This window comes from Peribacillus asahii, assembly GCF_003570725.1.
In the GTDB taxonomy this organism is placed as follows: Bacteria; Bacillota; Bacilli; order Bacillales; family DSM-1321; genus Peribacillus; species Peribacillus asahii.
Genome location: NZ_QWVS01000023.1, coordinates 115,343 through 162,048, shown reverse-complemented (window position 1 = coordinate 162,048; position 46,706 = coordinate 115,343). Strand labels below are relative to the sequence as shown.

At 39.5% G+C, this 46,706-nt stretch carries 44 protein-coding genes and 1 tRNA gene (1 of these 45 cut by a window edge); 5 read left to right on the top strand and 40 right to left on the bottom strand.

All coding sequences use genetic code 11. The features are described 5' to 3' along the window. Positions 1–122: 122 nt before the first annotated feature. The 5 genes from gap to D1953_RS13380 all read right to left on the bottom strand — a co-directional run bounded on the left by gap (position 123) and on the right by D1953_RS13380 (position 4,427). Positions 123–1,130, bottom strand: a complete 1,008-nt coding sequence (gene gap / locus D1953_RS13400; protein WP_119117695.1) for a type I glyceraldehyde-3-phosphate dehydrogenase — start codon at positions 1,128–1,130, stop codon at positions 123–125. Between the two features lie 38 nt (positions 1,131–1,168). After that, on the bottom strand, positions 1,169–2,191 hold the full coding sequence (locus D1953_RS13395; RefSeq protein WP_119117694.1) for a sugar-binding transcriptional regulator: 1,023 nt from the start codon (positions 2,189–2,191) through the stop codon (positions 1,169–1,171). Positions 2,192–2,332: 141 nt separating this feature from the next. After that, complete coding sequence (locus D1953_RS13390; protein ID WP_119117705.1) at positions 2,333–2,569, bottom strand: glutaredoxin family protein; 237 nt, start codon at positions 2,567–2,569, stop codon at positions 2,333–2,335. Positions 2,570–2,588: 19 nt separating this feature from the next. Next, complete coding sequence (gene rpoN, locus D1953_RS13385) at positions 2,589–3,911, bottom strand: RNA polymerase factor sigma-54 (protein WP_245980124.1); 1,323 nt, start codon at positions 3,909–3,911, stop codon at positions 2,589–2,591. A 444-nt stretch (positions 3,912–4,355) separates the two neighbouring features. Then, positions 4,356–4,427: transfer RNA gene (locus D1953_RS13380), tRNA-Arg, on the bottom strand. A gap of 247 nt (positions 4,428–4,674) precedes the next feature. Between D1953_RS13380 and clpP the strand changes: the two genes are divergently transcribed. Beyond that, complete coding sequence (clpP, locus tag D1953_RS13375) at positions 4,675–5,325, top strand: ATP-dependent Clp endopeptidase proteolytic subunit ClpP (RefSeq protein WP_281271551.1); 651 nt, start codon at positions 4,675–4,677, stop codon at positions 5,323–5,325. Positions 5,326–5,421: 96 nt separating this feature from the next. Here clpP and D1953_RS13370 read toward each other — a convergent pair whose 3' ends face one another. From D1953_RS13370 to D1953_RS13300, 15 genes are all read right to left on the bottom strand, one after another. After that, the gene (locus D1953_RS13370) at positions 5,422–5,679 is read right to left on the bottom strand and encodes an HPr family phosphocarrier protein (RefSeq protein ID WP_119117691.1); all 258 of its coding nucleotides are present in this window, start codon (positions 5,677–5,679) and stop codon (positions 5,422–5,424) included. A 21-nt stretch (positions 5,680–5,700) separates the two neighbouring features. Beyond that, positions 5,701–6,654: a DNA-binding protein WhiA gene (gene whiA, locus D1953_RS13365; RefSeq protein WP_119117690.1), complete on the bottom strand. Its 954-nt coding sequence runs from the start codon at positions 6,652–6,654 to the stop codon at positions 5,701–5,703. Between the two features lie 73 nt (positions 6,655–6,727). Continuing rightward, positions 6,728–7,693: a gluconeogenesis factor YvcK family protein gene (locus tag D1953_RS13360; protein WP_119117689.1), complete on the bottom strand. Its 966-nt coding sequence runs from the start codon at positions 7,691–7,693 to the stop codon at positions 6,728–6,730. After that, on the bottom strand, positions 7,668–8,579 hold the full coding sequence (rapZ, locus tag D1953_RS13355) for an RNase adapter RapZ (protein ID WP_281271550.1): 912 nt from the start codon (positions 8,577–8,579) through the stop codon (positions 7,668–7,670). Before rapZ ends, D1953_RS13360 begins: the two co-directional genes overlap by 26 nt. 34 nt (positions 8,580–8,613) lie before the next feature. After that, positions 8,614–9,072 carry an NUDIX hydrolase gene (locus D1953_RS13350; RefSeq protein WP_119117688.1) on the bottom strand — a complete coding sequence of 153 codons (459 nt, stop codon included), beginning with the start codon at positions 9,070–9,072 and terminating at the stop codon, positions 8,614–8,616. A gap of 601 nt (positions 9,073–9,673) precedes the next feature. Next, entirely contained in the window at positions 9,674–10,624 is a 951-nt protein-coding gene (trxB, locus tag D1953_RS13345; RefSeq protein ID WP_119117687.1) for a thioredoxin-disulfide reductase, read from the bottom strand. A 97-nt stretch (positions 10,625–10,721) separates the two neighbouring features. Beyond that, the gene (locus D1953_RS13340) at positions 10,722–12,224 is read right to left on the bottom strand and encodes a tetratricopeptide repeat protein (RefSeq protein ID WP_119117686.1); all 1,503 of its coding nucleotides are present in this window, start codon (positions 12,222–12,224) and stop codon (positions 10,722–10,724) included. A gap of 299 nt (positions 12,225–12,523) precedes the next feature. Beyond that, positions 12,524–13,168: a bifunctional phosphoribosyl-AMP cyclohydrolase/phosphoribosyl-ATP diphosphatase HisIE gene (hisIE, locus tag D1953_RS13335; RefSeq protein ID WP_119117685.1), complete on the bottom strand. Its 645-nt coding sequence runs from the start codon at positions 13,166–13,168 to the stop codon at positions 12,524–12,526. Next, positions 13,165–13,923 (bottom strand): imidazole glycerol phosphate synthase subunit HisF, encoded by a 759-nt coding sequence (gene hisF, locus D1953_RS13330; protein WP_119117684.1) that lies wholly within the window; start codon positions 13,921–13,923, stop codon positions 13,165–13,167. Before hisF ends, hisIE begins: the two co-directional genes overlap by 4 nt. Before the next feature lies 1 nt (position 13,924). Further along, positions 13,925–14,659 (bottom strand): 1-(5-phosphoribosyl)-5-[(5-phosphoribosylamino)methylideneamino]imidazole-4-carboxamide isomerase, encoded by a 735-nt coding sequence (gene hisA / locus D1953_RS13325; protein WP_119117683.1) that lies wholly within the window; start codon positions 14,657–14,659, stop codon positions 13,925–13,927. Further along, positions 14,656–15,285, bottom strand: coding sequence for an imidazole glycerol phosphate synthase subunit HisH (gene hisH, locus D1953_RS13320; protein WP_119117682.1), 630 nt, complete (start codon positions 15,283–15,285; stop codon positions 14,656–14,658). Before hisH ends, hisA begins: the two co-directional genes overlap by 4 nt. Continuing rightward, positions 15,286–15,873: an imidazoleglycerol-phosphate dehydratase HisB gene (gene hisB, locus D1953_RS13315; protein ID WP_119117681.1), complete on the bottom strand. Its 588-nt coding sequence runs from the start codon at positions 15,871–15,873 to the stop codon at positions 15,286–15,288. A 92-nt stretch (positions 15,874–15,965) separates the two neighbouring features. Then, the gene (gene hisD / locus D1953_RS13310) at positions 15,966–17,231 is read right to left on the bottom strand and encodes a histidinol dehydrogenase (protein WP_119117680.1); all 1,266 of its coding nucleotides are present in this window, start codon (positions 17,229–17,231) and stop codon (positions 15,966–15,968) included. Between the two features lie 30 nt (positions 17,232–17,261). After that, positions 17,262–17,888, bottom strand: coding sequence for an ATP phosphoribosyltransferase (hisG, locus tag D1953_RS13305; RefSeq protein ID WP_119117679.1), 627 nt, complete (start codon positions 17,886–17,888; stop codon positions 17,262–17,264). Continuing rightward, on the bottom strand, positions 17,881–19,065 hold the full coding sequence (locus tag D1953_RS13300; protein ID WP_119117678.1) for an ATP phosphoribosyltransferase regulatory subunit: 1,185 nt from the start codon (positions 19,063–19,065) through the stop codon (positions 17,881–17,883). Before D1953_RS13300 ends, hisG begins: the two co-directional genes overlap by 8 nt. Before the next feature lie 379 nt (positions 19,066–19,444). On the opposite strand from D1953_RS13300, the gene D1953_RS13295 reads away from it, so the two are divergent. The 3 genes from D1953_RS13295 to D1953_RS21305 all read left to right on the top strand — a co-directional run bounded on the left by D1953_RS13295 (position 19,445) and on the right by D1953_RS21305 (position 21,323). Further along, positions 19,445–20,458, top strand: coding sequence for a processed acidic surface protein (locus D1953_RS13295; RefSeq protein ID WP_119117677.1), 1,014 nt, complete (start codon positions 19,445–19,447; stop codon positions 20,456–20,458). A gap of 3 nt (positions 20,459–20,461) precedes the next feature. Continuing rightward, positions 20,462–21,082 carry a class D sortase gene (locus D1953_RS13290; protein ID WP_119117676.1) on the top strand — a complete coding sequence of 207 codons (621 nt, stop codon included), beginning with the start codon at positions 20,462–20,464 and terminating at the stop codon, positions 21,080–21,082. 97 nt (positions 21,083–21,179) lie between these two features. Beyond that, positions 21,180–21,323 carry a hypothetical protein gene (locus D1953_RS21305; RefSeq protein ID WP_182480605.1) on the top strand — a complete coding sequence of 48 codons (144 nt, stop codon included), beginning with the start codon at positions 21,180–21,182 and terminating at the stop codon, positions 21,321–21,323. 45 nt (positions 21,324–21,368) lie between these two features. Here D1953_RS21305 and D1953_RS13285 read toward each other — a convergent pair whose 3' ends face one another. The 9 genes from D1953_RS13285 to D1953_RS13245 all read right to left on the bottom strand — a co-directional run bounded on the left by D1953_RS13285 (position 21,369) and on the right by D1953_RS13245 (position 32,019). Beyond that, the gene (locus D1953_RS13285; protein WP_119117675.1) at positions 21,369–21,878 is read right to left on the bottom strand and encodes an acyltransferase; all 510 of its coding nucleotides are present in this window, start codon (positions 21,876–21,878) and stop codon (positions 21,369–21,371) included. Further along, positions 21,875–22,528: a pyrophosphatase PpaX gene (gene ppaX, locus D1953_RS13280; RefSeq protein ID WP_119117674.1), complete on the bottom strand. Its 654-nt coding sequence runs from the start codon at positions 22,526–22,528 to the stop codon at positions 21,875–21,877. Before ppaX ends, D1953_RS13285 begins: the two co-directional genes overlap by 4 nt. After that, on the bottom strand, positions 22,518–23,465 hold the full coding sequence (locus D1953_RS13275) for a nucleoside recognition domain-containing protein (RefSeq protein WP_119117673.1): 948 nt from the start codon (positions 23,463–23,465) through the stop codon (positions 22,518–22,520). Before D1953_RS13275 ends, ppaX begins: the two co-directional genes overlap by 11 nt. A gap of 24 nt (positions 23,466–23,489) precedes the next feature. Then, a complete protein-coding gene (lgt, locus tag D1953_RS13270; RefSeq protein WP_119117672.1) occupies positions 23,490–24,302 on the bottom strand; it encodes a prolipoprotein diacylglyceryl transferase in 813 nt (270 codons plus the stop codon). Positions 24,303–24,321: 19 nt separating this feature from the next. Further along, complete coding sequence (gene hprK / locus D1953_RS13265; protein ID WP_119117671.1) at positions 24,322–25,257, bottom strand: HPr(Ser) kinase/phosphatase; 936 nt, start codon at positions 25,255–25,257, stop codon at positions 24,322–24,324. 208 nt (positions 25,258–25,465) lie between these two features. Continuing rightward, a complete protein-coding gene (locus tag D1953_RS13260) occupies positions 25,466–26,572 on the bottom strand; it encodes a DUF4097 family beta strand repeat-containing protein (RefSeq protein ID WP_119117670.1) in 1,107 nt (368 codons plus the stop codon). Between the two features lie 148 nt (positions 26,573–26,720). After that, on the bottom strand, positions 26,721–29,591 hold the full coding sequence (uvrA, locus tag D1953_RS13255; RefSeq protein ID WP_119117669.1) for an excinuclease ABC subunit UvrA: 2,871 nt from the start codon (positions 29,589–29,591) through the stop codon (positions 26,721–26,723). A 7-nt stretch (positions 29,592–29,598) separates the two neighbouring features. After that, a complete protein-coding gene (gene uvrB / locus D1953_RS13250) occupies positions 29,599–31,584 on the bottom strand; it encodes an excinuclease ABC subunit UvrB (RefSeq protein ID WP_119117668.1) in 1,986 nt (661 codons plus the stop codon). Between the two features lie 201 nt (positions 31,585–31,785). Next, positions 31,786–32,019, bottom strand: coding sequence for a CsbA family protein (locus D1953_RS13245; protein WP_119117667.1), 234 nt, complete (start codon positions 32,017–32,019; stop codon positions 31,786–31,788). 494 nt (positions 32,020–32,513) lie between these two features. On the opposite strand from D1953_RS13245, the gene D1953_RS13240 reads away from it, so the two are divergent. Continuing rightward, positions 32,514–34,175 carry an N-acetylmuramoyl-L-alanine amidase family protein gene (locus tag D1953_RS13240; RefSeq protein ID WP_119117666.1) on the top strand — a complete coding sequence of 554 codons (1,662 nt, stop codon included), beginning with the start codon at positions 32,514–32,516 and terminating at the stop codon, positions 34,173–34,175. A 77-nt stretch (positions 34,176–34,252) separates the two neighbouring features. On the opposite strand, the gene D1953_RS13235 is transcribed toward D1953_RS13240, so the two are convergent. The 11 genes from D1953_RS13235 to secA all read right to left on the bottom strand — a co-directional run. Beyond that, a complete protein-coding gene (locus D1953_RS13235) occupies positions 34,253–35,446 on the bottom strand; it encodes a PDZ domain-containing protein (RefSeq protein ID WP_119117665.1) in 1,194 nt (397 codons plus the stop codon). A 192-nt stretch (positions 35,447–35,638) separates the two neighbouring features. Continuing rightward, the gene (locus tag D1953_RS13230) at positions 35,639–37,084 is read right to left on the bottom strand and encodes a S41 family peptidase (protein WP_119117664.1); all 1,446 of its coding nucleotides are present in this window, start codon (positions 37,082–37,084) and stop codon (positions 35,639–35,641) included. A gap of 585 nt (positions 37,085–37,669) precedes the next feature. After that, the gene (locus D1953_RS13225; RefSeq protein ID WP_142920454.1) at positions 37,670–37,855 is read right to left on the bottom strand and encodes a hypothetical protein; all 186 of its coding nucleotides are present in this window, start codon (positions 37,853–37,855) and stop codon (positions 37,670–37,672) included. A 423-nt stretch (positions 37,856–38,278) separates the two neighbouring features. Next, on the bottom strand, positions 38,279–39,184 hold the full coding sequence (locus D1953_RS13220; RefSeq protein ID WP_119117662.1) for a nuclease-related domain-containing protein: 906 nt from the start codon (positions 39,182–39,184) through the stop codon (positions 38,279–38,281). 93 nt (positions 39,185–39,277) lie between these two features. Then, complete coding sequence (locus tag D1953_RS13215) at positions 39,278–40,582, bottom strand: murein hydrolase activator EnvC family protein (RefSeq protein ID WP_119117661.1); 1,305 nt, start codon at positions 40,580–40,582, stop codon at positions 39,278–39,280. Positions 40,583–40,643: 61 nt separating this feature from the next. Then, entirely contained in the window at positions 40,644–41,537 is an 894-nt protein-coding gene (gene ftsX, locus D1953_RS13210; protein ID WP_119117660.1) for a permease-like cell division protein FtsX, read from the bottom strand. After that, the gene (gene ftsE, locus D1953_RS13205; protein ID WP_119117659.1) at positions 41,527–42,213 is read right to left on the bottom strand and encodes a cell division ATP-binding protein FtsE; all 687 of its coding nucleotides are present in this window, start codon (positions 42,211–42,213) and stop codon (positions 41,527–41,529) included. Before ftsE ends, ftsX begins: the two co-directional genes overlap by 11 nt. 211 nt (positions 42,214–42,424) lie before the next feature. Continuing rightward, positions 42,425–42,742: a cytochrome c551 gene (gene cccB / locus D1953_RS13200; protein ID WP_119117658.1), complete on the bottom strand. Its 318-nt coding sequence runs from the start codon at positions 42,740–42,742 to the stop codon at positions 42,425–42,427. 50 nt (positions 42,743–42,792) lie between these two features. Further along, entirely contained in the window at positions 42,793–43,656 is an 864-nt protein-coding gene (locus tag D1953_RS13195) for a YitT family protein (protein WP_119117657.1), read from the bottom strand. A 286-nt stretch (positions 43,657–43,942) separates the two neighbouring features. Continuing rightward, a protein-coding gene (prfB, locus tag D1953_RS13190) for a peptide chain release factor 2 (protein ID WP_119117656.1) occupies positions 43,943–45,041 on the bottom strand; the annotation gives its coding sequence in 2 pieces (ribosomal slippage) (positions 43,943–44,968 and positions 44,970–45,041; 1,098 coding nt in all). Positions 45,042–45,289: 248 nt separating this feature from the next. Continuing rightward, positions 45,290–46,706, bottom strand: partial view of a preprotein translocase subunit SecA gene (gene secA / locus D1953_RS13185; RefSeq protein ID WP_119117655.1) — the 3' portion only. It continues 1,097 nt past the right edge of the window; the window shows 1,417 of its 2,514 coding nt (coding positions 1,098–2,514); its start codon lies beyond the right edge, outside the window; the stop codon is at positions 45,290–45,292.

The window sequence follows — 46,706 nt, the reverse complement described above, 5'->3', positions numbered from 1 at the left end:
ATTTTTTTAAAAACTTTTTCTTACAATACAATGAACGGGCAGTCCCTCTCCTCATAATCTTGAGAAGGGGGACTGCCCGTAAATTCAACCAATCATTAATTAAAAGAGTGTGATGCTTCACTTTATAATCCTTTAGACGCTATATAGTCAATTAAATCAAGAATTCGATGAGAATAGCCTGTTTCATTGTCATACCAAGATAGTACTTTAACTAAATTACCTTCTAATGCCATTGTGGATAAAGCATCAATCGTAGAAGAAGCAGGACTTCCATTATAATCACCAGATACTAATGGCAATTCGCTATAATTAAGAATTCCTTTTAACTCCCCTTCAGATGCTGCTTTCAATGCGGCATTTACTTCCTCAGCTGTTACATCTTTTTCAAGTTCCACAACAAGGTCTACAATCGACACATTCGGTGTAGGTACACGTACAGCCATCCCGTTTAACTTTCCTTTTAATTCAGGTAAAACTAAAGCAACAGCTTTTGCAGCTCCTGTCGAAGTAGGAATCATATTCTCTGCTGCTGCACGCGCTCTTCGATAATCCTTATGAGGAAGGTCGAGCACTTGTTGATCGTTTGTATATGAATGAATCGTTGTCATCATACCGCGCTTAATTCCGAACTGATTGTGTAACACTTTCGCAAATGGTGCCAAGCAGTTTGTAGTACAAGATGCGTTAGAAAGAACGTGATGACTGGCTGCATCATATTGTTCTTCATTGACCCCCATAACAATCGTAATATCCTCATCTGTTGCAGGCGCTGAAATAATAACCTTTTTCGCTCCACCCTCTAAATGTTTCGCCGCATCTTCTCGTTTTGTAAAGCGGCCTGTGGATTCGATAACAACCTCAACACCTAACTCCTTCCAAGGTAATGACGCTGGATCACGTTCTGCTAACACCTTTGTCTTATGACTACCGACAACTAGATACTCACCATCCACTGATACTTGTTCCGCAAGTGTTCCATGGACAGAGTCATATTTCAACAGATGAGCCAACATATTAGCATCTGTTAAATCATTAATTGCTACAATTTCAATATTTGGGTTTGCCAATGCTGCACGAAATGCCACACGTCCAATACGTCCAAATCCATTAATTCCAACTTTTACTGTCATTATAAATTCCTCCTTGAAGTTCATCCTAGCTTTTCTTTTCAATCAGAGATTAATTCTCGGGCTGCAGCCTCATCTGTAATAAGAACAGTTGTAGCATGTGTCCCCCTTATATAGCTTTGAATGGCTTTCGCTTTCTTTTTACCCCCTGCAACTGCAATCACTTTCTTTTCAGGAGTAAGGTCCTCTAACTGTAGACCGACTGTCAACACTTTATGAACAACTTCTCCACTTTCACTAAAGTAATATCCAAATGCCTCACCAACTGCCTTTTGTTCCACTAATCGTGTTAGAACACTTGGCTCAGACTTTCTTCTTTCCGCCATTACCAACGCTTCTCCAATTCCATGAATGACCATCTCTGCTGACTTTATCCTCGCAATCACTTCTTTCATGGACGGCTCCTTCATCAAGGAAGCATAAACTTCATCACTTAATTGATCTGGAACATAGAGAACTTTGTATGAAGCGTGAACTTTTTGTGCCATTTTTTCAACAATCGTATTAGCTTGATTTTGAGACATTTCGCCGACTCCACCGCGTGCGGGGACAAAGGTAACTCCTTTGCTATATTCATCCGAAACGAGAGAATCTGCCACAGCAGCCATTGTCGAGCCTCCCGTAATAGCAATGGTCCTTCGATTTTTCCATTCATGCTTCATCCGGGCCGCACATGCTTTTGCTAATTCTTTTTTCACCCAAGGTGACTCATCACAATTGCCGGACACAATAATGACTTCATCAATTTGAAGCATCTCCCGTAACCTTTGTTCCAATATATTTATCCCCATTACTTCTCGCATAATCCCCTCTAATTGTTCCAGAAGCTCCCGTCCCTCTTGAGAAAGATTCATGCCTGAACTATGCACTTCAAGAAGATTCTGATTTTTTAAGAAGTCAACTTCACTTCGAAGCGTTCGCTCTGTCAATTGCAGATGATTAGCAAGGCTTCGGCGTCCTACGGGCTCCATAGCCTTCACATACCGAAGAATGTTGTACCGTTTTTGCATCGTTTCTAAGAGATCAGGTAATAATTTTTTCTGTATGTCTAATAATATTTGCATTCGTATAAACCCCTATCTAAACCAAAGGGACACAAAACGTCCCACACATGACTTTATCGTCCCACTAACACCAAAAAAATATTCCTGCTATAAATTTATTCTAGCAGGATTATAATCGTTCTTCAAATATTAATCAAAAAATTATCTTTTTATTCTCTGAAGCAATTCATCTTTCCATACATGACCATACTGAACTATTTCCCCTTGCCATTGCACAACCGGAATCATCATTCCATACCGCTCGGTTAATTCATCACTATAGTCAATATCAATTTCTTCATATAAAATTCCCATCTCCGTCTTTATTTCTTCAAGTACGAGCTTTGCTTGATCGCATAAACAACATTTTTTTCGACTATATAATTGAAATGTATCCACTGCCTTACCATCATCCTTTTTAATCAAATCGCTTCCGTTTCGATGACGATGGGATCCCTAATTGTTCACGATATTTCCCCACCGTTCTTCGCGCCAATACAAGACCATGTTCTTTTTGTAATAACTCGACAAGGTCTTGGTCCGAAAGCGGCTTTTTCTTATTCTCCTGCTTAATTGCAGCGGCTAATAGATTCTTAGCCTGCAGTCCCGAAATATCTTTTCCATAATCGGTCGATGAAAGAGAAGTAGAGAAAAACGTGCGCATATCAATCGTGCCAAATGGGGTCTGTACGTATTTTCCTTTTACTGCACGACTAACTGTCGATTCGTGAATTTCCAACTCATCGGCTACATCCTTCATTGTCATTGGTTGTACGTATTCTAGTCCATGGTAAAAACATTTTGGTTGTTTTTCCACAATACAGCGCATGACTCGCAAAATGGTTTCCTTACGCTGTTGAATTCCGCGTGAAATCCATTGATACTCCTGCCATTTCTCTTGAACAAATTGCTTAACCTGTTTATCTTGATGCTGTTTCATTCTATGAAAATATTGTTTATCAACACTTAACTTTGGTGTATTGCCATCTAGATCGCCGATAAATATTTGGCCGTCACGAACTTCAACAATGACGTCCGGCACAATATATGTCGATTTTTCTTGATGAAAGTATGAAGCTGGTCGTGGATTAAATGTTTGAATATAATCAAACACTCTTTGAATGTCTTGTAAAGATACACCTAATTGCTTACTAAGCTCTTTCCATCGTTTATTAGCAAATTCAAGAAAGTAGTTTTGTAAAATCATCTCGGCTAATGGCTCTCTAGCATCTGCATAGGCTTGAATCCATAAACATTCTTGAAGGTTTCTTGCCCCCACCCCATGCGGTTCAAGCTGTTGGAGTAACTCTAGACTGTTTTGTAACGCATCAAAGGTAATAGAAGGGGTACATAAGTCATCTAGTTGAACACGTAAATAACCATTTTCATCTAAGTTTTGAATAAGAAGATTGAAGGCTCTCTGCTCTTCTTTCGTTAATTTTTGAAGATTTACTTGTGATAGAAGGTGGGCTTCAAGCGAAGGATGATCTTCACTTGCTTGCTCAATCCAGTAATCGGAATCATAATCTTTCTTCGTCCGTTTTCGTTTTTTTCGATCCATCCCTAGGTGAAAAATTGTAGATGAAGGCTCATCAACAGATAATAAAGGATTCTCCATCATTTTATTTTCTAAAAAGGCAGAAAGCTCCTGCGTCGAATATTGTAAAAGGGCTATCGATTGAGTTAACTCTTGAGTCATTGCCATTTTTAATGTTTGCTGTTGAAACAATCCGGCTTTCATATTCACTTGCAAATCCCTCCCCAACTCTATTTTACAATATTTGAAAAAAATAACACACACTTTTCTTGCAAACGCTTACCTATTTATTTGTTTTTATTCACTATATGTTGCAATCATACATTTACGACAAAGATTGACGAACGCATGCTAAAAAATTTATCCCGCACTTAGTAGGCAGTAAGAATCCAACCTAAAACTCATGAGGAAACAAAGAAGACAGGCGAGAAATAAAGGCCCTTAAAGGTCCAACCGGTAAGCTTTCACCAATCAGTTTCGTACGGTCACTTGATTGAAGCGAGGCGGCTAACTATCAGTGGAGGGTGAAAGTTTCACTTTATGAATCTTTCAAATTAAGAGGTAGAGTAAAGGAACGGCTATGTGAATAAATAGTAGCAAAATAAAAAAAGCCCCCTCCTTCACTTTATGAAGGAGAAAGCTTTTGGACGCCCTCGGCAGGAATCGAACCCACATCTTAAGAACCGGAATCTCACGTGCTATCCGTTGCACCACGAGGGCAAAATCATTTTTTAATACAGTTCATTATAGGCTAGATAAGGTATGTTTGCAAGTGAATTTGTGGTTTAAATTTGCCACGTTTGGATATAATGGATAAAGAACTTTCACTATTCATTCAAAATTACAACAAAGAAGAGGTAAAATCCAAATCTTTGGAAGGAGTCACTAGAAAAATGTCGAACAAATATATACATAAATAAGTTTGTTTTGTTTGACCTAAATTGACCAAAAAGTGTATCATACATACATAAACAAATTTAACCACTTTCTTAATCAAAAGGAGGAACTAAACATGAACTTAATTCCTACAGTTATCGAACAAACAAACCGTGGGGAACGTGCCTACGATATTTATTCTCGCTTATTAAAAGACCGGATTATTATGCTAGGAAGCGCAATTGATGATAATGTATCTAACTCTATTGTTGCTCAACTATTATTCCTAGAGGCAGAAAATCCAGAGAAAGATATTACTCTATACATTAATAGCCCTGGTGGAAGTATTACATCTGGTATGGCAATTTACGATACAATGCAATACATTAAACCAGATGTATCAACTGTATGTATCGGAATGGCTGCTTCTATGGGTGCATTCTTACTTGCAGCTGGTAAAAAAGGAAAACGTTTTGCTCTTCCAAACAGTGAAGTTATGATTCACCAACCACTTGGCGGTGCGCAAGGTCAAGCAACAGAAATCGAAATTGCTGCTCGTCGCATCCTTTTCTTAAAAGAAAAATTAAATCAAATTTTAGCCGATCGCACTGGTCAATCGTTAGAAACCCTTCAACGAGACACAGAGCGCGATAACTTTATGACAGCTGAACGAGCACTTGAATATGGCTTAATTGATAAAGTTATTACTCGCAATGTACTAGAAGATAAAAAAGAATCTTAAGTAAGAAAAATGTAAGGTGTCTGGAGCTAGACACTTTACATTTTCTTTTATCTTCTAGAAAAAAGCGTCCTGTTATAGGACGCTTTTTTCGATGTATTATCCTTCTTGTTGAATAAACTGGATGAGCGATTCTAACGCTTCTTGCTCATCTCGCCCATCAGCAATAACCTTCACCGATACACCGGAGCTAATAGCAAGACTCATTAAGCCCATAATGCTTTTAGCATTTACTTTCCTACCGTCTTTCTCCAAATAGATGTCTGAATTAAAACGGTTTGCTTCCTGAACAAAAAGAGCGGCTGGACGAGCTTGCAATCCGGTTTTCAATTGTACTTCTATTTGTTTTTCCACCATCCCATCTTCCTCCTATCCCCTTTATTTCTTCGCCGACAATGCTTCTCCTCCACGAAGTTTATCTGCAATTTCGTCAATCTTTCTTAACCGATGATTAATACCTGACTTACTAATGTTCCCGCCTGATACCATCTCACCTAATTCCTTTAATGTCACATCTTGATAAGCGACTCTTAACTCTGCAATTTCTCTAAGCTTATCTGGCAGCACACTTAAGCCAACCGTCTCTTCAATATACCGAATGTTTTCCACTTGTCGTAAAGAAGCCCCAATCGTTTTATTCAGATTGGCGGTTTCACAGTTAACGAGCCGGTTCACCGAATTACGCATATCTCTTACAATACGAACATCTTCAAATCGTAATAAAGCAGAATGCGCACCGACTACGCTCAAAAATTCTGCAATCTTCTCGGCTTCTTTTAAATACGTAATATAGCCTTTTTTACGCTCTAACGTTTTAGCCTTTAATCCAAATATATTCATAAGCTCACATAATGCATCATTATGCTCTTTATAAAGTGAAAAAATCTCTAGATGATAAGACGATGTTTCTGGATTATTGACCGACCCTCCAGCTAGAAAGGCACCTCTTAAATAAGATCTCTTACAACATTTCTTCCCTATGATGTTATCGGATAAGTGATGAAGAATTTCAAATCCCTCACCTAAAATCTCTAAATCCGTTAAAATCTCTTGTCCGCCAGCTGATATTCTTACAATATATACATTGTTCTTTTTTAGCTTCATTTTTTTCCGAACTAGCAATTCTACTTGCACTTCATAGCTCTTTTTAAGCAGCGTATAAATTCTTCTAGCAATTGCTGCATTTTCTGTTTGAATATCGATAATTAACTTTCGATTAGAAAATGAAAGAGATCCATTCATGCGTATAAGCGCACAGAGTTCTGCTTTGCTGCAGCAGCCCTTGCTTTCTAAAGTGGTCAATTCTTTTTTTGTTTCCGAAGCAAAAGACACCCTGTTCACCTCCAATCGATTACAAGAAGAAATGCGCAAGCGGCTCGAACAGCTTACCATTCCCCGCCACTTCTTACTTTTTTTCAATCATATGATACAGTAACTCCGCTACTTTTTTCGTATCATGGCGTACCACATGTCCTTCGTAACTAAAAATCCGATCTTGAATAATTTCAAGCCCCATGTTCTTTAAGCTATCCACATCATAAACAACGGGCTTAGCAAATTCCTCCTCATAACGTTGTTGAACTTCGCGAGGAACCTCCTCACTATTCACTAAAATGCTATCAATACAAGAACAGCCAACATGGTTATACAGAGCTTTCACATGGTCACTTGCTGTATAGTCAAGTGTCTCGCCAGCTTGTGTCATTAAGTTACAAATATATACTTTCTTCGCAGAGGCTTCTGCAATCGCCTCCCCAATTCCAGGAACAAGCAAGTTAGGTAAAATACTTGTATACAAACTGCCCGGTCCAATAACAATCAAGTCTGCCCGCTTAATTTCTGTTAACGTTTGACTTAGTGGTTTAATATGTTCTGGTGTAAGAAATACTCTCTTAATTCGCTTACCTGAGAAAGGGATTTTCGATTCACCGCTTACAATCGAACCATCCTCCATCTCTGCATGTAACACAACACTTTGATTCGCAGCCGGTAACACTTTTCCATGCACATTCAAAAACTTACTCATTTCTTGAATCGCATGAACAAAGTCACCTGTTAGGGAAGTCATAGCTGCCAAAATGAGATTCCCAAGAGAATGGCCAGACAATTCATTTTTCTCAGTAAAACGATGTTGAAACATTTTTTCAATAAAGGGCTCTACATCTGACATCGCAGCCAATACATTCCGAATGTCTCCAGGAGCCGGAATATCCATTTCCTCACGAAGTCGGCCCGAGCTTCCCCCATCATCCGCAACTGTCACAATGGCTGTAATATCGACAGGATGTTTTTTGAGTCCCCGTAATAATACCGGCAGCCCTGTTCCGCCGCCGATAATTACTACTTTAGGTTGCTTCTGTTTTTTTGACATCCTGTTTCCCCTTACGCTTCTCGATATCACGGTGAGAAATCTGCGTTGTGTAATCTTTTTTGAAATAGTTAGCAAGATATTCTGTTAACGCAACAGAGCGATGTTGACCACCGGTACAGCCGATTGCAATAATCAACTGGGATTTCCCTTCACGTTTATAATATGGCAGCATAAACGTAAGCAAATCAGTGACTTTTTCTAAAAACTTCTTTGTCTCACTCCATTTAAGCACATAAGTCGATACTTCTTCTTCCAACCCTGTTTGTGGTCGCATATGTTCAATATAATGTGGATTCGGTAAAAAGCGAACATCAAATACAAGATCAGCATCAATTGGGATACCATGCTTAAAGCCGAAAGACATCACATTGACTGTAAATACAGGTTGTTTACTAGTGGAAAATTCCATCGTGATTTTTTCTCTTAGCTCACGCGGCTTTAATTGTGATGTATTGTAAATTAGCTGCGCTCTTCCCTTTAATTCATCTAAGAGATGACGTTCAAGCTTAATTCCTTCTAAAGGACGATCAAGTGGAGCAAGTGGGTGCGTCCTTCTTGACTCCTTATATCTTCGCACTAACGATGCATCGTCAGCATCAAGGAAGAGAATTTGTGGAACGACCCATGGTGTTTGCGACAAATCATCTAAAGCAACGAATAAGGAATCAAAAAACTCACGTCCACGCAAGTCCATCACAATCGCTACTTTATTCATCTTATTCCTAGAATCCTTCATTAACTCTAAAAATTTTGGCAATAACGCAGGTGGTAAATTATCAATACAAAAAAAGCCTAAATCCTCAAAGCTTTGAATCGCTACAGTTTTTCCTGCTCCAGACATTCCTGTAATAATGACTAATTGTGTTTCATTCTTCAGTTCGTTCAAATTCTTCACCCCCGCCTATAATCATTCTTTATACTCAACCTGGATCCAATCGATAAGAAAGCAATTTAAAGTCTGGTGTATACGTAAATGTCCCATAAATAATGCCTTTACCGTGAATCATATATTCTAAAATATGATGATCTCCTTCTGCCATTGCGAGTTCTTTCGTCTCATCTATCGGATGCCAATGAAGTTCTCCTTCTTCACACACATCATTATTAATTCCATCCGATTCTGTCGCATAGAATGTGAACATCATCCATTCTGTCAGAACTTTGTCTCCATCTTTCATAATAAAAGTAAAGATGCCTTTAATCGATGGATTTTTCAGATACACACCTGTTTCTTCTCGGTATTCGCGAATACAGGCATCTCGAACAGATTCTCCAGGCTCCATCTTGCCTCCCGGAGCAACCCACCAACCTCGTCTAGGTTTTTTCAAAAGCAAAATCTGATTATCTTTTATTAATACACAATTTGTCACACGTTGCATATTTATCACCTCGATTGCCCTCTACTAACTTAAACAGGCTGAATTTGTATAGTAATAAGAAAAGCGTAAGTGCCTTGATTAGCTCCAACAGCTGCTTGCGAGTCGAAATGTGAAGCGACTCTTTTTTACTTTCTATCGGCTAAATCGAAGTACCTCAAAGGGCTCGGAGCCTCTAAGATGGAGCTAAACAACAAAGCGTTTCGAAAATCTTATACTTTCTGATTCTTAGAAGTCTGTTTTCGCTAAAACTCATGTATGTTATATCTTTTTATTATACTCTTTTTACTATAAGCTCTCAATGAACAACGCATGTCATTTTAAGATGCGAAGCTCGACAGCCATATAACATAAAGAACCGACAGATACCCCCCCTATTCTTCGAGGTGGTGAACTAGACGAGGCCTCAAAGGAAATCAAAAAATTCCACATGTTCTTCTTACACACAAAAAAAGACACAGACCAAAATGATCTGTGCAACAACGTGTTTACTTATAAAAGGGGGTCAATTACTTACCCTTACTATACCTAAACTTTATTTCAGCTGTGTTACAGCTTAGTTAAAACAGAATAACGATATGATTAAATGTTTCCATGGAAACATTTATGCTTTTATTTGTAACTTTTCTTTTAGCTCTTCTACATAATGTTGAACAGATTGAGCAGCAATACTTCCGTCTCCTGTAGCTGTTACGATTTGACGCAATGTTTTTTCACGAACATCTCCAGCAGCAAAGATTCCAGCTACTTTTGTCTCCATTCGTTCATTCGTTTCGATATAACCTGTTTCATTTGTAATACCTAAGTTTTCAAACGGCTTTGTTAATGGCAGCATGCCAATGTAAACGAAGACACCATCTGCTGGATGCTCTGTCTCTGTACCATCAACAGTAGATACAAGTGTTACACTACCTACTTTGCCATCCTTTTCATTAATTTGTTTCAACGTTGTATTCCAAATGAAATCGACTTTTTCATTCGCAAAAGCACGCTCTTGCAGAATTTTTTGGGCACGAAGCTCATCACGACGGTGAACAATCGTTACTTTTGAAGCAAAGCGAGTTAAATACACACCTTCTTCAACAGCTGAATCTCCGCCGCCAATTACAAATAATTCTTTTCCTTTAAAAAATGCGCCGTCACATACAGCACAATAAGATACGCCTCGTCCGCCTAATTCTTTCTCACCAGGAACACCAATTTTTTTGTACTCAGCACCTGAAGAAATAATGATGGAACGCGCTTTGTATTCTTTTGAACCAGCAATAATCGTTTTATATTCTTCGCCATCGATGATTTCTTTTACATCACCATAAGCGTATTCAGCACCAAACTTCTTAGCATGTTCAAACATTTTGGTAGAAAGCTCTGGTCCAAGAATTGTTTCAAACCCTGGATAGTTTTCAACTTCCTCTGTGTTTGCCATTTGTCCGCCTGGCATTCCACGCTCTAGCATTAATGTGGAAAGATTCGCACGAGATGTATAAACAGCAGCGGTCATCCCAGCTGGACCAGCTCCAATAATTACTACATCATAAATTTTTTCTTCTGTCACATTGTTCACTCCTTCTGACTTTCCAACCAATTAATTAACGATAGTATTTCCTATCTATTATCCTATATAACAAATAATCATCAGTCCAAATATTTGCTCAGTTTAAGAAAGATTGAACAAGCTTAATGTACTTCGAAATGGTAGAAACGGAAATAAAGTGCTTCTCAGCAATAGCTGCTTGGCTTTTTTTCTCATCACGAATCTGATACCACACATACTCAAGAGCAGCCGCCCAGCCAGCAGGATTATTAAATTTATGCTGTACTTTGACCGCTTCCACAAATACGGAAAACCATAGTAAGTAAATTCCCGCTTCAGTCAATTTAATCGGTTTAAAATGCTGATACAGTAAATCCGCTGTTCGATCCGCAAAATCAATAACTGTCAGCTCTCGCTCTTTATTGGCATCCTTTACACAATCAGCATAGCTCTTTTCTAACGGTGTAAAAGCTGTATTTTTCACAAATAGCTTATTTTTCACTAAGCTTTGTTTATGCTTTGAATGCTTTACAAGAAAAATCGCAAACAATCTTTCTTCAATATGTTCACTTTCTAAACGTTGTAAAATAGACGGCAAATGATGTTCAAAACCAGCAATCGCTACATTGGATTCGCTCCACGGCTCCATTCCCTCTTTATCAGGATTTATTTCCACGACTTTTTTCCAAGCCTTATGAGCAGTCTGTTCATGCCCTAAATGGTATGCAGACGTAGCTAACCAAAAATAAAAAGAGGCGTCGCCTTCAAATCCTTTCTTTTGCAGCTGCTTTAACCATTTGTACGCTAATGAATACTTTCCAATTAACGCAAAAGTTGCACCTAATTTAAAGCGATGCTCGATTAAAATTGGACGAACCTTCGCTAATGTATTGACTAACTCTCCTAGCTTCGCTTCATCCTGCTGGTAATGATGGAACACAGCCAAATTACAAAGGGCATGCAAATTTCCTGGACTCTTTTCTAGCACTTCCTCTAAAGTGGCATACGCCTCATCGATTTGTCCTAAATAAAAATAGGCCAGCGCTAGATTATTATAAGCAGACCAGTAATCTTCATACTCTTCAATCATGTTCTTTAGTACTTCAATCGCTTTTGGAAAATTTCCCGCCTCTAAATATTCACGTGCTTTTTCTTGCTTCATAATGAGTCCATCTTGACTAAATAAGCTTTCTTCCGTTTCATCGGTTTCGAACATAATGAGTTCAAGAAGATCCTCAGCCTCTTCACTAAATTCACCTTGTTCTTCTTTATCAAGATACGCATTAGCATGACGATACGCCTCTTCAAACATCCCCAGATGCGCATAGTTATTGGCTAAGAAGTAATGACATTCAGTCATATAAGGATCGAGCACGTTTAGAATATTTTCAAGAAGATTATTCGAGTAATTGTATTCGCCAATTTCCGTACATGTAATAGCCAATTGACACGCAATCATTGGCTCTCCTGGTTCAAGCTCAAGAGCTCGCTCCAAATATTTTTTTGCTTTATATAATTCACGTTTGTGATATGCTTTTAATCCCTTGGTGAAGTAATATTCCCCAGTCGGGTAAAAGGACAATACTTTCGCCGGCTGTCCTAGTTTAGCGTCTTTACTCATGTAATCCTCCATCCACAAGTTGTTAACTACAGTAGTATATCATAATGCTGATTATTTGCCGAACCAGTAAATAAATAACAGGAACTAGAAAATTCACAGATATATCTATTGTAACAGGTTTGTGCATGATTGCATGAGTATTCACGTGTCTTTTTTATAAAATTTCTATAGAGTGTAAGATAGTTAAACCCTTGTGTTTATTGATCTTTTTCATTTAATCAAACGTTTGATTAAATTTAAATATACGAAAGGGCTGCCCGAAAAGCCATTTTCATGACTTTTGGGACAGCCCCCTGCTATTACTTTTCTTCTTTCGATGCATGTCTTTCTTTTAATACAGTTAACACTTCTTGTAATGGAAGCTCTTGTTCTTGAAGTAAAACTAGTAAGTGATATAGTAAATCTGCACTTTCCCATTTCAATTCTTCTGCATCACGGTTCTTCGCTGCGATAATAACTTCGGCCGCTTCTTCACCGACTTTTTTCAAAATTTTATCTACGCCTTCTGTAAATAAATACGTTGTGTATGAACCCTCAGGCATTTGTTCTTTTCGTTTTCCGATTAATTCTTCTAGTTCAAATAAAAATGCAGCATCTTGATTAGCCATGTTGTTCGCCCCTTTGTTTTGGTAGATTGTTTTCGTGAAGCAGCTTGTTGTACCAGTATGACACGCCGGGCCATTTGGAATAACGCGTACAACTAATGCATCTTGATCACAATCAAATGTTATATCCACAATCTTTTGTGTATTGCCACTTGTAGCCCCTTTATGCCAAAGCTCTTGGCGAGAACGGCTAAAGAACACCGTTTCGCCTTTCTCCATTGATAATTGTAAAGAATCTTTGTTCATATAAGCAAGTGTCAACACTTCTTTTGTATTGGCATCTTGAACAATGGCTGGTACAAGCCCTTTTTCATCGAATTTAATGCTTTCGATTTTCATCGTACAACGACTCCTTGTTCTTTCAAAAACGACTTCACTTCTTTAACGGATGTTTCTTTATAATGGAAAATAGAAGCGGCTAATGCAGCATCAGCTTTTCCTTCTTCAAACGCTTCTTGGAAATGCTCTGCATTCCCTGCTCCGCCCGAAGCAATAACAGGAACAGAAACCGCCTCGCTTACCGCTTTTGTTAACGCGATATTAAAGCCTTGCTTCTCACCGTCACAATCCATGCTCGTTAATAAAATTTCGCCAGCCCCGCGGCTTACCGCTTCCTTCGCCCAAGCAACAACTTCCCACTCGGTCGCCGTTCGACCGCCATGGGTATAGACGCGCCATGAACCAAGCTCTTCATCATAGCGAGCATCAATCGCCACAACGATACATTGCGCCCCAAAATAATCGGAGCCTTCATTAATTAAGTCCGGACGAACAACAGCCGCTGTATTCAGCGATACTTTATCCGCACCTGCACGTAAAATTTTCTTCATATCAGCCAGCGAGTTAATCCCGCCGCCAACGGTAAACGGAATAGCTAAGCTTCCTGCTACTGAACGAACGACATCGACCATCGTTTCACGCCCTTCATGTGAAGCAGAAATATCAAGGAAAACAAGCTCATCGGCTCCTTCTTGATCATAAAAAGCAGCCAATTCAACCGGGTCTCCAGCATCACGTAACGACACGAATTGAACTCCTTTTACAACGCGTCCATCTTTCACATCCAAGCATGGAATAATACGTTTTGTGAGCATGTTAACCACGCACCTTTTCTAGTGCTTCTTTTACTGTAAAGCGATTCGTATAAATTGCTTTTCCGATAATGGCACCGATAATACCGCTCTTTTCGTAGTTTTGAAGAGCCGCCAAGTCATCCAATGAACTAATCCCGCCAGAAGCAATAACCCCTTTTCCTGTCGCCTCTGCCATCGCTACAACACCTTGGACATTCGGACCAGACAACATGCCGTCTGTTGCAATATCCGTTACGATAAATGTTTCCGCACCAGCATCCGCTAAGGCTTTTCCAAGTTCAATCGCTAATGTTTCAGATGTTTGAAGCCAGCCGTGAGTTGCCACACGGCCATCTTTTGCATCAATTCCGATTGCAATATGCTTACCGTACTTACGAATCATGTCTTTTGTAAAAGCAGGGTCCGAAACCGCTGTACTTCCTAAAATAACACGCTCGACTCCGTTATCAAGATACGTTGCAATATCAGCTTCTGTACGAATACCACCGCCAATTTGGATTTTTGCCCCTAATTCTTTCGCGGCTTGAATCACATACGCATCATTAATACGACTGCCTTCTTTGGCCCCGTCAAGGTCCACCATATGTATCCATTCTGCTCCTTGGTCTGCAAAATTCTTCGCCATATCAAAAGGAGAATCGCCATAAACCGTTTCTTGATTATAATCTCCTTGAATTAAACGTACACATTTGCCACCGCGCATATCAATGGCTGGATAAATCTTGAACTCGCTCATGCCTGATCCTTCCCTTCCACTAACGCCAAGTAATTTCTTAATAACGACATCCCCATTTGTCCACTCTTTTCTGGGTGAAACTGCATCCCGAACACATTGCCGGTGCCCACAATCGCAGGAACTGCAACATGATAATCAGCCGAAGCTGTTACGAAGCTTGCATCCGTCTGCGCATAATAGGAATGAACAAAGTACACATAATCTTCTTCTAATCCTTTTAATAATGGTGAAGATTGATTAAAAGAAAGGCGGTTCCAACCCATGTGCGGTACTTTATACTTCTCACCATTGTCCTCCCCAGTAAACCGAACAACTTTCCCAGGAATCAACGATAGGCCTTCTGCCGGACCATTTTCTTCGCTCTCATCAAACAATAGCTGCATACCAAGACAAATCCCTAATAAATAACCGCCATTCGCCACATATTGTTTAACAAACGTGTCTAGCCCTGTTTCTTTTAACAAGTTCATTGCGTCACGAAATGAACCTACACCTGGCAGAATTAGTCCGCTTGCTTTAGCTAGCTTTTCAGGATTATTTGAAATAAAGGACTGTGCTTCAAGACGTTCCAATCCTTTTGTAACGGAAAATAAATTTCCCATCCCATAATCAATAATACCAATCATTTATAACATTCCTTTCGTTGAAGGAATTCCTTTGACGCGCGGATCAATCATCGTTGCTTCATCTAAAGCTCTTCCTAACGCTTTAAAAATCGCCTCAATAATGTGGTGTGTATTGTGGCCATAGTGCACGATGACATGTAAATTCATTCTTGCTTCAAGGGCGAACTTCCATAAAAATTCGTGAATTAATTCCGTATCAAATGTACCTACTTTTTGTGAAGGAAAATCTGCGCGAATTTCAAAAGCAGGACGGTTGCTTAAATCAATGACAACTTGTGCAAGAGCCTCATCCATTGGAACAAACGCATTTCCATAACGCTTAATCCCGCGTTTATCACCAAGAGCTTGTGAAAGAGCTTGCCCTAGACAAATCCCAATATCTTCCGTTGTGTGATGATCATCGATTTCTGTATCCCCTTTTGCATCGATCGTCATATCAAATTTTCCGTGTTTCGTAAACAGATCCAACATATGTGTCATAAATGGAACCGCTGTTTCAATCGAAGCTTTTCCTTCTCCATCAACTGAAAAGTCCAACTTAATATTCGTCTCATTCGTTTTTCGTTCAATACTTGCAGAACGCTCCATTATAAACCCTCCTTCTGTCCAATCGTATCTATAAAAGTACATTTTTGATATTTAGTATCTAGTGCAAGGCCAACGCAGCCTTTGCACTTCTCTTATTTTTTACGAGCTTCAATGGCACGAGCGTGTGCTTCAAGACCTTCCATTCGTGCAAAAGCAGCAATTTTTTCAGCATTTTGTCGAAAAGCTGTTTCACTGTACATAATGATGCTTGATTTTTTTTGAAAATCATCAACATTCAGTGGACTAGAAAAACGAGCTGTTCCGTTTGTCGGTAATACGTGGTTCGGACCAGCAAAATAATCTCCGACAGGTTCCGAGCTAAAACGACCGATAAAAATCGCTCCAGCATGTCGAATTTGTGCCATAACTTCCATCGCATCACGCGTGATAATTTCTAAATGTTCCGGCGCTAATTCATTTACAGCATCAATGGCTTCAGCTAAGCTGTCACATACAACAATTCGACCGTAATCAGCAATAGAAGCTGCGGCAATATCACGGCGAGGCAGCAAAGCAAGCTGCTTTTCCACTTCACTTGCCACTTCTTCGGCTAATTCAGGCGAAGTCGTAATGAGTACACTGCACGCACGAGCATCATGCTCTGCTTGTGATAAAAGGTCAGCTGCAACCTCCGCAGCAATCGCTGTTTCATCTGCTAAAACTGCAATTTCACTAGGTCCTGCAATCATATCAATTGCTACATCACCAAACACTTCTCGTTTAGCAAGCGCCACATAAATATTCCCTGGTCCGACAATTTTATCGACTTTAGCAATCGTTTCGGTTCCATAAGCAAGTGCCGCAATCGCTTGAGCGCCACCAACTTTATAAATTTCTGTTACACCAGCAATTTTAGCTGCCGCTAATACAGGCGCAGATAACGAACCATCTTTCCCTGGAGGAGAAACCATCACAATTCGTTTTACACCCGCTACTTTAGCCGGCATAATGTTCATCAATACAGAAGATGGATAAGCAGCTGTACCACCAGGAACGTAGACACCAACTGCATCAAGAGGCGTTATTTTTTGTCCAAGCATCGTTCCTGTTTCATCTGTCGTCATCCACGAATTACGCGTTTGTTTCTCGTGGAACATTCGAATATTGTCGGCCGCTTCTTGTATAATCGCCAGCTGTTGATCTGGTAGAGTTGCGACAGCGGCCTCTAGTTCCGCTTCGGAAACAAGTAATTCTTTAACTTGTACACCGTCAAATTTTTCTGTGTATTGAGATACAGCGGCATCTCCGTTTTTTCTCACATCATTAATAATATCTTGAACGGCTTTTCTTTGATCCTCGGTCCCCGAGTCAACCGAGCGCTTCAAAGAAAGGTCTTTTGTTAATCGTTCAATTTTCATACGCTCACCTCATTTAAAAAATCCGATCACTTATTCGATAATTTCTGCTAACCGGTCGACAATTTCCGTAATCCGCTCTTCTTTAATTCGATAGCTTACAGGGTTCGCTACTAAGCGTGATGTAACATCCGCAATTCGTGCGTATTCAACAAGCCCATTTTCCTTTAAAGTTTGTCCTGTTGACACAATATCAACAATTCGCTCTGCCAAGCCGATTAATGGCGCCAATTCAATAGAACCATTCAACTTAATAATTTCGACTTGCTCACCTTGTTCACGGAAATAGCTTGAAGCAACATTCGGATATTTACTCGCAATCTTTGGCGCAATATCACTAATTTTTGTATTTGGAAGTCCTGCCACCGCTAAATAACAAGCACTAATTTTTAAATCTAGAAGCTCATACACATCGCGTTCTTCTTCAAGCATTACATCTTTCCCTGCAATCCCAAGGTCTGCTACCCCATGCTCAACATACGTCACAACATCCATTGGCTTCGCTAATATAAAACGTAAATTTTCCTCTTCAACTTCAATAATTAATTTACGTGAATCATCGAATTCAGGAGGAAGACGAAAGCCTGCTTTACGCAACATCTCTGCAGCCTCTTCAAAAATTCTTCCTTTTGGCATCGCAATCGTTAAAAAGCTACTCATTGCTTACTCTCCCTCCATTCCCTACAAATAAATGTACATCTGAAAACGTTCTTGTATAAGCATCTACATTTTCTACTGCATTAATATCTTGAATCGTTACCATAATGCCTTCTGCACGCTTCTGCTTAGCAAAGTCTAGCGCTTCTTTACGACGCTCTGGGCTAAATAAAATACATTCCGGTACGTCTGCTTCCTGTATTTCACCAATCGCTTCCACCAAACGATCCATGCGAATACCGAATCCTGTTGCCGATGCATCCCACCCGAATTTATCAAGAAGGTTATCGTAGCGGCCTCCGTTTCCGATTGGTGAACCAACCCCGCCCGCATATACTTCAAATAACGTTCCTGTATAGTAGCTCATATGACTAACAAGTGTTAAATCCAGGCTTACATATTGATCAACACCAAATTCTTTTAATTGAACCGCCAATTCTTGCAGCTCAGAAAGCTGTTCGCGACCATGCTCTCCTTCTAATAGGCCAAGGGCTTTTGTTAACGTGTTTTCCCCGCCTTGAAGAGAAATAAATTCAATTAATCGTTGCTTATCAATAGAAGAAAGCGTTAAAGATTTCACATGCTCACGATAGCCTACATAATTTTTTTCATATAAAAATTTACGTAGTACGGCCGCTCTTTCTTCATTTCCTAAAATACTTAGGAACAATTCTTGAACGAATCCGATATGCCCAATCGTAATCTTAAATTTCTCTAATCCTGCCGCTTTTAACACATCAGCCATTAAAGCAATCATTTCTGCATCGGCACTAGTCGACTTGTTGCCAATGCATTCAATGCCCATTTGCTCAAACTCAGCGGGACGTCCACCTTCGCGCTGCTGTGCTCGATACACATTTGCAGAATACGCTAAGCGTAATGGAATTCTTTGATTTAATAACTTAGATGCTGCAACACGCGCAATCGGTGTCGTCATATCTGGACGAAGAACAAGGGTATGCCCTTGCTGATCCAGTAACTTAAACAATTGTTGATCTAAAATCGCTGATGCCTCACCAATCGTTTCATAATATTCTAACGCTGGAGTTTCAATAAATTGATAGCCCCATTTCTTAATTTCATCACTCATTTTATTTCGGACCGCTGCTTTTGTTTCATAAAGCTCCGGCAGCGTATCTCTCATGCCTAACGGTTTTTCAAACATAAATGGCTTTGTCACGACTGCACATCCTTTTAATATAATGAATATTTTCTTACCATATCTTTCTTTAATTTATAAATAGTATCAAAAAAATGGACAGAATCCTATAAATTATCGCAATTATTATAATAAAAAAGTAAAAATCCTTTAGTTCGCTAATATGGTAACAAAGTGAAGTTATATGTAGTGTACTCCTGCCCCTGTGAACAGTCAAGTACAAACTCCCTTTTCCTTCTCTTAAATTAAGGGCTTTTTATATCTGAACTAACAAGCTCACCCTTGTCAGGACTATTCGCCCATTTCATATTTGAAACATTTACCGCTTACAACTAAAACTGTTAACAACTATAATTTTAGTTTGATAGCTAATTAGGTACTATAACTTAGGAGGAAGAACATGCAGAAATTTTTATCCATTATTCTAGCAACAGTACTGTTTTTTACACTAACAAGCAGTCCTGGATACGCTGCTGCCTCTCTTAGTCAACAAGACTTAGAGGACTATTTAACTGAAGTAGATATGACACAAACAGAATTGGAAGAGTACTTAGACTACTACGGTGTCGAATTAGAAGAATTTTCTTCTATTGATGAACTTCGTGATATGTTAGGGCCTGCTTTAACTCAAGCTAACCTAGAAGATTTACTAAATGAATATGACATGACAGAAGAAGAGTTAACGGCTTTACTCATTGAATACGGAGAAATGGAGGAAGGAGAAACAATTCTTGATTCCTTTTACTTTGTCTCTGATATCGAACTGCTCATTCTTTTCGATCAAGACATGGGCGATATAGACTCGGCTGAGTTGTTAGACGGCCTTGCTGAATTTGATATACATGAGGAAGAGCTAGAACGCTTATTCACATATCTAGAACCGATTTTTGAACAACCTGGATTTGAAGATCAATTAATGGCTTTAGTTGACCGTATGTTACAGTTTGAAGAATTTGAAACATTAGATGACCTGACGGTTGAACAGATAGCGGAGTTATTCTCTATCTATAATGATGTACAAGACTTACTTCAAGTTGAATTCAAATTTGATTTAATCAAAGACGGTGTAACAACCCCAATTTCCATTCAGGAACTATATAGCATGGAAGAATTACAAGATGCTAGTTTACGAATTTCCATCCATGATTTAAACGGAAACTTGCTGCTGGATTTGATTGTAACTAGTGAGATGTTTGGCAGTGATTTGATTAAGGAGACAGCTCAAAGCTTGAAAGAGACGCCTGAGGTCATTAAAGAAATAAAGTCAAAAGCTAAAACTAACAAAACTGTCCCAAAAACTGTTAAGGGCGGCCTACTACCTAACACGGCAGGCAATTATGCCATGAACGCAATTCTAGGACTTTTACTGGTTGGCTTAGCATTTGTTTTATTCAGAAAAGCGAGAATGAACTAATCTATGAAAAACAATAGGCGTTCCAAACGAAAGAAAAGAATCAGCCTATTCTTAGCAATCTGTCTGTTATTTATAGGCGTATATTTCACAGCGACGAATGCTTATCCCCTGTTAAAAAGTTATGATAAAGGGGATAAAAAAGAAACTTCTGTTACGGCTGCTCAAGAAAAGAGCGAAGTAACAGAACAAAAAAAACTATATCCTACTCGGCCTGAAAAAGGAGATATGATAGGAGATCTTTACATCCCTAAATTAGACAGCACTTTGCCCATTTATCATGGAACGGATGAAGATGAATTGGAGAAAGGTGTTGGGCATTATGCAGGTTCGGTGCTTCCTGGTGAAGCAGACAATTCCGTACTATCAGGACACCGCGATACTGTATTTCGAAAGCTGGGCGAAGTAGGGAAAGGCGATTTACTTATTACGAACACAGAAGCAGGTACCTTCACATTCAAAGTACGAAAAGTACGAATTGTGGATGCGGATGATCGTACGGTCATTGTTCCTAAACCGAAGGCAACCTTAACCGTCACCACCTGCTATCCTTTTTCATATATTGGTAATGCGCCTGAACGATACGTGTTAATTGCAGATTTAATAGAAACTGAAGTATCGAAATAGAGAAATGGGCTGTGAGAAATCACAGCCTATTTTCACAATATAAAGGGGACCAAACTGTAAGGTAACGTTCAAAACCTAAGATTCAGGGGGCTCAATCATGGATAAACAACAGCAAGAACATTTCTTTCGTCTATTAAGACAAACCTATGAATCTGCAACAGCAGATGAAGATGTTTCTATTGAAAAGATATTAGCCCAAATTAAAAGCGGCCTATCTGATATCTTTAAAAAACTATACTAAAAAGAACTTACCCTCCTAATGGAGAATAAGTTCTATTACAATCATTTAGTTTCGCGTTCTCTCTTCCATTTCTTCCTTCGTATAGATGACACGCATTGGATTTCCACCGACTAAAGCACCTGCTGGCACATCTTTATGAACAAGCGACCCTGCAGAAACAATCGCACCATTCCCAATGATGACACCTGGAAGAATCGTGGAGTTTGCTCCAATCATCACCTCATCACCGATAACAACATCCCCTAAACGATATTCGTGAATTAAATACTCATGGGCAAGAATAGTCGTATTATACCCAATAATGGAATTATTCCCAACCGAGATTTTTTCAGGAAACATCGTATCAGGCATGACCATTAGTGCAAAGGACGTTTGCTTGCCGATTTTCATATGCAGGAATGTTCGATACATCCAATTCTTCACAAACATAAAGGGTGTAATACGAGCAATTTGAATGATGATAAAGCACTTAACAACTTTCCAAAAGGACACGGTCTTATACACTTGCCAAAGCGAATTGGATCCCTCGACTGGATAGCGGACCGTTCTTCTCATACCGTCTTCCCTTGTAAAATATCAATTAAATCTGACATATGATTTAGCATATAATCTGGATGATACGTTTGTAAAAACTCCGTTCCTTTCAACGACCACGCTACACCAGCCGTCTTCGTCCCTGCATTTTTTCCACCGAGAATATCGTGATAATTATCTCCAATCATCATCGCCTCAGCTGGATCTGAACCAAGAGCATTCAACGCCTTTAAAAGCGGCTCCGGATCCGGTTTAGGCTTTTCGATATCATCCATCGTCACGACTACATCGAAGAACTGATCTAATCTGCTTAACTTGAGTCCTCTTTCAACGATATCTCGTTTTTTTGTCGTAACAATGGCCAGCTTATACTTGCTTTGAAACAAGCTTTCTATCGTCTCGTATACACCATCAAACTGAGTCACAAGCAAGTCATGATGCTCCCAATTATGCTTGCGGTAAAAAGCTATCATTTCCTCCGCAAGCTCCGGGTTAATGGATGAAAAAGTCTCTATTAAGGACGGACCAATAAATGGGAGAATATCTTCCCGTTTATACTGTCCTGGATAGTAATGATTGAGTGTTTCCGTAAAAGAAGCAATAATTAATTCATTTGTATTAATTAAAGTTCCATCTAAATCGAATAATAAAGTAGAAATATTACTGCTCATACACAGCTCCCTTTCTTTGCACACTTTCATAGCGATTCCATATATATCCTACGGCGATTGTCAAGACAATTGCCGTCACTAACCGAATGATTAATAGAGGCAGAACAGGAATCCCTAATGGAATAAAGATCAACGTGTCTTCTACTACGGCATGGCATGCTACTAAAAAGATAAAAGCTAATGTCATATCTTTTTTCGACACACCTTCTTCTTTAGCAGCTTGAATCATGACCCCTGCCCCGTAAGCAAGCCCAATTGTTAAACCGGTTGCAAATGGCAGCGCTGCATTCTCCTTCATGCCTAATACCTTCATAACCGGCCCAAGCATTCGTGAAAAAGCTTCCAGCCATTTTTTATCTTTCATAATTTGAATAATAATCATCAATGGGATGACAATGAGCGCAAGTTGGACAATCCCTAGCAGCGCCTTCACGATACCATGAGAGACAATGGCCCACACACCTGTCATTTCAGCAGTTTGTTGACTAACAAACCCATACTGTGCCATTTCTGATCCCCCATCCCATAAGAGGTTAATCATCACCGCAGCTAGCAGAGCTAATCCAAGCCGCACCGTCAAAATCACCCACAGCTTCACACCTACCTTCATCGCAACACCCGTCTCAATCAGCAAGTTATGCGAAAAAGAAAGCATAACGGCAATAATAAATACTTCTTTTACCGTTAAATCGAGCGTCAAGATTCCCGCAATTCCGGCATATAAATTAAGAAAATTTCCAAGAACGAGCGGAATAGCTGCATCTCCAGATAAACCGAGCAGCGCCATGAATGGACTAATTAAATCAATCACCCATGGCAAAATCGGAGTATATTGAAGAATGGTTACAATCAACGTAACTGGAAAAATAACTTTTCCTAACGTCCATGTTGTCTTTAATCCAACTATGAATCCCTTCTTCACTGACTCCCCGTACATAACCCTCTCTCCTTTTCTTTCATCCTAAGCATCTAAATATCGCTGCTTCGCCATTCCGCTAAATCGACGATAGACGAATAAAGCAATCGCTACAACAATGAGAGATAATGAAAGAACCTGTGCCATTCGAAGCGATTCTGTTAACATTAAACTATCCGTACGCAATCCTTCAATAAAGAAACGACCGATTGAGTACCAGAATAAATAAGCTAAGAAAATTTCACCGCGGCGTAAATTTACTTTTCTTAGTGATAAAAGAACCACTACACCAAGTAAATTCCATAATGACTCGTATAAGAAGGTTGGATGATAATAAACACCATTAATATACATTTGATTAATAATAAATTGTGGCAAATGCAGATTTTCTAAAAAAGCTCTTGTAACCTCTCCGCCATGTGCTTCTTGGTTAATGAAATTTCCCCATCGACCAATTGCCTGACCAAGTAATAAACTTGGTGCTGCAATATCAGCAATCTTCCAAAAAGAAACTTTTTTAACCTTCGCAAAAACAACCGCTGTTAACACCGCACCAATTAACGCACCATGAATGGCAATACCACCATTCCATATTTTAATAATCTCACCTGGATACTGCGAATAGTAATCCCATTGGAAAATGACATAGTAAGTGCGTGCACAAATGATGGAAATGGGCACCGCAAATAAAATTAAATCAACAAATAACTCTTTATGTAATCCTCTACGCTCTGCTTCTCGAATAGCAAGCACAAGGCCGAGTAACACACCAATTCCGATGATAAGGCCGTACCAATTAATTTGGAGCACACCTAAATCAAGCGCCACACGGTTAATCGGTTGAATATTTTGTTCCATTTATGTCCCTCTTTTCTACTTAAAAATCATCATGATCTGCTCCTGCAATCGCATGATTTAAACGATCAGAAAACTGCTCAGCAGCATTTACTCCCATTCGTTTTAAGCGGTAATTCATCGCTGCTACTTCAATAATGACCGATAAATTTCGCCCAGGTCGGACAGGTACTGTTAATTTTGTAATTTCTGTATCAATAATTTTCATCGTTTCTTCATCTAACCCGACTCGATCATATTGCTTATTTTTCTCCCAAAGCTCCAGGTGAATAACAATCGAGATTTTTTTATTACTGCGAACAGCTCCTGCTCCAAACAGTGTCATCACATTAATAATGCCTAATCCGCGAATTTCAAGCAAATGCTCAATGAGTTCCGGAGCATTTCCAACAAGCGTATCTTGATCTTCTTGCCGAATCTCCACACAGTCATCCGCTACCAGGCGATGTCCCCTCTTCACTAATTCAAGCGCTGTCTCACTTTTCCCAACACCACTTTTCCCCGTAATAAGAACACCTACACCATAAATGTCTACTAACACACCATGTACAGCTGTTGTTGGGGCTAAGCGACTTTCCAAAAAGTTTGTTAAGCGACTGTACAATCGTGTTGTTTTCATATTTGACAGCATAACCGGAACCGATTCTCGTTCAGAAGCCTCGATTAATTCCTCCGGCACATTCTGACCACGCGTAATAATAATCCCTGGTGTCGAATCACGACAAAGCTCTTCCATACGATGTTTGCGCTCCGCTTCATTAAGTCGTGTAAAAAACGACACTTCTGTCCGCCCTAATAACTGGAGACGCTCAGCTGGATAATAATCAAAAAAACCCGCAATCTCAAGTCCTGGACGAGATAAGTCGCTTGTTAAAATTGGTCGGTTGATTCCTTCTTCACCACTAACAAGCTCAAGGTTAAACATATCGATTACATCTTTTATACGAACTTTAGCCATCTAGGCTGCCCTCCTTTTTGGAGTAAATTTTTTTGACTCAATGCTCATTCCATTTTAGCATTTTTCCCGTAATATCCAAACAATGCGTTTTTATGAGCAATACTTCTCTAGAAAATATCTATTTACTGACCGGTATGTTTTTATCTATAAACTATAAACCAACAAATAAAAAGAGGCCTGTCGAATTGAAACAAGCCCCCCTTCAATGTTATGAAACTGAGATTGCACCGGTCTTCGTATCTGCAAAAATATGCAAAACCGGCGTTTGGTCATACACGGTCTGAAACTTTAACACTTTTTGAATTACATCGCTTTTTTCTTCTACGATTTTAATTCCGTCTAGATTGACATTAAAACCACCTAAATTCGATTTTAATTCCCCTGATACAGCCGCTCCAGACGCTACAGATAGCTGAATCTTCCCTGTAATCGACCTAGCGTATAAAGAATCACTTTCTTCATTGTCATTCCGACAAATAATTTGCCCGTTAAAGGTCTGTACATCTACCTTTTTAAAGTGTCCTCCCGCTTCAATCGCTCCATTCAACGTTTCAGCTTCAACCTTATCAAAGCGAGACGCTTGAATCGTAATCGTACCATTCCCTGTTTCTAATTCACAGCTCTCTCCTCTGACGCTATCCATTGAAATCGGCCCATTCGCTGATTTGACTTTTACTTCCTCTGCGGCTAAAGATTCTGCGGCTACTCCTCCATTAAACATCCTAATTTGAAGCTTCTTATACTCCTTTTGCGGGACATAAATCAGTACATCGGCTTTAATGCCCTTTTCTTGTAAGTAAAATTTCAACGTTCCATCTTCAATGGCAAATATCACTTCGTTTAAAAAGGCTTCCCGCGCTTGATCCTGGTTATCCACGCGGTACACCTTTGCTTCACACTCTACACGCACATCATGGTGATCCCAGGCAATCATTTTTATTTTTCCATTTGCGATATCCACATCTAAGTCTTGAATGACCTTTTCATCATGCTGAAAGATATGGGAAACAGTAAATGACTTCCCAAAATTAAAATCTAAATCTGTATCTCTAATTTTTTGAAAAGCACTTTCAACAAATTCAAAAATTTTCTCTTTCGATGATTGAATATTTTTCTTAAATGTATCATGAGCGTCATCATGATGTTGCTTCTTCGCTTCAATTACTTCTGTTGACAACTCATTTTTCAACACTTGCTCTTTCTGTTCGCTTTCTTTCCCAGCTTTGTCTAATGCCTCTAAAATAGTTAACGCTTCTTCCGCGGTGATTTTACCATCTTGAACGAGTTGAAGAATTCTTTTCTTTTCTTCCTGCATCGCGACTCCCCACTTTCTGCTTTATACTCTATACATACGCCTAGATAGTTGAAAGGTTTCATGTTTCTTCCATTCGACGATTTCCTCGGAAATAATCGATATTAAATAAAATTCCCACAAAAAAGGCAAGCCAAAACGGCCTGCCTTTTTACACGAATTGCTCTCTTTCCTCAATTCTCTTTTCCATTCGACTTCGATCTCTTGTAAGTATAGGCTGCAAATATTTCCCCGTATACGATTCAGGAATTTGGCAAATTTCTTCCGGCGTCCCATAGCCGACAATCGTTCCGCCTTTATCGCCGCCTTCAGGACCTAAATCAATTAAATAATCAGCCGCTTTAATAATATCTAAATTATGCTCGATGACTAAAACGGTATCACCATTTTCCACTAAGCGTTGCAGCACAATAAGAAGACGAGCAATATCATCTACATGAAGACCTGTCGTTGGCTCATCTAATATATAGAAAGAGCGTCCTGTTGAACGACGGTGAAGTTCCGACGCTAATTTCACTCGCTGTGCTTCCCCGCCAGATAAAGTAGTCGCTGGCTGACCAAGCTTGAGATAACCTAACCCTACATCGTAAAGCGTTTGTATTTTTCGTTTAATTTTCGGGATATTTTCAAAAAAGACAAGTGCATCTTCTACTGTCATATTTAAAATATCAGAAATATTTTTTCCCTTATAACGTACTTCAAGTGTTTCACGATTATACCGTTTCCCATGACACACTTCACAAGGTACATACACATCCGGTAAAAAGTGCATTTCAATTTTAATAATTCCATCGCCGCGACACGCTTCACAGCGACCGCCTTTTACATTAAAACTAAAGCGCCCTTTTTTATACCCTCGAATTTTTGCTTCGTTCGTTGCCGCAAACACATCACGAATATCATCAAATACGCCTGTATAAGTGGCTGGATTCGATCTTGGCGTTCGACCGATTGGTGATTGATCAATATCGATGACTTTATCCAAATGTTCGATTCCCTTTAATTCTCGGAATGCACCAGGCTTCACTTTGGAGCGATTTAATTTTTGCGCTAATTCTTTATGAATAATTTCATTTACTAACGTACTTTTTCCGGATCCAGATACGCCTGTTACCGCTACAAACATCCCAAGTGGAATCTTTACATTGACGTTTTTTAAATTATTTTCCTTCGCACCTTTTACCTCAATAAAACGTCCATCACTTTTACGACGTTCTAAAGGAAGCGGAATAAATTTCTTCCCTGATAAATATTGACCGGTTAAGGAATTTTCGTCTTTCATAATTTCTTCTGGTTTACCAGCTGAAACAATTTGCCCGCCATGAGTACCTGCCCCAGGACCGACATCAATTAAATAATCAGCAGCAAGCATCGTATCTTCATCATGCTCAACAACAATCAATGTATTTCCAATTTCCTTCATATTTCTTAGCGTTGCAATCAACCGATCATTATCCCGTTGATGTAAACCGATCGACGGTTCATCCAAAATATACAGCACACCTGTTAGACGCGAACCAATTTGTGTCGCTAAACGAATTCGCTGTGCTTCTCCGCCGGATAATGTACCAGCTGCTCGACTTAACGTTAAGTAATCTAATCCAACATTTGCTAAGAAAGTGAGTCGTTCTTGAATTTCACGTAAAATTAATTTTGCAATTGCCGCTTCTTTTTCCGTAAGTTGTAATTGCTCAAAAAACTCAAGTGACTCTTCAATAGATAATGAAGTTGTATCACTAATATGTTTTCCTTGAATAAGAACGGCCAAGCTTTCTTTCTTCAATCGATTTCCTTTACAGCTTGAGCAAGCACGTGTGGACATGTATTTTTCCATTTGCTCACGAATATAATCAGAGTTTGTTTCCTTATGACGACGGGCAATATTTTTCAATACACCTTCGAACTGAATATATCCTTCTTGCATTCGACCATAATCATTTTCATAGCGGAAATAGATTTTGTCCGAACCTGAACCCATTAATACCTTTTCCATTTGTTCTTCTGGTATATCTTTTACCGGAGTATCTAAATCGATATTGTAATGTTTAGCAACCGCTTCAAGCAGCTGCGGATAATATTGCGAGCTCGTTGGCTCCCAAGGCGCAATAGCATGCTGACGCAGAGTTAGGTCTGGATTTGGAATGACTAATTCACGGTCCACTTCTAATGTAGCTCCTAAGCCATCACAATCAGGACAGGCCCCAAATGGACTGTTAAATGAAAACATACGCGGTTCCAGCTCTTCAATCGAAAAACCACAATGTGGACAAGCATGATGCTCACTAAACAGTAATTCTTCCTCTCCAATCACATCAATGATGACTTTTCCTTCACCTAATTTAAGCGCACTTTCAAGCGAATCGGCTAAACGCGACGCAATGTCCTCTTTAATGACAATTCGGTCAACAATCACTTCAATGGAATGCTTTTTATTTTTTTCAAGACTAATGTCCTCACTTAAATCATACATGTCTCCATCAATTCGCACGCGAACATAGCCTTGTTTTTTTATATCCTCTAATAGCTTCGTGTGCATCCCTTTTCGTCCAGAAACGATGGGCGCTAACACTTGAAGCTTTGTCCGCTCCGGATATTCTAAAATCCGATCAACCATTTGTTCAATTGTTTGTGAACTAATTTCAATGTGATGAGTCGGACAAGTAGGACGCCCTACTCTAGCAAACAACAGTCGTAAATAGTCGTAGATTTCTGTTACTGTTCCGACTGTTGAGCGTGGATTTCGACTAGTGGTTTTTTGATCAATGGAAATAGCCGGTGATAATCCTTCGATTGAATCGACATCCGGCTTATCCATTTGCCCTAAAAACTGGCGTGCATAAGCGGAAAGAGACTCTACATAACGTCTTTGTCCTTCTGCATAAATCGTATCAAAAGCTAAGGACGACTTACCAGACCCTGATAATCCTGTAATAACCACTAGTTGATCTCTTGGAATCGTCACATCAATATTTTTTAAATTATTGGCTCTGGCACCCTTTATTACAATTTTATCCATTGCCATATTCTCGTCATCCTTCCGCTTTTAACTCTAGTAATAAATCACGAAGTTCGGCTGCTCGTTCAAAGTCTAACGCCTTAGCCGCTTCTTTCATATCTAATTCTAATTGCTGCATCACTTTTTCGCGTTCTTTCTTCGATAATTTTGCATAGTTTGGTGCAGATTGTTCTTGATAAGTTTCGGCTTCTTCTGCTACATGCGTTGCACGAATGACATCACGTATTTCTTTTTGAATCGTTTGCGGAACAATTCCGTGTTCTTCATTATAACGTTCTTGAATTTCACGACGACGCTTTGTCTCTTCGATGGCTAGCTCCATTGAATTTGTCATACGATCGGCGTACATAATGACATGCCCGTTTGCATTTCGTGCTGCTCGCCCAATCGTTTGAATGAGCGACCGCTCTGAACGAAGGAAGCCTTCTTTATCGGCATCTAATATAGCTACTAACGACACCTCTGGAATGTCCAAACCTTCTCGAAGTAAGTTAATTCCGACTAACACATCATATTTACCCATACGAAGCTCACGAATAATTTCAATTCGTTCTAACGTTTTCACTTCTGAATGTAAATATTGCACTTTAATACCGATTTCTTTTAAATAATCGGTTAAGTCTTCAGACATTTTTTTCGTTAACGTTGTAATTAAGACACGTTCATTCCTCCGAATCCGCTCTTGAATTTCATCAATCAAGTCATCAATCTGACCTTCAATTGGTCGTACATCAATAAGCGGATCAAGCAGGCCGGTAGGACGAATAATTTGTTCGACCATCTCCGGCGTATGCTCCAATTCGAATGGCCCCGGCGTCGCTGAAACAAAAACAGCCTGATGCACTTTCTCTTCAAACTCTTCAAAACGTAAAGGTCGATTGTCCTTCGCTGATGGCAAACGAAATCCATGATCCACTAACACTTGCTTACGCGCTTGGTCCCCATTAAACATCCCGCGAACTTGAGGCAATGTCACATGTGATTCATCGACAACAAGTAGAAAATCCTTTGGAAAATAATCTAATAACGTATAAGGTGTTGCCCCTGCCGGACGAAGGGTTAAATGACGTGAATAATTCTCAATCCCGGAACAGAAGCCCATTTCCCTCATCATTTCCAAGTCGTAGCGCGTTCTCTGCTCTAGACGCTGTGCTTCAAGCAGCTGATCATTCTCACGTAACTCTTTTAAACGTTCTTCTAATTCTTTCTCGATATTCTCAATCGCTATGCGCATCTTTTCTTCACGAGTAACGAAGTGGGACGCTGGAAAAATAGCAATATGCTCTCGTTCCCCTGTAATTTCGCCCGTTAATGCGTCTACTTCTCGAATCCGATCAATTTCGTCACCAAAAAACTCCACACGAACACACTGTTCGTCACGTGAAGCCGGAAAAATCTCAACAACATCGCCTCGTACCCGGAACGTTCCCCTTGTGAACTGAATATCATTTCGTTCATATTGAATATCGACAAGCTTATGAAGCAAAGCATTTCGATCGATTTCCATTCCTGTGCGCAATGATACGACCATTTCGCGATACTCTTCAGGAGAACCTAAACCATAAATACAAGACACACTCGCAATAATAATGACATCGTTCCGCTCGAATAATGCTGATGTCGCGGAATGCCGCAATTTATCAATCTCGTCATTAATACTCGCATCTTTTTCAATAAATGTATCTGTTGAAGGCACATACGCTTCTGGCTGATAATAATCATAGTAACTAACAAAATATTCAACAGCATTATTCGGGAAAAACTCTTTAAACTCACTATACAGCTGCCCTGCTAATGTTTTATTATGAGCAATCACAAGTGTCGGTTTATTCACTTCTTTAATGACATTAGATATCGTAAACGTCTTCCCTGTTCCCGTTGCACCAAGCAATGTTTGATACCTTTTGCCCTCATTAATGCCCTCCACAATCTTTTGAATCGCTGCAGGCTGATCTCCTTGAGGAGAATATTTAGAGACTAACTCAAAAACATCCTTCACTAACATTGCCTCCTACGTAACCGTTTTATCTCATATATACACATTCTACCACAACTGACCATCTACAAACCAACAAAAAGCGAACGTTCATTCTTATTTTCCGAAAAATAAGGCTTTGTTAAACAATATGGTTGATAACACAATGTCTGGCTCATTTTTTCCAAAAGTGAACACTATTAACCTAACTAAAAAAGCACCTGCTCAGGCGCTTTTCGATGTTCTCTTCATCATTCTCGATGATAAATAAAAACCTAGCGTTAACGAAAACGCATCAATCACAATGAGAGGCCATGTATGCGTATAGCCTTTATATGCGGATGCTGCAATTAATGCCACCGTTAAAACTAATCCTATAACATGGTTATACGTAACCCTTGTAAATAACATTACAAGAAGACAAGGTAAAAAAAGCGCAGCAAGAAATTTCGTAATCATATTGTCCATCTCCTTATCATAAAGAGCATTATTTCTTAGTTTAGTGAAAACCATTCTCTTTTACAATCTTTACAAATAACTTCCTAAATGAATTCATTATAACGTTTAATTATAAAAGATACACTTATTAAGTAAAGCATCCACGAAATAGGGATTTACCTTTCCTTCTTACTCAAACACTCTGATTATTTTTTACAGGATCTCCTCATCTATTTGTCAATATGTCTTCCGCTCAGTTTTGACCTTTTTCCTCATTTAATAGTCAAAATGCTCCTCCTTCATCAATCCGAAACCACCCTTTTTATTCCAAATTACTACTCATAATTTCCTAATTTGACACAAACACATTGAAATAACTACCATTACCATGTCGTATAATGTACTATAATGACTGAAATAATTTTCTATTTTTATAGTAAAAAGGGTAAAAATTAGACTATTAAATTTATAAAAATCTTGCATTACCCTATCAAAAATCATAGGAGGAAAGCTTTATGAAAAGTAAAGTAATGATAATACTCGTAGCTACCTTTGTATTTTTCGCCACCTTCGCTTCTTCCATCGAAAGCCATTTCGTTTCTGCAGCGAGTAAGGAAGGCATCGTTACGGCAAACACTCTCAATGTTCGCGAAAAAGCATCGACTAGTTCCAAAACAATCGGTACTCTGAAAAAAGGGAAGACTGTAACGATTGCGAAACAACAAAGCAGTTGGTCTCAAATTAAATATGGCTCAAAAACGGGCTGGATTTCTACTAAATACATAAATGAAATTGGATATGTAACCTCTACTACATTAAAACTATACAAATCCAGCAGCTCTAGCAGCACATCTTTAGCTACCTTAAAAAAAGGTACCTCTGTGCAAATAAAAGCGACTAAAGGCAGCTGGCTTCAAGTCTATGTATCATCGAATAAAAAGACAGGCTGGGTTACAAAAAAGAATATTTCCAGCACAAAAGCAGCAGCTACAACAGCCTCTACAACTACATATTATGTGACTTCTGATACGTTAAATATTCGCCAATCCGGCACTACTAAAGCAAAAGTCTTAAAAACTATTAAAAAAGGCGATGCTGTTACCTACTACTCAAAGTCTGGTAACTGGGCAAAAGTAAAAACAAGCTCAGGGACAATAGGCTGGGCTTCGCTTACATACTTATCGAAAACAAAGCCTGTCGTAACAAAGACTTATTACGTGACAGCGAATTCATTAAATGTTAGATCAGCTGGCAATACTTCAGCTAAAGTGCTTACGGCTATTAAAAAAGGAGCCGCTGTCACTTATTATTCAAAATCAGGGGATTGGGCAAAGATTAAAACGGCTTCTGGCGTAACCGGTTGGGTTTCAATGAAGTACTTATCTACAACAAAACCAAAAGTCACAGCAAGTGCTGAAACGGTTTCAAATAGCACTATGCGCTATGTTATATCAGAAACGTTAAACGTTCGTAAATCAAACAGTGCCTCATCCGCCATTTTAGAAACAGTTTATCGCGGGGATGCTTTAACATTAAAACAAACAAGTGGAGACTGGGGAAAAGTCGTTACTTCTAATAATGTAACCGGTTGGGTTTCTCTTGCCTATGTATCTAACAAAAAGTGGACAAAAGGATTACAGAACAAAGTTATCGTGCTCGATCCAGGTCATGGAGCTCAAGATCCTGGCGCTATTGGAAGTGAGCATAAAGAAAAAGATTTAACGCTCGCAACTGCGAAAAAGGTCCAAGCAAAACTAGAAGAAGCTGGAGCTAAAGTCGTGCTGACAAGAACGGGAGATACTTACCCAACTCTATCAGAACGAGTACAAATTAGTAAAAAGAATAATGCAGATGTATTCATTAGCATTCACTATAACGCAAGCCCCGACAAAACAGCCAACGGCATTGATACGTTCTATTGGACAACGTATATGAATGAAGCAGAGTTAGCTGAAATCGTTCAAGAAGAATTAATTAAAAGTACAGGTTTAAAAAATCGTGGTTCAAAAACAGGAAACTTCCAAGTCGTACGTACAAATGACGGTGCATCACTTTTAGTAGAACTAGGATTTATCTCTAATCCAGATGAAGAAGAGATTATTTCAACAGCTGAATTTCAAGAGGATGCAGCTACTGGAATCACAAACGGATTACAAGCATACTTTGATTTATTTTAAAAAAAAGCTTTGGACGAGTTGAATATCGTCCAAAGCTTTTTTCATTAAGGTCTTCAACCTTTTCGTTAAAATATTCATTACTGTCCCATCACTTGAAGGTCCTTCAGCTGATTTTCCACAAACAACAACCCAAGTTCATAATGCTCTCCTTCAAATAATGCCCGTTGTACAAGACGCATTTCTCCATTGTTCCCAATCACTTCAAGCTTACAGTGAGCCCGATTTTTTTGCAGAGCTTGGTAGAGCTGCGCTTCTGTTTTTACAACAACTCCATTAATTTTGGAGATGATTTCTCCTTTTTCAAGACCCATTTTGTCCGCTGGAGTGTGCGGGATAACACCAAGAATCTTGACACCCTTTGCACTTTGCGAGAAGTGGAATGGACGTTTGTCATCAGCCGTTTTCTGTAGATAATAGATTAGTTCACGCCCTGCTAACGCAAGGATAGCCGTCACAATCGCAAGCACTGGATACCAATAGCTTAGAAGTGCAAGCACTGTCATAAAGAAACCTAAAGAGACAACTTGTTTTCCATGAGCCTTGACTGCTTGTTCTGGAATCATTCCTTGCACGTTCTGGGTAAAACCAATGATGACTGGAAGGACAATTGGCGCAATATGTGCTTCACCAATTGAAAAGATTGGATACCACGTAAACGGTGCAGCAAGTTCCCCGCCAGGAATAAAAACAAACATCGGAAGCAGCCAAATTCTGCGTGATGCATATAATCCAATTGTTTGTCCCCGCTTAGAAACAGTGAACTGCGGTGTCATAATTTTGGCACCATTTCGCTGAATGATAAACCCTTCAGCAATCAACAAAAGTCCAAGTAAAATAGCCAATGTTGGATAGATAGCCTTCTCTAGCTGTTCAAAATACTCATTCCATACCGGAAGCTGCACATTTTGTTGATACATGAAAAAGACGATAAAAAATGTCAACGAGAGCGTGTAAGCTGGCGATAAGAAACGGAACTGGAACGTCAACGCCAGTACTAGCGTAACAGCTGTTAGAATAATCATAGCTGCCATTGGGATGGCCAGCCCTGTCCCAAGCGTAATAATCGAAAGAATCAGACCCCATAGAAGCCCTTGAGGCAACAAGCCTTGCCATTCATGAGAGCTATCCAAAATTTTCGTATTAAAGTTGCGCCGTTCTTGCTTCACACGTTGAGATCCAATCCACCAGCATAATATCAGAGACAAGTAAAACAATGGATTTAAAAAGAGTTCTCCTAATCCAACTAAGCACGCAATCAGCCAGTCTGTCATTAAATCTCCACCACCTTTGCTATCTCCTATTCTACCAAAAATACGGTAACCGGTGGAGGGTCGGATTCATTAATTGAAAGATTAGATAAAGAATCTCTTTTGTAGATAATAAGACACTGTTAAAAGGTGTGCGGGACCGTGGTCACGCACACCTGGGTCAGAAGCAAAGCCTTTAGATACATGACCTAGTAGCTACTCGTTAATTCTGCTAAACGATGGACTGACTACATATTTAATTGCCGTTCTTAGCTGTACATCGTTCTTTTCATCTTGAATCTTTTCCAAAATGCTGGATTCTAGCTTTGAGGCTGTTTCGCTGTCAAGCTTTCCAGTTACGTTCAATTTCTTTACCTTCTGAAAAGCTTTAATGGCCACTTCTGTTTGTACATCAAAATAACCGTCCTCTCGTCCTGTTTCAAAGCCTAACCCTTTTAACATTGCTTGAGCATATTGAATCTGTTCATCCGTCATATCTCGTTCCAATGTTTTTTCAACCGTTAAAGGATGGACATTGAAAAAGCGAGGCTGCTGTACTTGAATGGTCGGCTCAATTCCTTTTTTGTGAATCCAGTTTCCTTCTGGTGTTAACCATTTGTATATTGTCAGTTTAAGATTGCTGCCATCTCCCATCTTTACTGCTTGCTGAACCGTTCCCTTACCAAACGTTTTCTCTCCAACCAGCGGATAGCCTCCAGCCTCTTTCAAAGCTCCTGCTAAAATTTCCGATGCTGAAGCACTTCCTCCATCCGTTAATACGACAATCGGATAACTCTTTTCCTTTGTTAGCTTTGTATAAAAAGATTCTGTATTTCCAGATCGCTCAGCAATTTGCAAGAAAGGCTTTTCTTTTGTAATAAATTCTTCTAAAATGGCTTGAACGCTAGAAAGCAAGCCGCCTGGATTACCGCGTACATCAATGACAAGTCCTTCCATCCCTGCTTTTTCTAACTTGCTTAATTGCTCTTTAAAATCCTTTGCTGTATTTTCTGAGAAAGACGTTAATTCGATGTAACCGACTTTCTTACCTGCTTCTTCCTTTATAGAGGAAAAAACCGTATCGAGCGGAATTTCTGCCCGTTCAATACTAAATTCAATCGGTTTACTAATCCCCTCACGTTTAACCTCAAGCTTCACAACGGTGCCTTTTTCTCCACGAATCTTTAAACGAGTTTCATATAAATCTAACCCTTCGACGCTTTCTCCATCTACTTTTACAATTTCATCTTTTGGCTTTAAACCTGCTTTTTCAGCCGGGGAATCCTTATAAGGAGAGACAATAATAATTTTCCCGCCTTCCATTCCAATTTCTGTACCAATCCCCTCAAAGGATGAATCAAGCGTTTCATTGAATTGTTGGGCCATTTCTTTGTTCATATAAACGGAATACGGATCCTTTAAGGTGGAAACCATCCCTTGAATCGCACCTTCAATTAATTGATCACTCTCTACTTCCTCCACATATTGATTCAAAATTAAGTGATAAGCTTGTTCGATTTTATCCCATTCCTCTACTTCATTCCCTATTTGCTTGCTCTGCTGTCCGCTATCCTTTTGAAAACTTGTCCAATATAAACCACCAGAAAACCCCACCAATAGCGAGACGACAATCACTAACGGAAGCACCCATTTTTTAGTCATCCTATTCACCTTTTCTACTCTGTAATGTACTTCACTATATGAGTGGATTAGGGGAAATATGATGATATTTAGAAAAGCGAAAGCTCTGAAGCTGATTATCACTCTATTAAAAAAGGCGGGGCATGAAGGACTTTTTGTCTGCATTCAATACGCGAAAGGGCCTTCATCGGGGTTATGAAGGCCTTTTTCCTGCCTTCCCACACGCGAAAGGGCCTTCATCTGCTTTATGGCCTTTTTCTTGCATTTCCACATGCGAAAGGGTCTTCATCTGCTTCATGAAGGACTTTTTCCTCCCTTCTCACATGCGAAAGGGTCTTCATCGGGGTTATAAAGGCCTTTTTCCTGCCTTTCTACACACGAAAGGGCCTTCATCTGCCTTATGAAGGACTTTTTCCTGCCTTTCTACACGCGAAAGGGCCTTCATCCGCGTTATGAAGGCCTTTTTCCTGCCTTTCCACACTCGAAAGGGCCTTCATCTGCCTTATGAAGGACTTTTTCCTGCCTTTCTACACGCGAAAGGGCCTTCATCTGCCTTATGAAGGACTTTTTCCCGCTTTTCCACATGCGAAAGGACCTTCATCCGGGTTATGAAGGCCTTTTCCCTGCTTTTCCACATGCGAAAGGGCCTTCATCCGGGTTATGAAGGCCTTTTCCCTGCTTTTCCACACGCCAAATGGTCTTCATCTGCTTCATGAAGGCCTTTTTCCTGCCTTTCCCATACGCGAAACGGCCTTCATCTGCCTCATGAAGAACTTTTTCCCGCCTTCTCACACGCGAAAGGGCCTTCATCTGCTTTATGAAGACCTTTTTCCTGCCTTCTCACATGCAAAAGGGTCTTCATCTGCTTTATGAAGGCCTTTTCCCTGCCTTCTCACATGCGAAAGGGTCTTCATCTGCTTTATGAAGGCCTTTTCCCTGTATTCCCACACGTGAAAGGGCCTTCATCTGCTTTATGAAGGCCTTTTTCCTGCCTTCCCATATGCGAAAGGGTCTTCACCCGGGTTATGAAGGCCTTTTCCCTGCTTTCTCACGTGCGAAAGGGCCTTCATCTGCTTTATGAAGGACCTTTTCCTGTATTCCTACACGCGAAAGGGCCTTCATCCAAGTCATGAAGGACACTTTCCAGGGGAACACTAAAAAACAGCCCCCCCAATAAAGTTTTAATTTAGAAAGTAGATGATTATCACTCTACTTTTATTGATAAAAGGACCATTGATGAACTCCCACTTTTTTATAGTTTTTCTCTAGAATCCTCCGTATCCTCTTTTTAGACTTCACTACTTTACACCAATCATAGATTAGATTTGTCGTAATTTTTTGATCAGGAAAAAGAAGCTTAAGTTCCTTTAAACTTTGCATGATAGCTGTTTCAACCAATTCTTTATGGCCACATTCTTCACAAATACATTTGTGTCCCTCGACAGAAATTGCAAATGAATCACACTTTACACATGTCATTCCCTTTCGTAACTGATTATAATCATAAGATGGTAATTGCTGAAAAGGGGAATCCTCAATATGCAACTCAACTAATTTGTCGGCTAGCCTTTTGTGCTTTTCATTTAGTTTTAAAGATATCTTATTTAGTTTATTTAAATAACGATGAACCTGTGTTGGGAAAATAAATGGCTTGTTAGGAGGTGATTGGTATAGGGTAAATTCCGGATTGATAAAAACAACTGAAGCATTAATGGGGAGATTAAATCCAAGATTGTGGAGTAACTGACGTAACAAGGACTCACTTCTACTCAATTGGTTGATTGGATTAATAATTTCAAACTTGGGATTCTTATATATTCTGTCAGATTCATAATAATAATCCCCTTCATAATTTTTCACTTCATAAAAGTAAATGTCTTCTGACGTAATAATAAGTGAATCAATTTGAAATATGGTGCTATTCATTTTGAGCAGCAGATCATTTAATATCAAGCATTCACACTGCAGCTTTTCTGTCAATGTATCAAAAAACGCCTCCCCTTCATAACCCTTTTCGAGGTTGAAATATTGCTGTTTTTCATTGTCAGAAAGATTCATACGAATGTTCAACGATTTTAAAATTAGTAATTGAGATGATTGAGTACGAGATTTATAGGCCATAGTTCACATCCTTTCTTATTTTTATTTTAATGAATATTTTGTTAAAAGTAAAAAAGCAGGTGGAGGGTTTTCCTCTACCTGCTTTTTTATCAATTAATAAGAAACATAGTTTAATGGATTAACGGCATTTGATTTCGAAACATTCCATGGTCCTTTATGTACCTCAAAGTGTAAATGCTGTCCGTAAGAGTGACCCGTATTCCCCATGATACCAATTTGTTGACCCTTTGATACAACTTGTCCAGCGCTTGCTTGACGAGATTTCATATGCGCATAAACCGTCGTATATAATTGGCCGCCAATTGAATGAGAAATAAAGACAACATTTCCATAAGAATCTGAGTAATAAGAACGGCTCACGACTCCATCTGCGGCTGCAACAATTGAAACTGTTCCACTTGCGGCAATATCAATTCCAGCATGCTGTTTATTCCAGCGCGGCCCCATTTGAGATGTGACAACACCTGCAGCTGGTCGTGTGAAACTGCCTGATGAAACAGCAGGAGCCTCTTTTACAGCAGCTGATGATGAAGGTGAAGACGAAGATGATGCTGATGACGAACTACTTGATTGCTGCTTCGCTTCTTCTGCTGCTTTTTTACGAGCCGCTTCAGCTTCTGCTAAACGTGAGTTTTCTAGTTCAATCGCCTTTTTAATTGCCGATTCCTGTGCAGCAAGGTTCGCTGCTTCTTCCTCAAGACCTACTTTATACTCTTCTGCTTCTTTGTGTTTGTGCTTCAGTTTTTTCTGAAGCTCTTCTTTTTGTTGCTTTTGTTTCTTTTGCTTCTCTTCTAATTTTACTAACTCAGCCTTCATCGATTCTAAGCTGGCTAATTTGTCTTCTACTGCTTTTTGCTTTGCTTCTAACTCTTCTTTATCCTTCTCATGTTGTATTAAAATCTCGCGGTCTGCTTCAGCAATTGTAGCTACTGCATTCACACGATCAAGGAAGTCACTAAAGCTAGATGAACCAAAGATTACTTCTAAATAATTCACATCGCCGCCTGATTCTTGGAAAGAAACAGCTCGGTCTTTCAATACTTCATTTCGTTTCTTAATTCGATCTTTCAACACAATAATCTCTGCTTTTAACGCTTCGATTTCTGCTTTTGTTTCAGCAATTTCATTATTTTTTTGCTCAATTTTACTAGCTGTTTCTTCTAGACTTTTCGCAATCTCTTCCAGCTGTTCCTCAACGGTTAGCTGCTGAGCTTCCAATTTATTAATTTCTTCTTCCGTATCCTTAATATCTACCTTTATATCAGAACGCTTATCTTGAATGTTATCTCTCTTTTCATGTAAATCCGAAAGAGATTCAGCATAAGCTGCTGGAGCTGTAAATATACTGCTCACTCCCAATACAAGAGCTGCGTTCAATGCTATTATTTTCTTCTTCATTTCTTACATTCTCCTTTCTTCTCCGAAAATCTGAGCTTCAAGGAGAAGATTAATCGTTTACTTATATTTTCAAGAATTTTCTAACCGACATTAAGCTTCCCCACATACCAATGATTGCTCCAAGTAACAGTAAGACCGTAGAAACTTGAAGAATAAATGTACCAGTCGGCAGCATTTCTAAATATTTAATCGTAAATTGCGGCATAGCCCATGTATATAATTGAGAATAAAAAATGGAAATCAACGCAATCGGCACAATAGAACCGAAAACACCTAACCATAATCCTTCAAGGAAGAACGGCCAACGAATAAATGAATTCGTTGCTCCTACAAGTCTCATAATCTCAATTTCTTTACTTCTCGCAACGATCGTAATCTTAATGGTATTAGAGATTAAGAACATCGCCGTGAATAGCAATCCAGCAATTAATACAAGCCCTATATTTCGGGCAATATCTACAAAGCTAAATAAATTTTCTACAAAACCTTGACCATAGTTCACACTTTGAACAAGCTCAATTTTTTCAATTTTTTTCGCGACTTTAATTACATCTTCTGGTGATTTCGTTTTAATAACATACGCATCACGGAGCGGGTTATCTTGTTCAAACGGTTTAAACACATCACCGCTGTCACCAAGATCATCGATTAAATTATCTAACTCTTTATCCCTTGGAGAAAACACGACCGTATCCACACCAGAAATCTTTTTCAAATCCTTTTCAATCGAAACTCGATCAGCATCGTCCGCTGCATTGTCCAAAAACGCTTTAATCTCAACATCATTCTGCACATTATCCGCAATATGATTTAAATTCATCATAATCACTAAGAAAACACCAACTAATAACAACGTGACTGTTACAGCACTAATCGATGCAAAGGTCATCCAGCCATTACGCGCAATGTTTTTAAAGCTTTCACGGAAATGACGACCTAACGTACTAATTTTCATATCCGTACTCTCCTCGCTGCTCATCCCGAACAATGCGGCCGCCTTCAATCGCAATAACGCGATGTTTGATATTGTTCACGATGTCTTTATTATGTGTCGCCATGACAAGCGTCGTGCCACGTCGATTAATCTCTTCAAATATGTTCATAATATCCCATGATGTTTCCGGATCTAGATTTCCTGTCGGTTCATCGGCAATCACCACTTTAGGATCATTAACAATCGAACGAGCAATCGCGACACGCTGCTGTTCTCCACCTGAAAGTTCAGTTGGCTTCATTCTGGCCTTATGCTTCAATCCAACAAGGTCCAATACTTCCATTACTCTTGGTTTAATGTCAGCAGGATCCGTTTCGATTACTTCCATGGCGAAAGCTACATTCTCATAAACCGTATACTTCTCTAACAATTTAAAATCTTGGAATACCATGCCGATATTACGGCGAAATAGAGGGACTTTCGAGTTGCGAATACTTGGAAGGTTAATCCCATTAACGATAATATTCCCTTTTGAAGGCTTCTCTTCGCGGTACATCATTTTAATAAATGTTGATTTACCGGCCCCACTTGGACCGACTACATAAACAAACTCACCTTTTGCAATTTTCACATTAATTCCATTGGCAGCTACTACGCCATTGGGATATGTCTTAGACACATCTTTCATTTCTATCATATAAAAACCACCTAATTAGTTTTTAAATCCTATCTTCCTTCGACAAAAAACAACAAGAAACTACCTTCTTTTTACTCACAGACACCATTATAACATCAAACTTTGACAATTTAAGAATAAATATATTACAATTCAGTTTCATTTGGAACACAAAAAAAGCACCTCAAACAGGTGCTTTTGGACTATTTGTTAAGAAAATTAATAATTATTCTTACTTTTTCTCCGCTAACCATTCCGCTACTTTAGCTGCGTCATTTTCATCTAATAAGCCTTTAGGCATAGGTCCTTTCCCTTCTAGAATCACTTTCTCAATATCTTCTTGTGACAATCTAGAGCCAATTTTATCTAAGTCCGGGGCTGAACCGCTTACTAAATCTCCCCCATGACAAGCAGAGCATTTATTTTCATACAACTTAGCAGCATCCCCAGCACCTGCTGTATCTGTTGTTTCAGCGCCTTCATCATTGCCACCGCAAGCAGCTAGTACGAGTGATGTTCCCATTAATAAAGCGAGTATTTTCTTTTTCATGAATAATCCCCCTCCTGAGTATATTTTACCCAAATTCTATTATAGCAACTTTATACACGTTTAAAACCCTCGCCAAGTACTTCAGAAGCATCCGTTACAATGACAAACGCTTTAGCATCAACTAGTTTGACCAATTGTTTCAGTTTCGTGAATTCGGACTGATCGACGACACACATTAAAATTGGGCGTTCATCATCCGTATATCCGCCTTGACCGGAGAGCCTTGTAACACCACGATCCAACTCATGTAATATAGCCTTCCTCACTTCAGGTTCACTATTCGTAATAATCAAGGCAAGCTTAGAGCGATTAAAGCCAATTTGTACAAGGTCAATCGTTTTGCCCGTCGCATACAAACTAATTAACGCATACAAACCCTTTTCAATATCAAACACAAACGCAGCACTTAGTACAATCAATCCATCAATAATGGCAACACACATCCCTAGTGATAAATGCGTATATTTATGAATAATTTGCGCCGCTAAGTCCGTTCCCCCTGTCGAAGCCTTGCCAAGAAAAACAATACCTAAACCGACGCCCACAAGAATTCCCCCACAAATAGAACCAAGCAAAGCATCGTTCGTCCACGGCTCCCAGCTTCGTGTAATAAACACAATAAACGGTAAAAAAAGCGTACCGATCAGTGTTTTCACACCAAATTGCATCCCTAAAAAAATTAATCCAGCAATAAACAACGGGATATTAAACGCCCATTGCACATATGCGGGCTCAAACCCAAACGTCGCTGCCAAAATGGTACTAATCCCGCTAACTCCACCTGATGCAATTTGATTCGGTAACAAAAATACATTAAAAGCAATCGCAATTAACGCCGAACCAATTAAAATAAATATGTATTCTAAAGTCTTTTCAATGACCGGATGCTGCGGCTCTCGACGTCGCTTTCTCATAATAAATTCCTCCTTATACTACCAACCTTTATCTATAATTTTCATTATGAGTTAGTATTTGACGGAAAGTAGTATAACATCCGCTCTCCTCTCGGTAAATGACAGCGTGATAAAGCGTTAAAGGGTGTGCCTCCCTTGATGCCTTTATGGTAATCTCGCCAATTCGGTATATAATTTCGCCAATTTAGCCAAAAATCTCGCCAATTCTAACGATAATCTCACCAATTCATGACCTAATCTCGCCAAATAAAAAAAGAGCATCCAAATTGGACACCCTTCACAAACATTACAATTTTGAACGTAAATAAGAATCAATAAACAAGTCAAGTTCTCCGTCCATAACCGCTTGAACATTTCCTGTTTCCGTTGACGTACGGTGATCTTTAACCATTGAATATGGATGGAAGACGTAAGAACGAATTTGGCTTCCCCAGCCAATTTCCTTTTGTTCTCCACGAATTTCATCTAATTCAGCTTGTTGCTGCTCTAATTCACGTTGGTATAACTTCGCTTTCAACATGTTCATCGCTTGAGCACGGTTTTTAATTTGTGAACGCTCTGATTGACACGTCACAACAACACCCGTTGGAATATGCGTAATCCGCACCGCTGAGTCCGTCGTATTAATATGCTGACCACCGGCACCTGTTGCACGGTACGTATCAATTTTCAAATCTTCTGTACGAACTTCAATTTCAATATTATCATCGAATTCCGGCATCACTTCACAAGAAACGAAGGAAGTATGGCGACGACCTGATGAATCGAATGGAGAAATTCGAACTAAACGATGTACCCCTTTTTCTGCTTTTAAATAGCCATAGGCATTATGACCTTTAATAAGCAATGTGACACTCTTAATACCAGCTTCATCACCTGGTAAATAATCTAACGTTTCTACTTTAAAGCCTTTTTTCTCAGCCCATCTTGTGTACATACGAAGCAGCATAGAGCCCCAGTCTTGTGACTCCGTACCACCCGCACCAGGATGCAACTCAAGAATAGCATTGTTTTTATCATATTCTTCGCTTAATAAAAGCTGAAGTTCAAAATCATTCATTTTTTGAGAAAGAGCAACAATCTCTTCTTCCAGCTCTGCCTGTAATTCCGCATCGCTTTCTTCCTTCACTAACTCATATGTTAAGTCAAGGTTTTCATATGTTTCTGTCATTTCCGCTAACTGATTTACAGAATCCTTCAAAGCATTCGCTTCGTTGATCACCGTTTGTGCTTTTTGCTGATCATTCCAAAAATCAGGATGCGTCATTTCATTTTCTAGCTGTGCGATTCGTGCCTCTTTTTCATCTAAGTCAAAGAGACCCCCTAAAGTCCGCTAATCGCTGAGCTGTTTTTTCAAGGGTATTTCTAATTTCCGCTAATTCCATTTCTTTCACCTCATAAAATATGTTAATCATCCTTCTAAACTATATGCAAAAAATGTCCTATACGCAAACAAAATATGAGAAAAGCGCAAGCGCCTTGGTCAGCCCCGACAGCTGCTTGCAAGCCGGAAGGTGAAGTCGCTCTTTGACTTCATCGGCTGACAGACCGCGACTCGAGGGGCTAGGCGCTGGAGCTAGACAACAAAACATGAAAAGAGGAACCGATATTCGTTCCCCCTTTTCTATCTATCCTAGCCTAAAATGCCATGACAGTTTTTATATTTCTTTCCACTACCGCATGGGCATGGTGCATTGCGTCCTACTTCATCCTGCTTACGAGCTGGCTGCTTCTTCGCCTTGCCGCCGCCTTCCTCTTTCGGATTCACGGCTTGCCCTTTCATCACTTCTTTACGCTCTAGGTTATTGCGAATTTCTGCTTTCATAATATATTTTGCCACTTCATCTTCCATCGCAGCAACCATATTCTCAAACATCGCAAACCCTTCGTTCTGATATTCACGGAGCGGATCATTTTGTCCATAAGCACGTAAATGAATACCTTGGCGCAATTGATCCATCGCATCAATGTGATCCATCCATTTACTATCTACTGCACGAAGCACAATAACTTTTTCAAACTCACGCATTTGCTCAGAAGAAAGCTCTTCTTCTTTCTCATTATAGCGCTCTTGTACTTTATTAAAAATAAGCTCAAATAACTCTTCCTCATCTTTATCGCTTACATCATCAATCGTTATAGTACCTTCAGTTAAAAGGTTGCCGTTCACATAATCGAGTAAACCTGATGTATTAAAGCCTTCCTCGTCACCCATTGGCGCAAATGACGCGATATTTCGCTTAATAGAGGCTTCCATCATTTGTTCAACAATTTCACGAAGATTTTCACTTTCTAACACATCGAAACGTTGCTTATAAATGATTTCACGTTGCTGACGTAACACATCATCATATTGCAGTAATTGCTTACGTGCATCAAAGTTATTTCCTTCTACTCGTTTTTGCGCAGACTCAACGGCTCTTGAAACCATTTTACTTTGAATCGGCTGTGAATCATCCATGCCGAGACGAGCCATCATATTTTTCATATTATCGGAACCGAAACGACGCATCAATTCATCTTCCATAGAAAGATAGAATTGAGTTACACCTGGATCTCCTTGACGACCAGAACGTCCACGCAGCTGATTATCAATCCGGCGGCTTTCATGACGTTCCGTACCAATAACTGCAAGACCGCCAAGCTCCTTCACACCCTCACCAAGCTTAATGTCTGTTCCGCGTCCTGCCATATTCGTGGCAATCGTCACCGCGCCTCGATTACCTGCATTCGCAATAATTTCGGCTTCGCGCTCATGATTTTTCGCATTCAGTACATCATGCTGAATGCCTTTTTTCGATAAATATTTCGAAATAATTTCAGACGTTTCAATTGCTACCGTACCAACAAGAACAGGCTGCCCTTTTTGATTACGTTCTGCGATATCTTCAACAACTGCTCGGAATTTTCCATCCATCGTCGCATAAATTAAATCAGCGCGGTCATCTCGAATGACGTCACGATTCGTTGGAATCGCAATAACATTCATATTATAAATATTGCGGAATTCCTCTTCTTCCGTTTTCGCTGTACCTGTCATACCTGATAGC

Excerpts from the sequence above, each read along its gene's own strand:
- gap (WP_119117695.1), bottom strand. The coding sequence starts at position 1,130 with ATGACAGTAAAAGTTGGAATTAATGGATTTGGACGTATTGGACGTGTG.
- D1953_RS13395 (WP_119117694.1), bottom strand. The coding sequence starts at position 2,191 with ATGCAAATATTATTAGACATACAGAAAAAATTATTACCTGATCTCTTA.
- rpoN (WP_245980124.1), bottom strand. The coding sequence starts at position 3,911 with ATGAAAGCCGGATTGTTTCAACAGCAAACATTAAAAATGGCAATGACT.
- D1953_RS13370 (WP_119117691.1), bottom strand. The coding sequence starts at position 5,679 with ATGGTGGAAAAACAAATAGAAGTACAATTGAAAACCGGATTGCAAGCT.
- D1953_RS13360 (WP_119117689.1), bottom strand. The coding sequence starts at position 7,693 with ATGTCAAAAAAACAGAAGCAACCTAAAGTAGTAATTATCGGCGGCGGA.
- D1953_RS13350 (WP_119117688.1), bottom strand. The coding sequence starts at position 9,072 with ATGCAACGTGTGACAAATTGTGTATTAATAAAAGATAATCAGATTTTG.
- D1953_RS13340 (WP_119117686.1), bottom strand. The coding sequence starts at position 12,224 with ATGAGTAAAGACGCTAAACTAGGACAGCCGGCGAAAGTATTGTCCTTT.
- hisIE (WP_119117685.1), bottom strand. The coding sequence starts at position 13,168 with ATGAAAATCGAAAGCATTAAATTCGATGAAAAAGGGCTTGTACCAGCC.
- hisF (WP_119117684.1), bottom strand. The coding sequence starts at position 13,923 with ATGCTCACAAAACGTATTATTCCATGCTTGGATGTGAAAGATGGACGC.
- hisA (WP_119117683.1), bottom strand. The coding sequence starts at position 14,659 with ATGAGCGAGTTCAAGATTTATCCAGCCATTGATATGCGCGGTGGCAAA.
- hisH (WP_119117682.1), bottom strand. The coding sequence starts at position 15,285 with ATGATTGGTATTATTGATTATGGGATGGGAAATTTATTTTCCGTTACA.
- hisB (WP_119117681.1), bottom strand. The coding sequence starts at position 15,873 with ATGGAGCGTTCTGCAAGTATTGAACGAAAAACGAATGAGACGAATATT.
- hisD (WP_119117680.1), bottom strand. The coding sequence starts at position 17,231 with ATGAAAATTGAACGATTAACAAAAGACCTTTCTTTGAAGCGCTCGGTT.
- hisG (WP_119117679.1), bottom strand. The coding sequence starts at position 17,888 with ATGAGTAGCTTTTTAACGATTGCGATGCCAAAAGGAAGAATTTTTGAA.
- D1953_RS13295 (WP_119117677.1), top strand. The coding sequence starts at position 19,445 with ATGCAGAAATTTTTATCCATTATTCTAGCAACAGTACTGTTTTTTACA.
- D1953_RS13290 (WP_119117676.1), top strand. The coding sequence starts at position 20,462 with ATGAAAAACAATAGGCGTTCCAAACGAAAGAAAAGAATCAGCCTATTC.
- D1953_RS21305 (WP_182480605.1), top strand. The coding sequence starts at position 21,180 with ATGGATAAACAACAGCAAGAACATTTCTTTCGTCTATTAAGACAAACC.
- D1953_RS13285 (WP_119117675.1), bottom strand. The coding sequence starts at position 21,878 with ATGAGAAGAACGGTCCGCTATCCAGTCGAGGGATCCAATTCGCTTTGG.
- ppaX (WP_119117674.1), bottom strand. The coding sequence starts at position 22,528 with ATGAGCAGTAATATTTCTACTTTATTATTCGATTTAGATGGAACTTTA.
- D1953_RS13275 (WP_119117673.1), bottom strand. The coding sequence starts at position 23,465 with ATGTACGGGGAGTCAGTGAAGAAGGGATTCATAGTTGGATTAAAGACA.
- lgt (WP_119117672.1), bottom strand. The coding sequence starts at position 24,302 with ATGGAACAAAATATTCAACCGATTAACCGTGTGGCGCTTGATTTAGGT.
- hprK (WP_119117671.1), bottom strand. The coding sequence starts at position 25,257 with ATGGCTAAAGTTCGTATAAAAGATGTAATCGATATGTTTAACCTTGAG.
- D1953_RS13260 (WP_119117670.1), bottom strand. The coding sequence starts at position 26,572 with ATGCAGGAAGAAAAGAAAAGAATTCTTCAACTCGTTCAAGATGGTAAA.
- uvrA (WP_119117669.1), bottom strand. The coding sequence starts at position 29,591 with ATGGCAATGGATAAAATTGTAATAAAGGGTGCCAGAGCCAATAATTTA.
- D1953_RS13245 (WP_119117667.1), bottom strand. The coding sequence starts at position 32,019 with ATGATTACGAAATTTCTTGCTGCGCTTTTTTTACCTTGTCTTCTTGTA.
- D1953_RS13240 (WP_119117666.1), top strand. The coding sequence starts at position 32,514 with ATGAAAAGTAAAGTAATGATAATACTCGTAGCTACCTTTGTATTTTTC.
- D1953_RS13235 (WP_119117665.1), bottom strand. The coding sequence starts at position 35,446 with ATGACAGACTGGCTGATTGCGTGCTTAGTTGGATTAGGAGAACTCTTT.
- D1953_RS13230 (WP_119117664.1), bottom strand. The coding sequence starts at position 37,084 with ATGACTAAAAAATGGGTGCTTCCGTTAGTGATTGTCGTCTCGCTATTG.
- D1953_RS13220 (WP_119117662.1), bottom strand. The coding sequence starts at position 39,184 with ATGGCCTATAAATCTCGTACTCAATCATCTCAATTACTAATTTTAAAA.
- D1953_RS13215 (WP_119117661.1), bottom strand. The coding sequence starts at position 40,582 with ATGAAGAAGAAAATAATAGCATTGAACGCAGCTCTTGTATTGGGAGTG.
- ftsX (WP_119117660.1), bottom strand. The coding sequence starts at position 41,537 with ATGAAAATTAGTACGTTAGGTCGTCATTTCCGTGAAAGCTTTAAAAAC.
- ftsE (WP_119117659.1), bottom strand. The coding sequence starts at position 42,213 with ATGATAGAAATGAAAGATGTGTCTAAGACATATCCCAATGGCGTAGTA.
- cccB (WP_119117658.1), bottom strand. The coding sequence starts at position 42,742 with ATGAAAAAGAAAATACTCGCTTTATTAATGGGAACATCACTCGTACTA.
- D1953_RS13195 (WP_119117657.1), bottom strand. The coding sequence starts at position 43,656 with ATGAGAAAGCGACGTCGAGAGCCGCAGCATCCGGTCATTGAAAAGACT.